A 57,671-nucleotide genomic window follows, 5' to 3' on the forward strand; every position below is an offset into this window, starting at 1 on the left:
GGGTTACCGGTCGAGTAGTAGGTCGTCAGCTGGTTGTACGTGCTGAGCAGCTTGTTGATCGCCGGAGCCCGCGAGTTGTGGAGAATCGCGTCCGTCGACTTGTTCTCTTCGACGATGATGAAGACATTGTCGTAGGCCGGGATGCCCTCGATGTTGAAAGCGGCCTGCTGTGCCTGCGCGAACGTGATCCGCTGTTGGCTCTCGAGCGGCGTGACGATGTTCGCCGCGGTGGCGCTCGTCCCAACCAGACGGGGATCGCCGCCCTTGACAGCGAGGTTGTCCGGGTACATATCGCCACGATCGAGCTTCGTGGTGGCGTAGGTGTAGCGGTTGGTCAGTGCGTTGTCTTCGAACAGCACGGCGTACTGCTCGGCGCCGGACAGCGTGTTGACGTCGGCCAGGGCGTCGGTGCCGGAAACAGTCACCGCCGCGTTGTTGAACGACGGGCCCGACAGACGGGTCGACAGATTAGCCTTCTCGGTCGCGTACTTGGTGCCGTTGGCTTCGACGAGGCGCTGCACTTCGCTCGACATTGGGCTGATCACGACTTTGCCGGCGCCCTGGTCGGCGATCTGGTCGGCCGAAGCGCGCAGGATCAGGTGGCTCGCGACCTTCGCGCCCGATGCCGTGTTGGTGGCCGAGGTCGTGATGTCAGCGACGAGCGGACCAGAGGCGGTCGTGGTCAACGAGAAATGGCCGTTGGCGTCGGTTTTCGCCGAGGCTTCGCCGTTGTCGAGCACGCCGTTGCCATTGGCATCGACGAACACGGTTGCACCGGCGTAGTAGCCGGCCTTCAGGTTCGGGTTACCGGTCGCGCTGCCCGGGACGAAGGCAGCTGCGGCGACCACGCCCGAGTAGGTCGTGCTGGGGCTGTCCGAACTTCCGCCGCAAGCTGCGAGCACGCAGGCAGCGGCAACGGAAGTTAGACAAAGCGCTGGACGCATTTTGTGATGCGATGACATTTGGAGGACCCTGTGTGAATTGATTCGGCAACCGCTTCTTTTATCGGGGGCAAGACTTAGTAAAACGAGCGAATAATATGAAGGGATTGTGTAAAAAGTATGTCTGCCCACGATAAGGATTAGCGTGACAAACTGACTTGGTTCAGTTCACATCTTTTTGAAATGGCGCAATGCACGGGGAAGCAGCAAAAATACTCCCGAATCGCCTCGCGTGAGGCGAACCAATGCATAAAGGTTTGAAAAAAACGATGCCTTTTCAGGCAAAGACGCCCCTCGCAGGAAGAGGGACGACAGGCGCGACAAGAGTAACGAAAAGAAATATTTCGTTTTATTACTATCGATGAATTAAGTTATCGACGAGTACAAATAAACCAAATACCAGGACCAATAACGACGCTGGCTATTTAAGTGATGACTCACTCGCTCGCCGAATCGACTGTCATTTGCGAACCGCTATCTCGCGCGGGACGCTGCACGACACGAACGAGCCCGCTGCCGCCGCCGCCGCAGAAGAACAGATCCGCACCGTTCGATTCGAGTCCGGAGATACCCGCGCCGACAGGCATCTCGACACTCTCGAGCACCTCGCCCGTGCGCGGATCGATATGCCGCAGATCGCTCTCGTCTCCTTCCCACGTGCCATGCCATAGCTCGCCGTCGACCCAGGTAATGCCGGTCACGAAGCGATTCGATTCGATCGTGCGCAACACCGCGCCAGTGTCCGGATCGACCTGATAGATTTTCCGTTCGGGATACTGACCGACCCACAGCGAACCCTCGGCCCAAGTCAGCCCGGAGTGCCCGCCGTCGCCGGGCGCCGCGATCGTCGACAGCACGCGCCCGCTCTGCGGATCGATCTTCTGGATGCGGCCATTCGCGATCTGGAACAGGTGCTCGCCGTCGAAGGCCGTGCCCGCGTCGGCGGGAACCGCGATCGAGCGCAGCGTCTCGCCGCTCGCCGGATCGAACGCGTCGAGTCGTTCGCCGGTCGCGATCCACACCTGCCGGCCGTCGTAAGTGACTCCGTGCACTTTATCGACGCCCGTAAAGGGCCCATATTCGCGGACGATTCTGGCGGCAGAGTGGTTCATGATGACCATCCTAATCACGAAGGGAACGGGGAAGGGAGTAACAAAGCCGTCGCGAATCCGGCGAGCGGCGGCGTCATCCAGCGGCGCGCGCGCCCCTCGCCCACCGGCTGCACTTTGCCGGCCGCGGCGAGCGTGTCGAGTGAGCGCTGCACGGTGCGCTGACTCGCGCCGAGCACGAGGGCAAGCGCGGAACTCGACCACGATTCGCCATCCGCTAGAAACGCGAGCAGCGCCGCATGCTCGCCTTCGACTGGCGGCGCCAGCACGACGACTTCGCGCGCTTGCCGCGGGGCGAGCGCGAAGCCGCGCGTCGTCGCGCTGACGCTCGCGAGCGTGCCGAGCGCCGCGCGCAGTCGGCCAATCTCGACGCGCAGCCGCGCGCGATGCGATTCGTCGGCGCGTTTGGCGCGGAACGCGCGTGCGACGAGCGCGTCGCGCGGCACGTCGTCGGGCCATGCCTCGCCGAGCATGCGAGCAAGCGCGAACAACACCGGTCGGCTCGCCAGCGCAATCGCCGCGTTGGCGTCGCGGATCGCGTAGCGGCAAGCATCGACGATGAGCGGACCGCCCGCCTGGTTCGAGGTCAGCAGCTTCTCGATTTCATCGAGCAGGATCGGTTCTTCTTCGCCACGCGCGATGATGCGCGCCGCCGGCTCGCTCAGTGCGGCCGAAGCGCTTTCGACTTCCGCGATCAACGCCGGAATGCCGGCCTCGCGTGCCGCGCGTGCGGCCCGCGCCAGCGCGGCACGGGCGGCGCCGCTGCGCAAACGCCGCAGCGCGACCCCCGCGACCACCAGCTCATGCGCGGCACGCAACGCGGGCGGAAACGGCCGGGGATCGAGCGCGGCAAGCTTGCGCTCCGCTTCGTCGAGACGGCCGATCAGCAGCAGACGCCGCGCCGCCAGATACCGCGCATGCGCGGCATTGACGCGATCGCCGTGCGCGTCGAGCGTGGCGGTCGCGGCATCGAGTGTTCTGGCGGGCCATACGAGATCGCGCGACGCGAACGCGATCTCCGCTTCGGCGACCACGCAGCGCGCACGCGCGACCGCATGCTGCGCGCCGAACGCGCGCGCGGCGCCGCGCACCAGCGCCCTTGCGCGCACGAAATCGCCGAGCTGAGCCATCGCAATGCCGCGCAGCGCGAGCGCCGGCGCGTCGTCGCGCAACGCGACGCGGTCGAGCGCGCCGAGCGGATCGCCGGCCGCGAGCGCGCGCGCCGCCGCCGCAATCAGCGCGTCCACGGGGTGCGAGTCCGCGCGTAGCACGTCAATGCATCAAGCGAATCCCGCCACACTTGTCACTCCCATCCGATCGATGCCCGGTTCTAATCTAGCACGACCATCAACCGTCACCGACGCCTTCGGGCAAGAGCTCGCGCGGCGCGGCACGACCCACGGAGGAACCCACGATGACCATGCATCCGGTCGGAACACGCGAACAGTGGCTCGACGCGCGCCGCGCGCTGCTCGACGCGGAAAAAGCCCACACGCGACACGGCGACGAGCTCGCGCGGCAACGCCAGGCGCTGCCGTGGGTGAAGGTCGATAAGGCCTACCGCTTCGATACCGACGAAGGCAGCGCGTCGCTCGCCGAGCTGTTCAGCGGACGTTCGCAGCTGCTCGTCTACCACTTCATGTTCGGGCCCGACTATAAGGCGGGCTGCCCGTCGTGCTCGTCGATCGCGGACGGCTTCGGCGGCTTCGCCGTGCATCTCGCGCATCACGACGTGATGCTGATGGCGGTGTCGCGCGCGCCGCTCGAGAAGTTGCAGGCGTATAAGCGGCGCATGGGCTGGACGTTTCCATGGGCGTCGTCGGCAAGCGGCGATTTCAATTTCGACTTCAATGTCTCGTTCACCGAAGCACAGCAGCGCGCCGGCGATATCGAATACAACTACGCACGCAACAGTCACGCGATGGACGTGAGTCCCGCGCCCGAACCCGTCGCGCAATTCGCGGCGACCTGCGGCACCGACGCGGCCACCTATTCGCGCGACCGGCCCGGCATGAGCGCGTTCGTGCTCGAAGACGGCGTCGTCTATCACACGTATTCGACCTACGCGCGCGGCGTCGATGCGCTGTGGGGCATGTACCAGTGGCTCGATCGCGCGCCGAAGGGACGCAACGAGACCGGCATCTGGTGGCGCCGTCACGACGAGTACGAGCGGTGATGGGCCCGCTCGTGCGCGCTGCCTGCGCGAGCGGGCAGCACTTCTCCACGTGGCGCGCGATGCGCTTATCGCAGCGCGTGTTCGTCGGCGTCTGCGCGTTGGTGTTCATCGCGAGCGTCGCGGCGACGCTGGCGCACAACGCGTCGATGTCGGCGATGGGCGCGCTGCCGATGCCAGGCGGCTGGTCGATGTCGACGCTGTGGATGCCGACCTGCGGGCGCACGTGGGCCCGCACCGCGGCGTCGTTCATCGGCATGTGGATCGTGATGATGGCGGCGATGATGCTGCCGTCGTTGATGCCGATGCTGCTGCGCTATCGCGACGCGGTCGGCGCGCGGGCGAGCGCGGGGCGACTGGCGCTGCTGACGGTGCTGGTGAGCGGCGCGTATGCCGTCGTATGGACTGCGCTCGGCGTGGCGGTGTTTGCGCTCGGTGCGTCGCTCGCGACGCTCGAGTTGCGGTGGCTAGCTCTCGCTCGTTCGGTGCCGTTGGCGGCCGGCGTGGTCGTCCTGCTCGCCGGCGTATTGCAGTTCAGCACGTGGAAAGCCCGCCGCCTCGCCTGCTGTCGCGCGATACCGAGCCTCGCCGCCGACGCGGCAAGCGCGTGGCGCTACGGGCTGCGCATCGGGGTGGATTGTGCCGGTTGCTGCGCCGGGTTGACGGCGATCCTGCTGGTCGCCGGCATGATGGATTTGCGCTTGATGGCTGCCGTGACGGCCGCCATCACCGCCGAGCGAGTGGCGCCGGACGGCGCGCGCGTCGCACGGGCGATCGGCGCCATAGCCATCGGCGTCGCTGGCTGGCTGCTTGTCCAAGCCGTGTCAGCCGGCTGATACACGCGCCCGATCCACCGTCGATCGCTTCGCAAATCGATGCTCGACAGCCTTGCCGCCCCAATATTGTTTTAGTTATGGAAACAGTGAGTTCAGGAATTAGGTATTTACCCTAGTTCCGACTCCCCCTAGACTGTCATCACTGCTGCAAACAAACGGTTTCGCAGCCTAACAAGACAAAACCTGGAGGTAGTAAAAATGAAATCGCTCGTTCAAGCTGTCGTTATCGCCGCTACCCTCGCTGCTCCGGTTGCTGTTTTCGCTCAATCGAACCAGCCGCTGACCCGCGCGCAAGTTCGTGAAGAGCTGGTTCAGATCGAAAAGGCCGGCTACAACCCTTCGCGTTCGAACCCGAACGAATATCCGTCGAACATTCAGGCTGCCGAAGCCCGCGTCGCGGCGCAAAACAGCGCGGTCGGCGGCGTGACCAGCGGTTCGTCGCAACAGGGCCGCGCAGCGCAGTAAGCCGCGTTCCCGGTTGGAAAGTTGCCGTTGATGTAGCTGTACCTGCCGGAGCGCTTTGCCATAGCGCTCTTGCAGCTTCCCCTGCTGGCCCGCCATCGCGATTGAATGCAATGGCGGGCCAGTTCCGTTTTGGGAAGCCCTGCTAGTGTCGCGTCAGACCGCACCCGGGTTGATATACGCGGTCTTCACCGACGTATAGAACTCGCGGGCGTACGCGCCCTGCTCGCGCGGACCATAGCTCGATCCCTTCCTGCCGCCGAACGGCACGTGATAATCGACCCCCGCCGTCGCGGTGTTGACCATCACCATGCCCGCCTGCACATGGCGGCGGAAATGACTCGCGTACTTCAGCGACGTCGTGCAGATGCCGGCCGACAGACCGAACTCGGTGTCGTTAGCGACCGCGAGCGCTTCCTGGTAGTCCTTGACCTTGATCACCGACGCGACCGGCCCGAACACCTCTTCGCGGTTGATGCGCATCGCCGAGGTCGTCTCCGTGACCAGCGCCGGCGCGAGGAAGTTGCCCGGCGTCACGCCTTGGACGCGCTCGCCGCCGAACACCGTGCCACCCTCTTCGCGCGCGATCGCCAGATAGCGCTCGTCCTGCTCCAGTTGCTTGTCGTCGACGACAGGGCCGATCTGCGTGCCGTCCGCGAGCGCATCGCCGACCTTCAGTGCGCGCATGCGCGCCTTCATGCCGTCGATGAAGCGGTCGTAGATCCCCGCGGTGACGATCAGCCGGCTCGATGCCGTGCAACGCTGGCCCGTCGAGTAGAACGCGCCGTTGATGCAGGCTTCGACCGCGACATCGAGATCGGCGTCGTCGAGCACGACCATCGGATTCTTGCCGCCCATTTCGAGCTGGAATTTCTTGCCCGACTCGAAGCACTTCGCGCCGATCGCGCGGCCCGTCGAGACGGAACCGGTAAAGCTGATCGCATCCACGTGCGGCGACGACACCAGCGCCTCGCCGACCACCGAGCCGCGGCCCATCACGAGGTTGATCACGCCCGCCGGCGCGCCAGCCTCGGCGATGATCTTGACCAGCTCCCACGTGCTGCCCGGCACCAGATCGGCCGGCTTGATGACGACCGTATTGCCGTACGCGAGCGCCGGCGCGATCTTCCACGCCGGAATCGCGATCGGAAAGTTCCATGGCGTAATCAGGCCGACCACGCCAACCGGTTCGCGCGTCATTTCGACCGTCATGCCCGGCCGCACCGACGGCACGATTTCGCCGCCGACGCGCAGCGCTTCGCCCGCGAAGAACTTGAAGATCTGGCCGGCTCGGCCCACTTCTCCGATCGCCTCGGGCAGCGTCTTGCCCTCTTCACGCGCGAGCAGCTTGCCGAGCTCTGCCTTGCGCGCGAGGATCGCGCTGCCCGCCTGGTCGAGCACGTCGAAGCGCTGCTGCGGCGTGGACAGCGACCACGTCGCGAAAGCCTTGCGCGCGGCGCTGATCGCGCGGTGCGTCTGCTCGGCGTCGGCTTGCGCGAATTCGCCGATCACGTCGTCGAGATTCGACGGATTGACGTTGCGCGATACGCTCGCGCCGTCGACCCACTGTCCGTCGATGTAGTTTGCAAATTGACTCATGTCCTGATTCTCCTTTCGAAAATTGCAGCGACGATCCAGTTATTCAGCAACCAGCAGGCCACGAGCCGCGAGGTTGCGATAAAGCGCGCGCACGCCGAACGTCCACGGTTCGATTTCGGTGGACAGGCGCACCGTGTTGGTCAGCGCGCCGAGCTGCGGCGTCGAAATCGTCACGCGGTCGCCGAGGTGATGCGTGAAACCGGCGCCGGGCGCGTCGCGGTCCTTGATCGGCGAGAACATCGTGCCGAGGAACAGCATAAAGCCGTCCGGGTACTGATGGTGACGGCCGCAGGTCTGCGCGACGAGGTCGGCCGGATCGCGGCTGATCTCGCTCATATGGCTCACGCCGTCGAGCACGAAGTCGTCGTCGGTGCCTTCGACGCGCAGCGACACGCTCGCGCTGCGCACCGAGTCGAGCGAGAAGGTGTCGTCGAACAGCCGCACGAACGGGCCGATCGCGCACGAGCCGTTGTTGTCCTTGCACTTGCCGAGCAACAGCGCCGAGCGCCCTTCGATGTCGCGCAGGTTCACGTCGTTGCCCAGCGTCGCGCCGACGATGTTGCCGCGGCTATTCACCGCGAGCACGATCTCCGGCTCCGGGTTGTTCCACACCGACGCGGCGAGCAGACCGACGTCCGCGCCGAAGCCGACCGCCGACATCGGCTGCGATTTCGAAAATACTTCGGCGTCCGGACCGATGCCGACTTCCATGTATTGCGACCACGCATCGCGACGCTCGAGCTCGGCCTTCAGCTTCATCGCGGCCTCCGAGCCCGGCTTGATCTTCGACAGATCGGTGCCGATCGTCGATGCGATCGTCTCGCGCACTTCCTTCGCCTTCGCCGGATCGCCGCCGGCCTGCTCCTCGATCACGCGCTCGATCAGGCTCACCGCGAACGTGACGCCGCAGGCCTTGATCGCCTGCACGTCGCACGGCGCGAGCAGGCGCACGGCGGGGGTGCTCGCGCCCGGCAGGTTTGCGTCAATCAGTTGCGCGACCGGCCCGAGCGGCGCGCCCGGCGCGCTGCGCGCAAATTGCGCGGCATCGTCGCGTTCGAATAGATCGGCGGTGGTCGGCACGCTTGCGGTGATGTCGAACACCTCGCCGCCGCGCACGACGACCACGCACGGTCCTTCATGCTGCTCGGTCTTGCGCCACACGCGGCCGATCAGCAGCGCGTCGTTCAGATCGCCGGGAAGAAAGCTGGAGGAGGAAGTTGCGGACATGGGATGGGCTCTTTCGAATAAGTGGGGAAACGGGCAAGGCCGGGCGTCGCGTTGCGTGCGAAGCCCGGCCTTGTCACCTGCATATCAATGCGAATGCCGCGGGTTGCCGCGCTCGGCAATCACCTTCAGATAAAGCGTCGCCGGTTCCAGACAGCCGCCGGTCGAAAGCTGGCCGACCGTCTTGCGGTACAGCTCCTGCCACGGCGTTTGGGCGGCCGGAATCTCGAACTTCACTGTTTCGCGGCGTCGCGCGAGTTCGGCTTCGTCGACCAGTACGTTGACGCTGCGCGAATTCAGATCGACACGGATGCGGTCATTCGTGCGCAACAGCGCGAGGCCGCCGCCCACCGCCGCTTCCGGCGACATGTTCAGAATCGACGGGCTCGCGGACGTGCCGCTCTGCCGGCCGTCGCCCAGTGTGGGCAGCGACGTGATGCCCTGGCGCACGAGCGCCGCCGGCGGCGCCATGTTGACGACCTCGGCACTGCCCGGATAGCCGACCGTGCCGGTGCCGCGAATGACGAGAATGCAATGCTCGTCGATTTCGAGGGCCGGGTCGTTGATGCGCGCGTGATAGTCCTCGGGGCCGTCGAACACGATCGCGCGTGCTTCGAAGGTGTTCTCCGCACCCGGCTCGCTCAGATAGGTCTTGCGGAACGCATCGCCGACCACCGACATCTTCATGATCGCGCTGTCGAAGAAGTTGCCCGACAGCACCATGAAGCCCGCGCCGTGCTTCAGCGGATCGTCGGTCGTCTTGATCACCTCGCGATCCGGCGTCGGCGCGGCGGCCGCGATTTCGCCCATCGTGCGGCCCGACACCGTCAGACATTCCTCGTGCACGAGGCCGGCTTTCGCGAGCTCGTGCATCACGGCCGGCACGCCGCCCGCGCGATGGAAGCTCTCGCCGAGATACTCGCCCGCGGGCATGCAGTTGACGATCAGCGGCACCTGCTCGCCGACGCGCTGCCAGTCGTCGAGACTCAGCTCGACGCCCATGTGCCGCGCGATCGCGATCAGATGCGGCGGGCAGTTGGTCGACGCGCCGAGCGCCGATGCGACGACGATCGCGTTTTCGAACGCTTCTTTCGTCATGATCTTCGACGGCCGCACGTCCTCGCGCACCAGATCGACGATGCGCTTGCCGGTCGCGTAGGCCATCTGGCCGCGCTCGCGATATGCGGCCGGAATGCTCGCGCAGCCGGGCAGCGACATGCCGAGCGCTTCGGCGAGGCTATTCATCGACAGCGCGGTGCCCATCGTGTTGCAGTGACCGATCGACGGCGAGGATGCGGTGGTCAGCTCCATGAAGCCTTCGTAGTCGATCTCGCCGGCCGCGAGCAGATTGCGCGCATGCCAGATCACGGTGCCCGAGCCGACGCGCTTGCCGTTGTGCCAGCCGTCGAGCATCGGGCCGCCGGACAGCACGATCGCCGGCATGTCGACGGTGGCCGCGGCCATCAGGCACGCGGGCGTGGTCTTGTCGCAGCCGGTGGTCAGCACCACGCCGTCGAGCGGGAAGCCGTGCAGGATTTCGACGAGACCCAGATACGCGAGATTGCGGTCCAGCGCGGCGGTCGGCCGGCGGCTCTGCTCGGCGAGCGGATGCACCGGAAACTCCATCGGAATGCCACCCGCGTCGCGAATGCCGGCTTTCGTGCGCGCCGCCAGTTCGATGTGATGCCGGTTGCAGGGCGCGAGATCGCTGCCCGTCTGCGCGATGCCGATGATCGGCCGGCCCGACTGCAGCTCTTCGCGCGTCAGACCGTAGTTCATGAATCGCTCGACGTACAGTGCCGTCATATCCGCATGCGAGGGATCGTCGAACCATTCCTGGCTGCGCAGTCGGCGCGGGGTGGATGCTGACATGATGCGTGTCTCTCTGTCTGGGTGAGGGTTGCTGATACGCGCTTATGCGTGCTCTGCGTGTTTCCGTGCCCGCGCCGTCTCGCGGCCAGGCGGGCTGTCTTCGTTCGACGTGGTCCGCGTCAGCATCGTGCGCGGCACGAGCAGGATCAGCACGCAGCTGACCAGCAGACACGCACCGAGTGCGTAGGTGCCGTTGTTGATGTCGCCGGTCAGGTTTTTGGCCACGGCGGTGATCATCGAACCAGTAAATCCGGACAGATTGCCGATCGCGTTGATCATCGCGATGCCGGCCGCCGCCGCGGCGCCCGACAGCAACTGTCCCGGGAACGTCCAGTAAATCGGCATCAATGCGAGGATGCCGGCGGTGGCGATCGTCAGAAACGTGATCGCCCACACCACATGATGCGCCAAAGCTGCGCTCATGATCAGACCGACTCCGCCGATCAGCGCCGGAATCGCCGCATGCAGGCGCCGCTCGCCGGTTTTCTTCGAATGCGCGGCGTTCGCGAGCGTCGCGACGATCGCCACGCCGTAGGGGATCGCGGTCAACAGGCCGATATGCAGCGGGTCCTGCACGCCGGTCGCCTTGATGATCGACGGCAGCCAGAACGCGAGGCCGTAGAAGCCGGTATTGAAGGTGAGCAAGATCGCGACCAGCAGCCAGACGCGCGGATCGCGCACCGCCGAGCCGAAGCGCGCGGTCTTGTGCGCGCTTTCGCGCTGCAGATTCGCCGCCAGCAGGCTCTTTTCCTGGGGCGTGAGCCAGCGGGCGCGGTCGATGCCGTCGTCGAGCGAAAAGTACACGACGAACGCGGTCAGCAGCGACGGCACGCCCTCGATCAGCAGCATCCATTGCCAGCCCTGATAGCCGAGCAGGCCCGCCGTATGTTCCATCAGCCAGCCCGACACGACGCCGCCGAGCATCAGACTGACCGGCATCGCGATCAGAAAGCCGGACATCACGCGGCTTTGGCGCTGCGCGGGAAACCAGAAGTTCAGATACAGAATCACGCCGGGAAAGAAGCCGGCCTCGCAGAGCCCGAGCAGGAAGCGCAGGATGTAGAACATCGTCGCGGTTTCGACGTGCGCGATCTGCGCGAGCGGCGCGACGAACGCGAGCGCCATCGACACGAGCCCCCACGTGAACATGATCCGTGCGATCCAGAAACGCGCGCCGTAGCGATGCAGGAACACGTTGCTGGGCACTTCGAAGATGAAATAGCCCCAGAAAAACACGCTCGCGCCGATCGCGTACATCGTGTCGGACAGGCCGAGATCGTCGAGCATCTGCAGCTTCGCGAAGCCGACGTTCACGCGATCCAGATACGCAACCACATAGCACAGCAACAGTATCGGCAGCAGCCGGCGTACGACCTTGCGATAGGTCCTTTCCTCGAACTCGTCGACGCGCGCGGTGGGCGCGGCGATGGCGGACGGTACAGCGGTCATTCGTTTCTCCATCAGCGTGTTTTTGTTGGCAAATGCCGTTGCCGGCAAAGTTACCGGTAACATTTCTGGCTGTGGATGTTACGCCCGGCTTACCGTCCGGACAACCAAGGGATATCCCTGATCTGTCTGATTAAGGGTAGTTCGACGCGTTCGCGGCTTGCGAATTCAGCGACGCGCCCATTAGGCGCTATCGCGCGCAATCACCGCGAAATCGATCTTCACCGCTTTCCTGCGATGCACGCCGCCGGCTTCACGGTCAGCGAGCGCCGCGAGCAGCGTCTCGCCGGCGCGCAGGCCGATGCCGTAAGCATCGACCGATACCGTCGTGATGCTCGGCTGACAGCACCACGACACCTCGAAGTTGCCGAAACCGGCAACCGCGATGTCGCCCGGCACCGACAGCCCGCGCCGATGGCACTCCATGATCGCGCCGAACGCCGACATGTCGCTCACGCACATCACGGCCTCGGTATCGGGCCACGTGTCCAGCAATGCGCTGATCGCCGGCGCGCCGTGGCTCATCGTGATCGGCGAATCGCCAAGCCGGATCACGCGCGGCTCGCCGAGGCCCAGCGCCTTGACTTCGGCGACGTAGCCGCGCATCCGGTCGTGCCCGCGCCGGTCGCGCTCGCTGGCGCCCGCGATAAAGCCGATCCGCCGATAACCGCGCTCGTGCAGATGGCGGACCATCGCGCGCGCCGCCGCCGAGTTCGAAAAGCCGACGACCGTATCGATCGGATCGCTGGGCAAATCCCACATTTCGACGACCGGGATACCGGCGCGCTTCAGCAGCATGCGCGTCGCCTCGGTGTGCCGGCCGCCCGTCAATGCGACGCAGCGCGGCTGGTGGCGCAGCATCGAGCGCACCAGCAGTTCCTCCTGCTCCAGCAGGTAGTCCGTATCGCCGAGCAACAGTTGCAGACCGTGCGGATTCAGTGCGGCATTCAGGCCGCGCACGGTGTCGGAGAAGTTCGAGCTGGACAGCGACGGCACCAGCACCGCGACGAACTCCGAGCGTCCCGACGACAGCGCGCCCGCCGCCGCATCGGCGACGTAACCGAGTTCGTCGATGACCTTTTGCACGCGTTCGCGGGTCGCTTGCGACACGTTGCGGCCCGCGAGCACGCGCGACACGGTCATCTTCGAGACGCCCGCACGTTCGGCAACATCGGACATGCGGGGCGGGACTGGCGGCCTGGACGTCATGATAGGAATCGGGGCGAATGCGCGGAAGTCATGGAACGCACATGATAGCGGGCCGCTCCTTGCGGAGCGACCAGGCAACGTCAGGGTTTCGTATTGCGGCTTGTCCTGTCGCTGTGTTTTGTCGTTTCAACGCTCGAAGCCCACCGTGCAGCGAGCATGAACCTGTCCCGCCACTGGTGCCCGGAACGAGAACAGCCCGCCCGCCTGCGGCTGATGCTGGCGCTCGACGGCAGTCAGCCCCTTCCATGCGGTCGTCACATAGACGGTTTGCAGATCGTCGCCGCCGAACGCGAGCTTCGTCACGTTCGCGCACGGCAACGGCACCTGATCGACCAGTTCGCCCGCCGGTGAATAACGCTCGATCCGCCAGCCGCCGAACAGCGCGATCCACACGAAGCCGTCGGCATCGACGGCCATGCCGTCGGGATGGCCGTCGCCCGAGATCGCGGCGAAGATGCGCTTGCCCGACAGCGTGCCGTCCGCGGCGACGTCGAACGCATAGACCACGCGCCGCATCGTGTCGTTGTGATACAGCGTGCGCCCGTCCGGGCTCATCGCCGGGCCGTTCGTGATCACGTAGTCATCGTCCTGCGCGATCGCCGCGCCTTGCTCGTTCACGCGATACAGCGTGCCGCTCGGCGCCTCTTCGGCATCGTCCATAGAGCCGAACCACAAGCGCCCTTGGGCATCGACGAAACCGTCGTTCAGGCGGTTGCCCGGCAGATGCGGTTCGACGTCGACGAGCTTGCTGAACTCCCCGCTCGCCGGATCGAAGCGATGCAGGCCGCCTGGCAGCCCGCACACGAACGTGCCGTTAGCGAGCGGCGCCAGAAAACCGGGCTGGTCGGGCGCCTGCCAGGACCGCTGCTCGCCGCTCGCGACGCACAGCCGATGAATCCGGCGCCCCTTGATATCGACGAAATACACGGCGTTCTCGGGGGCCTGCCACAGCGGCCCTTCAGCCAGTTCGGCGCCGACCGCCCATACGCACACAGGTACCTGCATGCTCATTCTCCGTACCACCCTGCGTCGACGAAGTAATCACGGCCGGAGCAGCGCGACGCGTCGTCGGACGCGAGGAACAACGCCATGCGCGCGACGTGCTCGGGTTCGATGCGCAGTTGCAGACACTGACTCGCGACGACCTTTGCTTCGCTCTCCGCCGATTGCCACAGCTGCATTTGCCGCGGCGTCTTCACCGCACCCGGAATGATGCAGTTCACGCGGATGCCCGCGCCGCCCAGATCGCGCGCGAGACCCCGCGTGAGCCCTTCGATGCCCGCCTTGGCCGTCATATAGATCGCGAGGTTCGGCAGCGCGACATGCCAGGACACCGAGCCCAGATTCAGGATCACGCCGCGCCCCGCGCGACGCATGCCGTTCGCGGCGGCTTGCGCGCAGAAGAACTGGTGGCGCAGATTCACCGCGATACGGTCGTCCCAGTAGCTCGCGGTGAGCTCGCCGATTTCGTGCCGGTCGTCGTTGCCGGCATTGTTGACGAGCACGTCGATCGGACCTGCCGCTTCGACGATGGCCGCAAACGTGCTTTCGATTGCATCGACATTTTTCAGATCGCAGCGGCGGAACAGCGGTTGATGCTTCGCGTGGCGAAGCGTTTCCTGCAGCGCGAGCGAATCGTGCTCGGCGACGTCGAGGAAGAACACGCGTGCGCCTTGCTGCGCGAAGGCCTCGACGATCGCGGCGCCGATCCCGCTGCCGCCGCCGGTTACGACGATGGTTTTGTCCGCCAGGCTTGGATAGGTTGCGTACGACATCAGATTTTCCACTTGTAACGAGTAGGACCACACACGGGGCGGCACTCGCCGCCCCGACCCGCCGCTTAGGCCGCGATCTCGACTTCGCTCAGCATGCGCCAGTTGCGTTCGAGCGTTCTGGTCGCGGCGCCCGCGACCGCGACCGTGCCGCTCAGATGAATGTCGCGGCTCGAACTGCCGACGAGCAGATCGAAATCGCCGGGCTCGACGATACGCTCGCCGCGCGCGTCGGTGAAGTTAAGCATATCGACCGGCAGCTTCACGCGCACACGCGCCGAGGCACCGGCCGCGAGCGGCACGCGCGCAAACGCTTTCAGCTCGCGCACCGGCCGCGCGACCGACGCGTGACGGTCACGCACGTAGATCTGCACGATCTCGGTGCCGTCGCGCGCACCGATGTTGTCGAGCGTGAAGCTCAGCTCGATCGTCCCGTCTTCGATCGGCACTTCGCTGTGCGCGAGCGCGAGATCGCCGTAACGGAACTGCGTGTAGCCGAGACCGAAGCCGAACGGATAGCGGCAACCGAAATGGTATGCAATCGGCGTTCCAGCGCTTTTCAGACGATGGTTATACACGTACGGCACGGCGCCCGCGCTCTTCGGCACCGACAGCGGCAGACGGCCGCTGAAGTTGGCGCGGCCCACCAGCAGATCGGCCAGCGCTTCGGCGCCGCGCTCGCCCGGCGCGAACGCCATGATCTGCGCGGCAATGCGATCTTCGAGGCCGCCGAGATTGTACGGGCGGCCGCCCGTCATCACGACGACCGTCGGCGTGCCGCTGTCGACCACCGCCTGCAGCAACGCCTGCTGCACGCCCGGCAGGTCGAGGCTGTCGGTATCGGACCCTTCGCCGACCGTGCCGGACTGGAACAGGCCCGCCAGATCGCCGACGAACACCAGCGCGACGCCCGCTTGCCGCGCGGCCTCGACCGCTGCCGCGATGCCGTCGGTGTCCTTGCTGATCAGTTCGTCGCAATGCGCGTCGCCGGTCAGATCGAGCGACACGTCGCCCGGGAACACCGGCGCGCCCGCGCGGCGTTCCTTGATGATGTCGCAGCCCTGCGCGTGAATCACGCGCTCGTTGCCGAGCAACGCGCGCAGCGAACGCAGCGGCGTCGCGATCGAAGCAGTGGACTGCTCGCCGCTGTTGATCAGATGCACCGGGAAGCTATAGCCGGCGAGGAGCGCGAGCGGATCGTCGGCGGTCGGGCCGATCACCGCGATTTTGTCGGCGCCGTTCGCGTCGAGCGGCAGCACGTTGCCCTGATTGCGCAGCAGCACCGCCGATTCGAGCGCGACCTGATACGCGGTATCGCCCGCGGCCGCGCTCTTCACGTCGACGCGTTCGGGATCGACATACGGATTCTCGAACAGGCCGAGCTGGAATTTCACGCGCAGCACGCGCGTGACGGCGGTGTCGATCGTCGCTTCGGTGATCTCGTTGCGCTCGAGCGCCTCCTTCAGATGCACCGCGCACTCGTGGCCCGGCAGTTCGACGTCGAGGCCTGAGTTGAACGCGAGGGCCGCGGCTGAAGCGCTGTCGCGCGCCACCGCGTGATGGCTGTAAAGCAGGTCCACGCCCGCGTAATCCGCGACGACGAGACCGTCGAAACCCCACTTCTCGCGCAGCGTGTCGTGCAGCAGCGCGCGATCGCCATGGCAGGGCACGCCATCGACGTCGTGATACGCGGGCATCACCGAGCCCGCGTTCGCGAGCTTCACGGCCATTTCGAACGGCAGCATGAACACGTCGTTGAGCTCGCGCGGACCGACATGCACCGGCGCATGATTGCGGCCGCCTTCGCTCGCCGAATGACCGACGAAATGCTTGAGCGTCGCGAGCAAATCGCGCTGTTCGCCTTGCAGGCCTTTCACGTAATGGCACGCGAGCACGCCGACCAGATACGGGTCTTCGCCGAGCGTCTCCTCGGTGCGGCCCCAGCGCGGATCGCGCGACACGTCGAGCACCGGCGCGAGCCCCTGGTGACAGCCGATCGAACGCGCCTGCTCGCCGATGATCGTGCCGACTTCGCCGACCAGTCGCGGATTCCACGTCGCTGCATAGTTCAACGGCGACGGGAACAGCGTCGCGTCCTTGATCATGAGGCCGACGAGGCACTCCTCGTGCGCCATCACCGGAATGCCGAGGCGCGTGTCTTCGACCATCTTGCGCTGCAGTTCGTTGAGCGCGCGCACGCCTTCCTTCGGATCGACCGTATGCGTGCCGAGCGGACGCGTGATCTGGCCGAGGCCATATTGCAAGATTTCGTCGACCGTGATCTGGTTGGCACTCTGCGCGAAATCGATGCTACGCGCCTTGTGATTGCCATCGGCCGACAGCACCAGCCACGCGGCATGAAGCTGCGCAATCTTTTCGTCGAGTGTCATGCGCGCGAGCAGATCGGCCACGCGCTCTTCCACGGCTGCGGCGGGACTGCGGTAGAGCGGCATCTCGCTTTGGCGAAGCAACATCGAAAACTCCTTTTATTTATCCTGGTGTACGAAGCGCATGAAGCGCCGACAAATCCGTAGTTCCTGACAAGCGTGCGGCAGGGCGTTGCTTCGGCCCGGAGCCATCCGGTTCCATTTCAGATAACTTTCCGTACTTCGCAGTCCTGCTAATCGACCGAACGCGGCCGCGACTCTAGATTCGCGGTGTTTGATCGGCTGCGGGGTCGTTCGGTGCGACTAGCGACGCGGTTCAGTGGGACCGCGCTTGCCTGCTTCGCGCAGCAAAGCGCGGTCACAAGCGGATCAGTGCAGACGCGGCAGCGCGAAATCCTTGTCGTCGAATACGTGGCACGCGTGCGGTGCGAACGCCAACTCGACGCGTTCGTCGTGGTTCACGCCACCGTCGCCGGGCAGTTTGGCGATCATCGTGTTGCCGTCTCGCACGCCACCGTCCACGTGCACGTAGCTGTGCTCGCCCATCCGCTCGACCAGACGCACGGCGCAGCGAATCGACTGCACGCCGGGCTGCGCCGACGGCAGGGCGAGATGCTCCGGCCGGATGCCGAGCGTGACCTTCGAGCCGACGCGCTGCCTGCGGCCGTCGACCTCGGCGCGCACGCGCTCGCCCGTGGTCAGTTCGACCTGAATGCCCTTTTCGTCGACCGCGAGGACCGTGGCCGGCATGAAGTTCATCTTCGGCGAACCGATGAAGCCCGCGACGAAGCGGCTCTTCGGCCGGTGATACAGATCGAGCGGCGCGCCGATCTGCGCGATGCTGCCGTGTTTTTCCATGTCCGCGCCGGCGTGCAGCAGCACGATCTTGTCGGCGAGCGCCATTGCTTCGATCTGGTCGTGCGTGACGTACACCGCGCTCGCACGGTTGAACTCGCGATGCAAACGGGCGATTTCAGTACGCGTTTGCACGCGCAGCGCGGCGTCGAGATTCGACAGTGGCTCGTCGAACAGGAACACGCCCGGCTCGCGCACGATCGCGCGGCCGATCGCCACGCGCTGGCGCTGGCCGCCGGACAGCGCAGCGGGGCGGCGCTCGAGATAGCTGTCGAGTTGCAGTGCGGCAGCGGCGCTGCGCACTTTCTTGTCGATGATGGCCTTGTCGACTTTCGCCTGACGCAGACCGAACGCCATGTTCTCGTACACGCTCATATGCGGATACAGCGCGTAGTTCTGGAACACCATCGCTACCTGGCGCTTCGCGGGTTCGACGTTGTTCATCAGTTCACCGTCGATGCGCAGTTCGCCGTCGGTGATCGATTCGAGGCCGGCAATCATGCGCAGCAGCGTGGACTTGCCGCAGCCGGACGGCCCGAGGAACACGCAGAATTCATCCTTGCCGACTTCGAGGTTGGCGTCGCGGATCACCGAGTTACCGCTCGTATAGGACTTCTGTACGTTAGTGAGAGAGATGCTTGCCATGTCGTTTTTGCGAAGTTCGGTGTGCGGGCCACTGCGGCCCACACGATTCGAGGTGGTGTGCGATGCGGATCAGCCCTTGAGCGAGCCAGCCATCATCCCCTTGATCACGCGCTCCTGACCGAACGCGTAGGCAACGATCAGCGGCAACGAGGTGAGCACGAGGACGGACAGCATCGAAGGAATGTTCGACGCGTATTGCCCCATGAAATCCCAGATCGCGAGCGGCAGCGTACGGTGCTCGGCCGTCGACGTGAGCATGTACGCGAAGATGAACTCGTTCCACAGGCCAATGCCGTTGAAGATCGTCACAGTGGCGAGCCCCGGTGCCGAAAGCGGAAAGAAAATCCGCCAGAAGATGCGAAACGGACTGCAGCCGTCGAGCTGCGCCGCTTCTTCGAGCTCGCGCGGAATCTGGCGCATGAATTCGGTCAGGATGAAGATCGACACCGGCAGACTGAGCGCCACATACGGGCCGAGCAGCGCGAACGCGGTGTCGTAGAGGCCGAGGTTGCGCGTGAGCAGATAGATCGGCACGAGCGTCGCATGCAGCGGCACGATCATGCCGGCGACCACCAGTCCGAACAGCGTCTTGTTCAGCGAGAAGCGCAAGCGCGCAAACACGTAGGCCGCCATCGCACTGATGATGACGATCAGCAGCACCGACACGCCCACCGTGAACACGCTGTTACGGAAATAAGTGAAGAACGGCCCCTGCAGCACAGCCGCGTAATTGCCCCAGTACAGGTGGCTCGGGGGCGCCCACACGGACGTCGCGAAAGTCTCCTCCTGGCTCTTCAGGCTCGACGCGACCATGAAGAGAAACGGAATCGTCGTGACGGCCAGCCAGATCAATGCCAGCAGAGGAATCCCGACGCGGGGGAAGCGTAGTTTCTTGTTCATGGTTCAGACCTCGGTTGCATAACGGCGGGTGAAGTACATCGACACCGCCGCCACCGTGATGACGATAAGGAACATCGCCGAGCCGATGGTGCTGCCGTAGCCGAGTTGGAACGAACTAAACACCGTGCGATACATGTAGGTGGCCATCACCTCGGACGAGCCTTCGGGGCCGCCGCCGGTCATGACGAAGACGAGATCGAAGTAACGCAGCGAGCCGAGCACGGACAGCAGCACCGCCGTGCGCACCGTGCCTTGCAGGTGCGGCAGCTTGATGCGCCAGAAAATGGTCCACTCGGATGCGCCGTCGAGCAGCGCGGCCTCGTTGACTTCCGCCGGCATCGACGAGAGCCCGGCGAGGAACAGAATCATGTAGAAAGGCGCGTTCTGCCAGATGATCACGGCAATCGTCGCGCCCAGCGAAAAATGCGGGTCGCCCAGCCAGTCCTTCGCGAGGCCATCGAGCCCGAATGCCTGCAGCGCGACGTTGACCGGACCGAAATTCGGATCGTAGATTTGCTTGAACAGCACGCCGATCGCCACGCTCGACATCAACAGAGGAAGGAAATAGAGAACCTTCAGCAAGCGCGAGCCACGGCCGGCCTTTTCCAGCAGCACGGCGAGCGCGAGCGCGATCGGAAGCTGGATGACGATCGATGCGACAGCAAGAATCACGTTGTTCTTCAGCGATTGCCAGAACACCGTGTCGTGCGCGAGCCGCTCCCAGTTCGCGAGCCCGATATAACGGGCAGTGTTGCCGAGGCCGTTCCAGTCGAGCAGCGACAGCCGCAGGCTGGAGACGAGCGGATAAAGCAGGAACACGGCCAGCAGCAGCAGCGACGGCGCAAGAAACACGACCGTGACTAACGTTTGCGACGAGAATCTCAGCCGGCGTTCGGGAGTAGCGGTAATTGCAATATTCACGGGCTTGTATGCCGACCGGCACCTCGCGGTGCCGGTCGGACTTTTCTTTAAGACTAGGGATCAACCGCCCTTCTTCGAAGCGGCTTCCATTTGCTGCGCAGCAGCTTCAGGCGTCACCGACAGGCCGAACAGCGCCTGCGTCGTGTCCTTGTGCATTTCACCGAGAGCCGGCGGCAGTGCCTGGTCGTACCAGAGCTGCACGCTCGGAGCCGCCGCAAGCAGTTTCTGCAGACGCTGCGTGAACGGATCGTCGATCTTGACGTTATTGACCGGCGGGAGCTTGTGGTCATCCGATGCGCGAGCCTGCATCGCCTGTTCGTCGGTCAATGCCTGGATCAGCTTGAACGCTGCTTCCGGCGTCTTGCACTCGGCCGAGATGCTGAGGAAGCCATCGCCCACCGTGCCGATCAGGTCACGCGGATCGCCCTTGCCACCCGGCACGCTCGGGAACGGGAAGAAGTCGAGATCCTTCGAGAACGTCGGATTTTCGTTGGCGATCGTCGAAGCTTCCCAGGCGCCCATCAGCTCCATGGCAGCCTTGCCGGTGTACAGCAGACGGCGCGAAGCGCCCGAGTCGTAATCAAGACCGTTGATGCCCGGTGCGAACGCGCCAGCCTTCACCAGTTCCTGAATGCGCTTGCCGGCTTCGACGAAGGCCGGATCTTCGAAGCCCTTGCCCTTGCCTTCGATCGCATCCTTCACGACTTGCGGACCACCGATACGGTCGACGAGGTACATGTAGTACATCGATCCGGTCCACTTGTTCTTGTTCGCGAGCGAGAACGCCGCAACGTTGTGCTGCTTCAGCACGTCGACGACGTGCATCAGTTCATCCCACGTCTTCGGCGGCGTGATGCCGTACTTCTTGAAAACTTCCTTGTTGTAAAAGATCACCGCGGCCGCTGCGTTTTCGGCAGCAACACCGTAGGTCTTGCCGTCGAATGTAGTGACATCCCACGACGATTGCATGAAGCGGTTGCGATACGCCGGGTCCTTGGTCAGGTACGGCGTCAGGTCGGCGATCTGGCCGGACTTCACGTACTCGTGCAGGCCGCCGCCGCCCCAGTTCTCGAACACGCACGGCGGCTGGTTCGCGCCGAAAGCGACCTTCAGCTTCGTCTTGTACGCTTCGTTCAGCACGTGCGAATTCTCGACCTTGTAGCCCGGAACCGCCTTTTCGAATCGATCCGACGCGTCGCGAATGATCTTGCTCGACGACGCATTGGTCTGCTGGTCCCATACCGTGATCGTCTTGGAGTCCGCCGCTAGGGCGTTCGAAACAACTGCAGACAACGAAAACAGCAGCGCCGTCGCGCCGACAATGGACCGCGCTTTAAACAACGCCGGGTACGCCATGTGTGTGTCCCCTCTTCTGGATTTTTAAGAAACCGCCGAAACGTTAACGTTAGCCTTAACGTTAGTGAATGTTAGGCCGATGCACGAAGTAACGCTATGCGGGATTTTACCTGGTCTCGGCGGGCTGCGACGCAACACTTGTATAAGATTGATTGATTGCGCGAAAGCCGAAATATATAGGGTTCTGCTAGAATAGCGACTACATAAACGGTATCGCTAACGCGATTAGCGAGTCGACCCATCCAATGACCTCTCGCACAGCTCCGACCCGCATGGCAAGACAAACCCCCACACTTGAGCACGTCGCCAAGCTTGCCGGGGTGTCCCAGATGACCGCATCGCGCGCTCTGAACGGCCGTCCTGGCGTGTCGCGCGAAACCCGTGACGAAGTACTGAGAATCGCGTCGGACATCGGTTACGTCGTCAACCGCACCGCGCAGAAACTGTCGGGTGGCCGCAATGGCATCATCGGCATCATCACGCCGACGCTCGACACGCAATTCTCCAGCGAACTGATTCTCGGCGCGGGCCGCGCGGCGCGTGGCGCGGGCTGCGAGATGCTGGTCTACACGGTGTTCGACGAAGATCGTCATACGCATCACGACCTGCTCGGACTGATCCAGCAATTCTCCGACGGCATCCTCGCGATTCTTCCGCGCGAGTCGCTGTGCCTCGAGGCGCTCGCCACCGCGAAGGTGCCGGTCGTCGTCGTCGATCAGCGCGGCACGCTGACGGGCTTCCCGTCGGTGTCGGTCGACAACTACGGCGGCGCCTGTCTCGCGGTCGAACACCTGGCGGAGCTCGGTCACAAGCGCATCGCGTTTCTGGCGGGCGACGAAACGATCGAAGGTGTGCGCGACCGGCAACGCGGCTATCACGACACGCTGGCTCGTCTCGGCCTGCCGCGTGAAGACTCGCTGGTCGCCGCGGGCGACCTGTCGCAAATGATGGCGTTCGACGTCACGTTCGATCTGCTGAACCTCGCCGAGCCCCCCACCGCGATCTTCACGGCCAACGACCAGAGCGCGTTCGGCGTAATCGCCGCAATTCGCGAAGCCGGCCTGCGCGTGCCGGACGACATCTCGGTGATCGGCTTCGACGACATCCCGATGTCCGAGCAGTTCCACCCGGCGCTCACCACGATCCGTCAACCGTTCCAGCAAATGGCGCGCTCGGCGGTCAACACGCTGCTCGCGCAAATCGCCGGGATCGACGCCGCTTCGCAGCGCATCACGCTGCCGGCGGAACTGGTGGTGCGCGATTCCACCGGCCCTGTCCGCACCAAGCAGCGCCGCGGTCGTCACCAGATCGTTTCGACGTAAGTCGCCGCGCGCACCTTCGCATCCGAAGTCACGAGCGCGCCGCCATGCGTGCGCGCGGTCGCGACGATCAGGCGTTGATGCAAGCTGAGCGAAGGCGGCAGCGTGGCCGCGCGAAACGCGATCTCGGTGTCGACCGGAATCATCCGCACGCCGTCTAGCGACAGAAACGTCGACATCCAGCTGCGCGCGTCCATCGACAGCCCGAGACTGCCGACCTTCACGAACTCCGCGATTTCGAACGCGCTGATCGCCGAGATCAGGATCTCGCCGCCGGCGAGTTCCCGATCGATCGCATCGTGCGCGGCCTGGCTCAGCGCTTTTTGCCTGCCGAGCCAGCACACGAGCGCAAGCGTGTCGAGCGTAATCATTACTTTTCCTGCTCGGCCGTGACCGGTTGCAACGCATGCTTCAGATTGAAATGCGTAATCGACGCGCGCAGCAGCTCGAGCGGATTTTCCTGTTTGCTGCGATACGGCCGAATTTCGATGGTGGGTTGCCCGCGGTCGGTGACGACCACAGTTTCGCCCAATGCCTCGACCTGACGGAACAGCTCGCAGGCCCGGGACTTGAAGATGGCTTTAGATACTCGCTTTTCCATGACGCTCTCCACCCAGCAAAATTCCAACGGTTATTTTTTGTGTCGGGCCGGCGCGCCCGCATGCGAACGCCCGCGATGCGCGGCCCGACATTCTTTATCAACCTTGCTCTCAGGCACTTCTTCCCAACCTACTGCCAGGAGCTCCCTCGAACTCCCGTCCAACTCGCGGCGACGATTGCCGTAACCGCGCGACGCGTCTCGGGTTTCAATGTCTGCTCCGCGTTTTAGCTCTTCGAATAGATGTAAACGGCCGGAACGTTACCCTTAACGTTAGCGGATGTTAATGGCCCCTACTCGCCGCCGCCATGCGGAGTTAACCTAAGTTCGGAACCACTATCCGGAACCACCCGACCCGACCCTCAAAGCCAAGCCCAGCAAGGATGAAGCTCCGTGCAAAGCATAGACAGCAAAACGTAATATTTAATGCAAACCAACTAACGACATCCCTGCTTGTGCGTCACTCTTCGTCGTCCGATGCAGGTGGTCTCGATGAAGGCTCCGCATCGAAATGTACGATCCACGCATGCAGCGATTCGCGCGGCTTCTTCAACCTTCCTCGCTGCTGCGGCGCTCGTTCGATAGCCGATTGCCCGCGGTCCGCGGCAGCCGCCGTTTCACCAGGCGTCTGTGCATACCGCTGCCCGGACGGGCCGCTAGCCGCGGCCTCGCCATCGTCCTTCGCTACATTTTTCTCCATCGCGCTATCCGCCATCGGTGTGCTGGTGCTCGCTCGTCGGCATCGGCCTGTCAAACGACCGCGCCTACGTCCTCGCCGACTTTGGGTCGCGACAGACCCACCGCGGCGCCGTCCGCATCGAACAGCGTGACCGACGACGACGCCACCTTGATCCCGACGCGGGCGCCGACCGCATGCTGCGCGTCCTTCTTGTCGAGCTTCAGCGTGATCGCGTGCGCCATGCCATCGAGTCGCGCATGCAGCAGCGACACGTCGCCGAGATGCTCGACCAGTTCGACACGCGCGGCGAGACCGTCGTCGAGCGAGCCGATGTCCAGATGCTCGGCGCGCACTCCGAGCGTCAGCTCGCCGCTCAGCGACTGCGCCGACCGGCCGGGCAGCACGATGCGCTGGCTCGCGCCGGCGAGCGCCACGACGGTTTGCGTATCGCTTTGCGACACCAGCGTCGCGGCCAGCATGTTCATCTGCGGCGAGCCGATGAAGCCGCCGACGAAGCGGTTCGCCGGTCGCTCATACAGTTCGAGCGGCGCACCGGTCTGCTCGATATGGCCTTTGTTGAACACGACGATCTGCTGGCCGAGCGTCATCGCCTCGACCTGATCGTGCGTGACGTAGATCATCGTCGTGCCGAGTTCGCGATGCAGCTTCGCGAGTTCGATACGCATCTGCACGCGCAGCGCCGCATCGAGATTCGACAGCGGTTCGTCGAACAGGAACACGCGCGGCTTGCGCACGATCGCCCGTCCGATCGCGACGCGCTGGCGCTGGCCGCCCGACAGCGCCTTCGGTTTGCGCTCGAGCAGATGCGTGATCTGCAGGATCTCGGCGGCACGGCCCACCGCCTCGCGCACTTCGTTTTTCGACTTGCCCGACAGCTTCAGCGAAAAGCCCATGTTTTCCGCGACCGTCATGTGCGGGTAGAGCGCGTAGCTCTGGAACACCATCGAGATACCGCGGTCCGTAGGCTGCAGATCGTTGACGCGTACGCCGTCGATCAGAATGTCGCCGCCCGTTATCGACTCGAGCCCCGCGATCATGCGCAGCATCGTCGACTTGCCGCAGCCCGACGGTCCCACGAAGACCGTGAACTGGCCGTCCGGGATATGCAGATCGATGCCCTGAATCACCTGCGGTCCTTCGCCATACGTCTTCGAGACGTTGCGCAACACGAGTTCGCCCATTTGATGCCTCCTCCTCCTCAGTCCTTGTACTTGCAGACCCCGCGTGACGCTATCCCACTGCCCCACTACTGTCGCGCCACGCGAGGTTCGGTGCGCCCGCCGCCGGGCGTGCGCGTCAGCGCACGGCTGCGACGCCGGCGTGTTGCGCAATCACGTCGCGATACCACAACGCGCTGTCCTTCAGCGTGCGCTCCTGGCTCGCATAGTCGACGTAGACCATGCCGAAGCGCTTGTCGTAACCCGACGCCCATTCGAAGTTGTCCATCAGGCTCCACGCGAAATAGCCGGCCACGTCGACGCCCTGTTTCACCGCGTCCGACAACGCGGCCAGATGCAGGTCATAGAAGCGCACGCGCTCGGCGTCATGCACGCGGCCGTTAGCCAGCACGTCCTTCGCCGCGCAGCCGTTCTCGGTGATGTAGATCGGCGGCAGCTTGTAGTCGGCGTTGATGCGCGTCAGCAACTCGGTGAGGCCTTGCGGATAGACTTCCCAATCCATGTCCGTGAAGCCGAGCACGCCCGGCGGACGCTTCTCGCCCGATGCACTCGCGAAGATGCGCGTGTAGTAGTTGATGCCGAGGAAGTCCATCGGCGTGCCGATCACATCGAAATCGCCGCTCAGGATCGCCTCTTGCGGACCGTTCGCGCCGTACCATTCCAGCGCCTCGGCCGGATACTCGCCCTTGAACAGCGGGTCCATGTACCAGCGCACGAACTTCGCGTATTCGAGCGACGCGGCGGCCTGGTCTTCAGGCGAATCCGTCGCGCCGTGCGCCGGCGACTGATTCAGCACGATGCCGAGCGGCGCCTTCACGCCATCGGCGCGCAACGCCTGCACTGCGAGACCGTGCGACAGCAGCAGATGGTGCGCGACGTGCGCGGCTTTCTTCAGATCGGCGTTGCCCGGCGCGAAATAGCCGGTCGCGTTGCCGAGCCATGCGGTGCACCACGGCTCGTTGTGCGTCGCGATCGATGCAACGCGGTCGCCGAGCACGCTGCCGATCTTGCGCGCATAGTCCGCGAAGCGATAGGCGGTGTCGCGGCTTTCCCAGCCGTTTTGCGTATGCTGCAGCGACAACGGCAGGTCCCAGTGATAAAGCGTCGCGAACGGCTGGATGTCGCGCTCGAGCAAACCGTCGACGAGGCGCTCGTAGAACGCGAGACCCTTTTCGTTGAATGCGCCGCGGCCGGTCGGCTGCACGCGCGGCCACGCGATCGAAAAGCGATAAGCATTGACGCCGAGTTCAGCCAGCAGATCGAGGTCTTCCTCGAGGAGGTGATAGTGATCGCATGCGACATCGCCATTCTCGCCGTTCACGACCTTGCCCGGCACGTGGCAGAACGCGTCCCAGATCGACGGGCCACGGCCGTCCTCATGCGCTGCGCCTTCGATCTGGTAGGAACTGGTGGCCACGCCCCAGACGAAGTCTTCGTTGAATCGATACGTCGACATAAATGTTGTTGTCCCGAATGGTCATGCCCGCCAGGGCGTGAAGATGAAAGGAAAAATCTCAGGCCTTGACCGCGCCGGTCGTCAGACCGTCGATCAAACGGCGCGAGGTAAACGCAAACAGCACGAGCAACGGCAGCACCGCGACCGCGGAACCCGCCATCACCGCGCCCCAATCCGAATTGGTCGGACTTTGCAGAATGCGCAGCGCGAGCGGCAGCGTGTACATCGACGGCGAACGCAGCACGACCAGCGCCGACAGAAAGTTGTTCCACGCCTGAATGAAGCTGATCAGCCCGAGCGTGCCCAGCGCCGGTCCCAGCAGCGGCATCACGATGCTCCAGTAGATGCGCAATTCACCGCAGCCATCGATGCGCGCCGCCTCGATCAGCTCGGATGGGATCGCCGATGCGACGTACTGGCGCATCAGGAACACGCCGAGCGCGGCGGCAGCGCCTGGCACATACAGCGCGCGCGGCTGATCGATCCAGCCGAGCAGGTTCATCGTCATGAAGGTCGGAATCATGCTGAGGAACGGTGGCACCAGCATCGCGGTCAGCGCGATCGCGAACAGCGTCTTCTTGAAGCGGAACTCGTACATCGCGAACGCGTAGCCGGCCATCGACGTGACCAGCAGCGTCAGCACGGTTTGCATCGCGGCCGTATAGAAGCTCCAGCCGAGATTGCGCCAGAACGGAATGTGCCGGATCAGCGAGGCCATGTTGTCGAGAAACGCGCTGCCGAACCACAGCGGGGGCGGCATCGAGAAAATCTCGGAGCTGGTGTGCGTCGCGAACACGAACATGAAGTAGAACGGCGAGAACATCAGCAGCGCGCCGGCCACCACGATCGCATAGCCGATATAGCGGCCCTTGTTGTTCGACGATTTCATCGCTGTGTCTCCTCGTTCATGCCGCTGCGGTGAAAGATCCGCGTGTTCAACCACATCAACGCACCGATCGAGATGAACAGCAGCCATGCGATCGAACTCGCGGTGCCGAAATCACCGTCGTGGAATGCGGTGCGATACATATAGACGGCCGTCGTCAGGCCGGACTGGCTGGTACCCATGCCTTCGTTCGGCAGCAAGATGAACGGCTCTTCGAACAGTTGCAGCCCGCCGATGATCGACAGCGTGACCGCGAAGAAAATCATCGGCTTGATCAGCGGAATCGTGATGCGGGTGAACTGTTGCCAGCCGTTCGCGCCGTCGATGCGTGCGGCCTCGTACAGGTCTTTCGGAATGGTTTGCAGCGCCGACAGATACAGCACCGTGTTCCAGCCGACATAGCGCCAGAAGATCACCACCGACACCGCCGGCTTGACGTTCTTCGGGTTATATAGCCACTCGATCGGATGCGCGGGTACGATCCAGTGCAGGCCGGGCAGCTTGCCGAGCTCGGCGATCGCGAGATTGATCATGCCGAAGTCGGTCGAATACAGCGACGAGAAGATCAGTGCGATCGCAACGCTCGACGTGATGAACGGCAGGAAGTACAGGCCGACCATCAGGTTGCGCCAGCGGCGAAACGCGGTTTGCAGAAAGAACGCCAGCGGCAGCGCCACCAGATGCTGCGGCACGCCGGACATGATCGCCATCGACGCGGTGTTGTACAGCGACTTCCAGTACCACGGGTCGGTCAGCGTGAACGTGAAGTTCGACAGACCCACCCACTTCATGCTCGCGAGCCCTGCCGTCGCGTCCCAGCTCTGGAACGACAGGTACAGCGAAAACAGCAGCGGGAACGCCATGAACAGCGCGAACAGCAGGAAAAACGGGCCGAGAAACAGGTAGGGTGCGACCTTCACCGGATCGAGCCGCGAAGTTTTGCGCGGCGCGGCGAACGGCGTGGGCGAGCTCAGCACATCGCTCACGCGTGCATCGCGGGCGACCTCTTCGGTCGTGGGCAGCGGAGTGTTCATCAATAGTTCCGTCCAGTCGGGCGTGGGATGGGTCGATGACCGGCCACGCTGTTTGCAGCAGACTTGCAGCGCACTGCGAGACACTTCGGCCGCGGCACGCAGCGTGCCGCGACCTTGCATCAATACCGCTTAACGGCGGACCCGATGGGCGATCTGGTCCTGCGCTTCCTGCAGCGCGGTATGCACGTCTGCGCCATCGTCGACGACCTTGTCGAGCGCCGAGTGCACCGCTTCCTCGGCGACCTGGTCGAACTTGCTGCGCTGGATCGCCGGGATGTGCGATGCCGCATCACGCCAGATCAAACGCGCCTTCTCGTCGCCGAGGAACGCGACCGGCTCGGCGAAGAACGAATCGGTCTGCGCGGAGAGCAGCGACGGGAATGCGTCGATCGAACGGAACGAGGCGAGCTGCGTTTCCTTGCGGGTCGTCAGGAACTTGATGAATTCCCACGACATCGGCTTTTGCGTCGCTTTCACCGGAATCGACCAGAACGTGCCACCGAACGATGCGTACGCGTTATTCGGCAGATTGGCCGCGCGCCACAGGCCCTTCGTGTCCGGTGCGATCCACGACGACAGGTGGCCGCCGAGCCATGCGCCCATCATTTGCGTTGCGACGGTGCCGCGCTTGAAGCTCTCGGCCCATTCGTTCGACCACGGCGTGATCTTCGCATCGAGACCGAGCTCGCGCGCTTTCTTCGCGAGTTCGAACGCCTTCACGAAACGGGGTGACGTGACGATAGGATTGCCGGCCTTGTCGAAGTACACGCCGTCGCCTTCCTTCAGGTCGGCGCGAATGTAGATGTCCTCGATATCACGCGACGATGCCATCAGGTACGCACCCGTCGCCTTCTTGATCTTCACGCCGGACGCCAGATACGAGTCCCACGACTTCGTCAGATCGGCTTCGGTCACGCCCGCCTTGTCGAGAATGTCCTTGCGATAGAACAGCGTGCCCGGACCGATATCGGCCGGCATGCCGACGATCGAGCCGTCCTGCGTGGTCGCCTGCGCGAACGTGTAGTTGATGAACTGGCTCTTGTACTGGCCCGCGCTATACGGCGCCTTCGACAGATCTTCGAGACCGCCGCCCGCCGCAAAGCGGCCGATGAAGCCGACCTCGACCGCCATCACGTCGGGCAGATTCGAGCTCGTCGCGAGAGCGGTGGTCATCGCGTTGTGGTGATCGGCGATCTGGAGCGACGACACCTTGACGTCGACGTCCGGATGCAGCTTCTTCCACTCCGGCAGCGCGTCCTTGATTTCCTGATCCAGCTTCGGAAAGACCGCGACGTTCAACGTGGTGTTGGCGTGCGCGCCGGCTGCGGCCAGGCTGAGCAGAACGGCGGCGGCAGAGCCTGAAAAGCGGAATTTCATTACTCGTCTCCTAAAAAAACCTGTTTGAACTGCATTTGATGAATACCCGGTTGCTGCGACCTACTTCCCCTGTTGTCTTTGTTGCTGCTTTGCTTGGTACTGCTTTGCTTGGTGCCGAATGTGCTGCTGAATCTCTGCTTGACTGCCGATACCTGAAAGCGCTTTCACGCCGAGGCGAAAAAAATCCGCTACACATGCGTATCCCCCTGCTCTACCGGCGGGGTGATTCGCCGCGTGGTTTCACGCGTCACGAGCGTGAGCGGGATCGGGCTGAGTGCGATCGACTGCTTGCGGATCATTTGCACGATGCCCTGCGCGGCGAGTCGGCCGATTTCATAAGTCGGCTGGCGAACCGTCGTCAAAGGCGGCGTCATGTACGACGAAGTCGGCAGGTCGTCGAAGCCGACCAGCGACACGTCGTCCGGCACCCGCACGCCGCGGCGGAACATCGCGAGGCGCGCGCCGTACGCGGTCTGATCGTTTGCGCAGAACACCGCGCTGAACGATGGATGGCGCGCCATTAGGCGCTCCATCGCGGCGACGCCACCCGTTTCGAGGTAATCGCCCTGCTCGACGAGGTCGGCATCGAAGCCGATGCCCGCTTCCTCGAGTGCGGTCCGGTAGCCGACGAGGCGCTCGATCGCATCCTCGTGACTGGCCGGACCGGCGATGAACGCGATCTCGCGATGGCCTTGCTCGATCAGATGATGGGTCGCGTCGCGCGCGCCCTGCATGTTGTCGATCGGCAGGCCCGCGAGCGTTGCGCTGTTGTGCACCGAGCGGCCCAATACGAGCATCGGTGCGTGCCGCGAGTAGTCGGTCAACGTCGACTCATCGAGTTGAGCGTGCAGCAGGATGATCCCGTCGACGCGCCGCGCGATGAACTGCTCGAGGCGCGCCTTTTCGTCGGCGATGTTCCAGCGGCTGCTCACGAAGATCGGCGTGAAGCCCGGCTCGGAAAGCGACTCTTCGATACCGCGCAGCCACTCGGCGTAAAACGGGCTCGATACGGCCTGTGTCAACACGCCGATCGTTTCGGTCCGCCCGCTCGCGAGACTGCGCGCGAGCACGTTCGGCCGATAGTTGAAACGCGCGATTGCCTCCTCCACCGCCTGCTGCTTGGCGGGAAGCACGCGCGCAGAACCGTTCAGGATCCGCGATACGGTGCTCGGAGAAACGCCGGCCGCGCGCGCGATGGCCTCGAGCGTCACGTTGGGCGCAACGGGTACGTTGGGTACCTTGGGCGCGCCGGGGTTGTCGTTTGAGCCGTCGTGGGTCATGAGTTCTGCCTGAATCCTGTGATGAAAGCGCTTTCAGATATGGAGAAACGCAGTCCGTCCGATGAGGAAATCGAAAAAGCAGCCGATGCGACGAGGGTGGAGGAGGCGTCGCACCGGCCTCTCTATGAAAGAGAAAGAAACAGTCCTTGAAACAAAGAGATCACTACGATTGCTGATCAGGCAACCTCAACTCAGAACGAATGCATGATCCCGGCGAAGACACCGGTCTGGCTTTGACCATAGTTCGGGTTGCTGTTCGACGACGTGCCCGTCACCGGATTGAAGTTGTTGTTGCCGTACGGCCCGTTGCCGAGGTTCAGGTTCGACGTCGAGCTGTTGTGCACATAGCCCGCTTCCGTGTACAGGAACGTGCGCTTCGACAGCGCGTACGTGCCGGCGAGCGTGAACAGCGTCGCGTTGCCGTTCCCGTTGTTCGCGTTCGCGTGGTAGACCGCGGCCGTCAACAGCGTGGGTGCCGTGACCTGCCATGCGGCGCCAAACCATTCGTGGTTCACGCTGGTCGGCGCGCTCACGCCGAGCGGCTGCGACGCATTGGTCACGCCCATGCTCGCGTTGGTTGCGTCAGGCGCGCTCAGGTGCTGGTAGCCAGCGTACAGCTTGACCGGACCGAGCACGTACGTACCGCCCGCGAGAACGTAGCGCGAAGCGGAGTACACGTTATTGAACGTGCCGTTGGCGCCGCGCACTTCGTCGTAGATCACCCGGAAGTCGCCCGAGCCCCACGTGTAGATACCCTCAACCGCATTCGTACGACCCTGGCCGGTCGGCACGCCCGCCGCGTTGACCGGCGCCGAGTTCCAGCTCGTGTTGTTGGTCAGCGAATACTGGCCCTTCAGCACGAGGCCGCCGAACAGCACCGGCGAGTTGTACTCCGCGCCGTTGCTGGTGCTCGTCCAGTTACGGCCGCGCACCAGGGTCGAGATCGCGTAGCGCTGCATCACCTGCGGGTCGGTGCCCCAGCTGTCCTGCGCCAGTTCGCCGGCGCCGAGGTTACCGATCTTGAACAGACCCCAGCTGTCGTTCGTAAAGCCCACCGTTGCGTGGCGGCCGAACAGATTGCCCGCCGATGCGCCAGTCATCGTATTGAGCTGACCCTCCAACTGGAAGATCGTCTTCGTGCCGCCGCCGAGATCTTCGGAACCGATGAGGCCGAACCACGAGCAACCCCAATCGCCGCTTTGGGCTGACCACTGGTGGCCGCCCGGAAGGCCGGTTTCAAACTGGATGCCGTTGTCGATACGGCCGTACAGGGTGACGCTGCTCTGCGCATGAGCCACCGTCGTCGCGGCTGCCATCACAGCCACAGCAATAAGCTTCTTCTTCATTTAGATATCCTATATATATTTTGGCGTCTCCAAGCCGCACAGGACGCACGCGTTCTCACACGTTTCCCCTCTTGCCGAAATGTTCGCGTCGTATCCGCATCACATTTCGAGGCGATTATAGGGATGACCTTGCGCCGCGCATCGAACTAACGGCTCAGGGAAAACGCTGTTATCGATAACAGTTGCGCGCCACCCGATCCCGCAGTAGCACTCTGCTTTGTGACCATTACCTGATGGTCACAAGCGTCGGAACTCCGTTTGAATTCACGAACCGAGACGACGCGCAAACCCGTCTCGCGCGTCGCTCAGCGCTCGCTTAACAAGGAAAGCGCACTCAAATGCAAGAAAAATGTCGCGCTTGTTGTTGCGAAGATGCAACGACCCGGCTCGCGTGCATTGACGGTTTGCGCTTGACGAACCGGCGTCGGAGCAGTCAGCAGCGGCGGACATTAGCGACTATCATCAATGCATACGATGCCGGGCAACGAGCCGGGCTCAGCCGCATTGCAGGCTGAGTGCGGGATTGTCAGCGCATCCGTCTGGCTCTCGCGCTCCCTCACGAACGCTCCAACCAGCTCCCATCCCTCGGCTCTCGCTGTTCCCCGCCACGCCGCGCCTGCGGCGTCCCGCTCGAACACGCTGCCCTTGCGAACTTTTCTGCGGGCGACGGCTTGACCGCCCAACGCCCCAAACTGGCCAAACCTCGACGCGCAATCGCGATAACCGCGACGCAAGCAGTGAAAGAGGGGTTTTGTCCAATGCACTTCCGAGGCCTCGCATTGAGTCGGACCGGAAGATTTGCCGGCGGATTTTGCCGGCACACCTTGGTGCTAATAAGGAGGTATCGTGAAAACAACCCTTGTTTCTACGCTCGCGTTGCTGATATCAGGCGCAATCGCGCCGGTTGCCTATGCCCAGGATTCGCAAGCCACCGACCAACAACTCGCTCATAGCGTGCGGGTTGCGGAGGCGCACAGCGGCGTCGGGATGTCACATGTGTTTGTCTTTGCCCACTCCGGGCAAATCATGCTGCTCGGATTTGTGCCCGAGCGGGAGCATGTCGCGCGTGCCGAACGGGCTGCGATGTCGGTGCCCGGTGTCACCTCGGTGGACAACCGGCTCACGCCCGACGGTGGCTCGTTGAACGGGCATTGAGATCGAACTGAATCGCGGCGCGCGGACGACGATTGAAGCAGACCCCGCGCGTTGAAGGGATTCGGTTTTCCTGTTCCGCCAGCCAGTTGGATTGGATGACGGGCGCCCTGTTTCGCACGGTCAGCCGCGCGGCCGGTTTGTGCACCCCAACCTGAAAGCGCTTTCATCCCGCGCCGGGTCAAACCGGTCGACTCGACGCTCATCTACCTTTCGTCATCACATTGATCTGTCGGGTAAATCCCTCATAGCGGGGACAAGTGACGCTGCTTAACATCCCACTGTTACCGATAACGTTACAATTAGTTAGAAAAGCAGCCGCGAACCGGCATTTCCACAGGAGACCAGGAGTGCGTCCTCTAAGGACCTCGATGCGCATGCTCTGCGCAGCCGCCACCATTTGTACGCTCACATGGACCGCAAGCTGCGCGCTCGACCAGGCGGCCGTCGCTCATGACGGCCCGCCGCTCGCCGCGGCGCCCGCCGAAACGCTGCCGCCTCTGCGCAGTGTGATGGCCGCGCACTTCAAGGTCGGCGCGGCGATCGAACCTGATTCGATCGACAGCCGCGCCGACGCGACGCTGGTCGCCGCTCAGTTCTCGAGCCTGACCGCCGAGAACAAGATGAAGCCGGGCACGATCGGCGTCGCGGAAGGCAAGTACGACTTCGAGCCGGCCGACAGGATCGTCGCGTTCGCTCGGGCGCACGGCATTGCGGTGCGCGGCCATACGCTCGTGTGGCACTTCAAGGCCGACGGCTGGACCGAGGCGCCGGACTGGTTCTTCGCGGGCGATCCGAAAGATCCGCACTATCGCGACATCGTCGTGAAGCGGCTCGATCGATATATAACCGACGTCGTCACACAGTTCCGAGGCAAGGTTTATGCGTGGGACGTCGTCAACGAAGTGATCAGCGATGATCCGCATCAGGTCTATCGCGAAGACAGTCCGTGGTATCGCGCTCTCGGCAAGGACTACATCGCGATCGCGTTCCGCGCGGCGCGCGCGGCGGACCCGGACGTGAAGCTCTATATCAACGAGTACAACACCGACGATCCGCGCAAGCGCGCAAAGCTGGTCGCCGTGATTCGCGACTTGCGAGCGCAGGGGGTGCCGATCGACGGTGTCGGGCATCAGATGCACATCAGCGTGAACTGGCCGCCACTGCCGAACATCAAGCAGGCATTCGACGATGTCGCCGCGCTAGGCCTCGAAAACCAGGTAACCGAGCTCGACGTGAGCCTCTATGCCGATCCGGGAGAATGCTGGAGCAATCCGCATGCGTGTCTGCCAGACCTCGGCCATCCGGTTCCGAACGACGTCATGCGTGCGCAGGCCGAGCGTTATCGCGCGGTGTTCGCCCTATTCGAGCAGGAGCCAAGCATCAAGGCGGTGACGTTCTGGGGCTACTCGGACAAGCACACGTGGCTGACGTCGGCGCCGGTGCCGCGCAACAACCTGCCGCTGCCGTTCGATGCGAACCTGAAGCCGAAAGCGGCGCTGTGGACGATCGTCGATTCGTCGTATCAGCCGTAACGTCGGTCCTCGCGCGGAAAAGCGGATGGCGATCCACACCTCAAGGCTCGTCCGAGCCGGCCTCCTCGAGCGCGTTCAGGTCTGCCGCGAAATCGTCGGGTGGACCGCCCGCCGTTTCGTGCGTGCGCGGCGGTGACTTGACCACCGGCGGCGGCATTTTGCCGATGCCTTCGTCGATCCGCTGCAGCAGATACGGGAAGAACGGATTCGACGCGATGCGGAACATCGAATCGAGCGTCAGAATCAGCGTGCCGCGTTCGCCGCGCGGCGCGAGCGTGCCGAGGTTCTCGTTGAAGTTCTCCGAATCGTCCGGCGCGATGCCGTACAGTGCGTCGGTGATCGGGAAAGGAATCGCCACGTGCGACAACGAGAAAATATCCTGTGGATAATCGATGTCCAGCGGCTTCTCGCGTTTTTGCACTTCTCCCGCATAAACGCTGCGCTCGACGGTATGCGCCGAATCCGGCGACACGTTGGCGATCACCGTCGTGCGATAGTTCTGCGGACCGATGCGCAGCAGTCGCGAGAGCGCTGTGTACGACGCGTTGCGTAGGAAGGTCCTGAAACGCACGCTGCGGTTCACGTCGAACAGCACGACTTCGCTGCCGTTCTCAGGCAGCTTGTCGTAGAGCAACGACATCACCGCCGGCGTGCTGACCGTAAAATCCGTCACCGACTGGAACGTCAGAATAGGCGGCAACGAATCGAGCCGGTTCTCGCGCTCGAGGCGCGCAATCTGTTCCTGAATCACGCTCGTGAGGAGATAGGACTGCCGCGCGCCATTTACAGGAAACGAGTTGTACTTGAACGGGTTGAACTCCGGCACGATGCCGAGCCACGCGGCGCGCGCGAAGGCCGGCAGCACCGCGGGCAATCCGGCGAGACCGGCAAAGCGCGCGTAGCGCGTAACGCCGATCATCGGCGAGATCAGCACGACGCGCGTCGGACGCGCGAGCGCGGGATTTTCGATCGCGTCGAGCGCATATTGCAGCGCGAGCGCGCCGCCGTTCGAAAACCCGACCAACTCGATCGGCTTGTCCGGCCCCACGCGACGTCGCGCTTCGCGTACCGCGAGCCGCGTGGCCGCGGTCCAGTCCTTCCAGTGCACGTCGGTGAGCCCCGCCGGCACCGTGCCATGTCCCGGCAAGCGGATGCCGATCGCGACGAAACCGCGATCGCGATATCGACGCGCGATATGCCGCATGCTGTACGGCGCATCCGTCATGCCGTGCAGCAGCACGACCGCACCGACGGGTGGGCCCGACGGTTCGAGAATGTACGAGCGATTCCAGTTTTCGGCGAAATTCCACGGAAAGATCGGCGAGCCCTCGTAATAACGGTTCGCCGCGATGCGCTCGGACGGCCGGATCTTATCGACGACATTGACGCGCACGGCTTCGAAAATCCGGTTTTCCGCCTTGATGTAAGCGTTCCAGTCGGCGGTGTTCATTTCTTCGACGGTCATTTCGCGCGGCACATAGGTGTGCCATACCGACAGCTCTGGCCCGCGCTGCGAATACCACGCACGTAGTCCCAATGCGAGCACCGCCAGCAGCACCAGAACCCATGCACTTATCTTTATTACCTTCAGCGACGTGCGCAGCATTCGTGTTCTCTTGATGAGATGAAGGTTGCACCGCGCGCAGGCTGCTCTCTGCGTGGTGTGCGCATGCCGTCACCGCGACGGCTTCCGGTGTGGATATCCTAAGGGCTTTTAATCAGCGGTTCAAACTTTGTCGTCCGAGCGCGCGGCGCTGCATCGACGAAGACTGTGTATGACCGGATGATTGGCGCGGCATGCCGGAGAGGCAAGATATGCCAGGCGCGAATGATTGCAAGAAGAGTTCCTTCAGCGACGCTTCCGAGCTCGCTTCGCCCGACGCCTATGTGCTGCCCATCAAGGCCACATCATCGGGCCGTGCGCGTCAATAACGAAAAGCCGGGACGCAATCCGTGTCGCGCCCCCGGCCTGCCTGCTCGCTGGCAATGACTAACGGCCGCGGATATTGCCGGCCACGCCGCCCGCCGCGCCGCCGATAATCGCGCCGGTCCACGCGTCGCCGCCAGAGATCGCCGCGATGCCCGCACCGGCGCCCGCGCCGAGTGCCGCGCCGCCTATCGTTCCCTGCGTCCGCGGGCTCATGTCCGTGCAACCGACCATCGCAGCCAGCGCGCCAATACTGACGATCCACCCAAGTCGTTTCATGATCGTTCTCCTTATTGATTTTTCTTCAGGCCGGGCACGACCATCTGGAACCAGAGGGTCTCGATCACCGGATGCTGGATCATCGTGGGATTGGCCGCGTAGTAGCTGTCGAGGCCTTGACGCACGCTGTCGAGTGTCTGGCCTTGCATGCCCTTGCCGAAGCGCTGCGCGATGTCATTGCTGTTCGCCGTGTTGCCGGCATAGGCGCGCTCGATGTCGATCACGTTCGAGATACCGACCAGATACGCTTTCTTCTGCTCGTCGGTCGACTGCATCCATTGCTGGCCCGTGACGATTGGAATGTTTTCCGCACGCGCGACGTTGCCCATCATTGCCAGCGACAGAAAAGTCACAGATAACAGCGTTCGCCATTGTGGTTTGCTTGCCATCACATACTCCAGGGAAGTTATGTTCTCCAGCGGCCGGCCGGCGACCGCATCCGGCGGTGTCGATCGCGTTATTTGGAAGAGTGGTCCGTGGGTCTCGTCGATTCTCCTTTCAGGTTCATCGGTCGGCGTGGTTCGCCGGTTCAGGTTCTATTAGCGTTGAGTCGTGTCAGCGAATAGACACCTTGATGGCAGAAAATCTCGTGACGGATTGGAGTGATTTGCACACATGCTGTGTGCGCGCAACGATTGGAATCGCGTTGGCATCGCCGCGTAACACACGCTATAGAGTCTACAGCCTTTTCTGCAATTTCCAAGCTCATTTCCGCTCGATGCACGCCGCGTGAAATTTGTGTCAATTTCATTCGACGAGCGAAACGAGTGCGATGCAATGCGCGTCAACATTCATCGGTTTTCCTGCGCTCGATTGGGCGCTGGCGATATTGCTAGCGATTTTTATCGATGGCTATTCAGTGTTCTATCCACGCAATCCGAGCACGGTTTCTTCTTCCTTTCGTGAATGTTCGTCTTCCTGATTGGATCGCATTAATTGAAAACGATGTGAATCTGTCGATTTACGTTCGAGACGCTTGTTCTGGCATTACATGCGATTTTCTATTGATGCGTTTGTTCATCATCTTCATCGGTGACCAGCGGATCCCAGGCCGTCGTCTGCCGGCTAACGGGGCTCCGGTCGATCACACCTTGCCTGCGGCGGTTGGCTGCGCAGCAGCGCAGGGGGTGGCGGCGCGCGATTGACCGTTAGTTGCGTGATGGCTAGCGTGAAGGGGACAGCGTTTCAAATGATTCCGCGCTCACCATCAACAGTCTTTAGCTTGTATTTACGAAATACAGGGTATAGACTGTATCCGCAATTTACAGGTTTTGACCTGTTACGCCGCCGCAGCCGAACCGGAGATCCACCGTGGACTACGCGATCAAGACACTGAGCCAGCTCAGACCAATCCTGCAGGGCTTCAGGAAGGCCGCCGGGCTCACTCAAACCGCGATGGCCGCCCATCTCGGCGTCACCCAACAGACCTACGCGCAACTCGAAGCGAATCCCTCGGCCGTCAGCGTCGAACGGCTCTTCAGGGTGTTACGGGTCTTGCAGGTCGATCTGAAGCTCACGCCGAGCGGATCGACGCAAAGCGTGGCCGTGGAAGACGCGCCGCCAGCCGCAGCAAAAGGCAACGCCATACGCGCCACGCGCGCGCAAGCTGCGGCGCAGCGCGCGGCGACGACATCGCCCGGCGAGGCCAGCGACCGCGCCGCAGCCCAGGCATCGGGCACCAGCGCCAAAGCGGCCAAATCCGCCAGCACCGCCCAAAAGCCCAAAGCGGTCAAGCCCGCCAAGGCAACCAAAGCGGCCAGCACGAGCAAGAAACGGGAGGACTGGTAAGCATGGCGCGCAGCACACCGAACCGTCTGAACCTATGGATGAACGGCCTGCGGGTCGGCGCCTGGGAAACGGCACGCAGCGCCGAACGTCTGACCTATGCCGACGAATGGATTGACGATCCGCAAGGACGCCCGCTATCGCTGTCGCTGCCGTTCACACCAGGCAATCAACCGTATCGCGGCCAGATCGTCGCCGACTATTTCGACAATCTGCTGCCCGACAGTGAACCGATCCGGCGCCGCATCGCCGCGCGCTACCGGACCGGCAGCACCGCGCCGTTTGCGTTGCTCACCACGCTCGGACGCGACTGCGTCGGCGCTCTGCAACTGCTGCCGCCGGACGAAGAGCCGAGCGACCTGACGAGCATCCACGGCCGCGAACTCAGCGACAGCGACATCGCGGCGCTGCTGCGCGGCACGACGACGGCGGCGCCGCTCGGGCAGCACGATCCGCTCGAAGACCTGCGTCTGTCGATCGCCGGTGCGCAGGAAAAAACCGCGCTGCTCCGTCATCACAACCGCTGGCTGCTGCCCGAAGGCAGCACGCCGACCACGCACATCTTCAAGCTGCCGCTCGGGCTCGTCGGCAACATGCGCGCCGATATGCGCACGTCGGTGGAAAACGAATGGCTGTGCTCGCAGATCGTCGAGGCTTACGGGCTCCCGGTCGCGCGTTGCGAAATCGCGCGATTCGACGAACAGAAGGTATTGATCGTCGAGCGCTTCGATCGACGTTTGTCGAGCGACGCCACGTGGATCGTGCGTCTGCCGCAAGAGGACATGTGCCAGGCCACTGGTACGTCGGCGCTGCACAAGTACGAGTCCGACGGCGGACCGGGCATCGAGGCCATCATGGAGATACTCGCGGGCTCCGCCCGCGCGACGACGGACCGCCGCAACTTCTTCGCGACGCAGTTGGTTTTCTGGCTGCTCGCCGCGACCGATGGCCACGCGAAGAACTTCAGCATCGCGCATCTGCCCGGCAATCGCTACGAAGCCACGCCGCTCTACGACGTGCTGTCCGCGCATCCGATCATCGGCAGCGGTGCGGGACGTCTCGCGGCGCAAAAAGTAAAACTGGCGATGGCGGTTCGCGGCAAGAACGTCCACTACCTGCTCAATCAGATCCAGCGCCGGCATTGGGTCGCAGAAGGACAGCGCGTGGGCTTTTCCGCCACCGATGTCGATGCGCTGATCGATCAGTTGAGCGCGCAAACGGAGACGGTGATCGATACCGTCTCGTCGCGACTGCCCCCCGATTTTCCGCTGGACGTGGCCGATGCGGTCTTCGACGGCATGCGCCGGTTGAACCGGAAGCTTGCGCAGTAAAACTCCGCCATCGCTTAACCAGTGCGCGGCGCCACGGCAACCTCACGCACGCCGTGGCGCCGCTGCATCGATCTTCGCCGATGCACGCCACTGCACACTCAGCAGATGCTCGCGCATGCATTGCGCGGCCGCGTCCGCATCGCGCGCTTTCAGCGCATTGACGATCACCTGATGCTGTTGTGCGAAAAACTGCCGCGTCTCCTGCGCGGACGTTTTCTCGCGAACCTCCGGCTTCACCCGCATGCCATTGATCACCTCCATCAAAGCGATCAACGCGGGATTACGCGTGGCATGTCCGATCAGCAAATGAAAACGATGATCCCATTGCTGCCACTCTTCGTCGTTTTTCGCGGCGGCATTTTTGCGTGCGCATTTCTCCAGTTCCTGCAGATCGTCCCCACTCGCTTTCGTAGCGGCCAGCGCGGCCAGCGCCGGCTCGAACAGCAGCCGCATTTCCGCGATATCCGCGGGACTCGTACCGGCGCGCAAGCCGCGCAGCGTCGGCGCAAACTTCAGCGGCCGCGCGCCCAGATAGGTGCCGCGGCCAACGCCGCGCCAAACGCGCCCCGACGCCTCGAGTGAAGCGAGCGCCGCGCGCAACTCGCGGCGGCTCACGTCCAGTTCTTCGGCGAGCTTTCGTTCGGGCGGCAGCGCGTCACCGTCCTTCAACTGATGGTCGGCGATGTAGTCGAGCAGCACACCCAGTACCGGTTTTTCCATGTCATTCCGTGAACCAATTTGTATTGGTCTCAACGATACCAGAATCGCAGCGACTTGACACGGCAGCACCCGGTGATTTTTGATTCGCTATACTAGCTCGCAACTCGCGGGTCAACACCGGGTGCAACCCGGCTTCGTTAGACTTACGCTTTCATTTTCTCCAGTCCAACCATTAAATATTGGTTCGACCGTTCGGAGCCGTCGTCGCCAAGGAGTCGCGCATGTCGTTTACAACCCGTCCAGAACTGATCGGCACCTTCGGCATGGTGGCCTCGACGCACTGGCTCGCGAGCGCATCGGCGATGGCGGTCCTCGAAAAAGGCGGCAATGCGTTCGACGCCGCCGCTGCCGCCGGCTTCGTCCTGCAGATCGTCGAGCCGCATCTGAACGGTCCGGGTGGCGAACTGCCGGTGGTGTTCTACAGTGCGCGCGAAGAACGCGTGCGCGTGCTGTGCGGACAGGGCGTGACGCCCGCGCGCATGACCATCGAGCGGATGCGCAAGATGGGCCTCGACGTGGTGCCGGGCACGGGCCTGCTGCCCGCGGTCGTGCCGGGCGCGTTCGGCGCGTGGATGGTGCTGCTGCGCGACTATGGCCAGTTGCCGCTCGAAGACGTGCTGAGCTATGCGATCGGCTACGCGGAAAACGGCTATCCGGTGCTGCCGCGCATGGCATCGTCGATTCTCGCGATTCAGGAGTTCTTTCGCACCGAATGGACGACCTCCGCCGAGCAATGGCTGCGCAACGGCGAGGCGCCGATGCCGAACCAGTTGTTCGCGAATCCCGCGATCGCCGAAACCTACAAGCGCGTCCTGCGCGAGGCGAACACACGCAGCGATCGCGCTGAGCAGTGCGAACGCGCGCGCGATGCCTTCTATCGCGGCTTCGTCGCCGACGCGATCGACCAGTACTTCCGTTCGACCGCCGTGCTCGACACCTCGGGCCTGCGCAACAGCGGCCTGCTCGATGCGGGCGACCTCGCGCGCTGGCAGCCGACCTACGAAGACCCGGTGTCGTACGACTACGCGGGCATGCGCGTGCACAAAACCGGCCCGTGGGGCCAGGGCCCGATGTTCCTGCAGCAGCTCGCGCTTCTGAAGGGCTTCGATCTCGGCGCGATGGACCCCCTCGGACCCGATTTCGTGCACACGGTGATCGAGTGCTCCAAGCTCGCATTCGCCGATCGCGAAGTGTTCTACGGCGACCCGGCGTTTTCCCATGTGCCGATGGACCTGCTGCTCAGCGACGCATACAACGGCGAGCGGCGTCGCCTCGTCGATCCGCGCCGCGCGTCGTTCGAATTCCGCCCCGGGCTGCTCGGCGACAGCGAACAACGCGCCGCGCGCATCGTCGCGAACGCCGGGCGCGAGCAGGCCGGCGGCTTCGGTCAGGGTGAGCCGACCTTCGCTCCACTGCCCGAATTGCGCGGCGACACCGTGCATCTCGACGTGGTCGACCGCTGGGGCAACATGGTGTCGGCTACGCCGTCGGGGGGCTGGCTGCAGGCATCGCCGGCGGTGCCGGGTCTCGGCTTCAACGTGACTACTCGCGCGCAGATGTTCTGGATGGAAGAAGGCCTGCCTTCGTCACTCGGCCCGGGCCGCCGCCCGCGCACCACGCTGTCGCCGACCCTCGTCACGCGCGACGGCAAGCCGTACGCAGCCTTCGGCACGCCGGGTGGCGACCAGCAGGATCAGTGGTCGCTGCAACTGTTCCTCAAGCACGTGCATGGCGGCATGAACTTCCAGGCCGCGGCCGATGCGCCGTCGTTCCAGACCGCGCACTTTCCCGGCTCGTTCTATCCGCGCGCGATGCAGCTCGGCAAGATGTCCGCCGAGTCGCGCTTTCCGGACAGCACGCTCGCCGAACTGCGCGCGCGCGGCCACGATCTCACTGTCGCGGAGCCGTGGGCGCTCGGCCGGGTCTGCGCGGTCGCGATCCGCAATGGTTTGATGCGCGGCGCGGCCACGCCGCGTCAGATGCAGGCTTACGCGATCGGTCGATAAGCGGCCCGAAGCGGCCATCAGCACAGAACGCGCGACCTCGTCGCGCGATTTCCTCAGGAGAAGTTGCCGTGTCCGCCGTCGCTGCCCGTCTTGAAAGACTTCCCCTATCGAGCTTTCACCGCAGACTGCTGCTGATCGGCGGGCTCGGGTACATGTTCGACGGACTCGATTCGTCGTCGCTCGCGTTCCTGCTGCCGGTCGTCAGCAAGCTGTGGCAATTGACGAGCGCGCAGACCGGACTGGTCGCGAGCAGCACCTACATCGGCTATTTTTTCGGCGCGTTCCTGTCGGGTGTGCTCGCCGACGTGATCGGCCGACGCCGCATCATGATGAGCGCGCTCGCCATCTATTGCGTCGCGTCGCTCGCGAGCGCAACCGCGCAAGACTGGCACACGTTCTTCGCATTGCGCGTCGTCGCGGGTTTCGGTTCGGGCGCGGAGACCGTCGTGATCGCGCCGTTTCTCGCCGAGTTCGTGCCGCGCCGCTATCGCGGCATTTTCTGCGGCGCGCTGGTCGGCTTCATGTCGTTCGGCTATCTGACCTCGTCGATTCTCGGCTTCGCGGTGGTGCGCAACTTCGCCGACGGCTGGCGCTATCTGGCGGTGATCACGTCGCTGCCCGTCGTGATGCTGCTGTGGTGGCGCCGCACGCTGCCCGAATCGCCGCGCTGGCTCGAAAGCCAGGGCCGCGCGGCCGAGGCGAACGGCATCGTCGGCCGCATCGAGGCGGCGTTCGTCGAGCGCGGCATTGCGCTTGCTCCCGTGAGCGCGGCCAACGCGCTTCACGCGGTGCCCACGCCGGCCTCGACGCCCAAGCGCGGCAACGCGTGGCGCAACGTGCTCGCGCTGTGGTCGCCGCGACTCGCGCGCACGACCACGGTCAGTTGGCTGATGTGGTTCTCGGTTGCGTTCGCGTACTACTCGTTCTTCTCGTGGATCCCGAGCCTGCTGGTCAAGGAAGGACTGACGATGACGAAGAGCTTCGGCTATTCGATCGCGATCTATGGCGCGCAGATTCCCGGCTACTTCTCGGCCGCGTGGCTCAACGAGAAGATCGGGCGCAAGGCGGTGGTCGCTTCCTACATGCTGCTCGGCGGGATCGCTGCGATCACGCTAGCGTTTTCTCACACCGGCATACAGATCATGACCGCGGGCATCGCGCTGTCGTTCTTCATGAACGGCGCATTCGCCGGTGTCTACGCTTATACGCCGGAAGTGTTTCCGACCGCGGTGCGCACCACGGGCACGGGTTCGTCGTCATCGTTCGGCCGCATCGGCTCGGTCAGCGCGCCGATTCTCGTCGGGCTCGTTTATCCGCTGTTCGGCTTTCTCGGCGTGTTCGCGATGACCACGACGGTGCTGGTGATCGGCGCATGCGTGGTGTTCTTCCTCGGCATCGAAACGCGCAACCGCTCGCTCGAAGATATCGAAGCGAGCGAACTCGAACCGGCTCACGACGCGCGAGGCCAGTTGAACTCCACCCGCATGCACGGCTGAATCGCACTGCGACTCTTTACATTTCCCGATCCAAACGCGATGCAAACGATGCAAGGCAACCTGACCGAATCCGCACCGCACGATACGCAGATGCTGGATATCGCGGACCTCGAACGCCTCGCGCTGGCGATGCGCGTGAAAGGCCAGCCACTTGAGCTGTTCCGCGCGGTTCACGCGGTGGCGGCAAAGGCGATAGGCCTGAGCCTGATTACGATCATGTCCTACGATGCGCAGCGACACGAGGTCGAACGGGTCTACACGAACATGCCGGACGTCTATCCACTGGGCGGCCGCAAAAGGAAGCAAGGCACCGCCTGGGCGCGGCAGATACTCCAGGAGCTGAAGCCGTTTCGCGCCGCCACGTCGAAAGGGATTCGCGAGGCCTTCGACGATCACGCAGTGATGATAGGTATGGGTCTCGGCTCGATCCTGAACATCCCGATCGCCTATGACGGCGTGTGCATCGGTACGATGAACCTGACGCACGAGGAAGGCTGGTACACCAGCCGCCATGAAAGCATGGGCCTGCTGATCGGCGCCTTCCTTGCCCCCGCTCTCATCAAACAGGGTACGCAATCCCCCGCTTGCGTCGCGCATTCATGAAAACACCATCCGATCTGCAACACTATCAAGCCGTGCCCCATCCGGCCGTCTCGCAAGGCCGCTGGGTGCTGGTCTTCGTGCTCGGCTACCTCGCGCTGATCGCCGATGGCGCCGACGTCATGATGTACGGCCTGACCCTGTCGCGCATCAAGGACGACTTCGGGCTGACCAACGTCGAAGCGGGCGCGCTCGGTAGTCTGACCTTGCTCGGCATGGCGATCGGCGGTATCGCCGGCGGGTGGGCGAGCGATCGTCTGGGCCGCGTGCGCGTCGTCGCGTGGGCGCTCGCGCTGTTCTCACTCGGCGCGGGGATGCTCGGGTTCACGCACAGCTTCTTCGAATTCGCGGCGGTGCGCTTCATCAGTTCGCTCGGCATCGGCTGCATGGTGCTGGTCACCACGCTGGTGGCCGAATACGTGCCGACCGAGCGGCGCTCGCTGGTGCTCGGCATGCTGCAAACCGGCATTTCGGCCGGCTATATCGTCGTGATCGCGCTCAGCAGCTGGATCCTGCCGCAGTACGGCTGGCGCACGCTGTACTACGTGTCGGCCGTGCCGGTGCTGCTCGCGTTCGCGATCAAGTTCGCGGTTCCCGAACCGGCCGCATGGCTCGCGAGCCGGGCCGCCGACCGCGCGAACAAGACGCGACTCGTCGACAATCGCTACGCGCAGATTTTCCGCGACCGCCAGGCACGCACGATGTTCATTCTGTGGACCTTCGCGTCGATCTTCGTGCTGTCCGGCTTTTACGGTCTGAACAACTGGCTGCCGACGTACCTCGAGAAAGAACTGCACATCAAGTTCAGTTCGCTGACCGGCTATATGATCGGCACGTACGTGGTCGCCTTCATCGGTAAGATCTTCGCGGGCTGGCTCGGTGATCGCTGGAGCCGGCGCGGCGTGTACGTGCTCGGCTGCATCGGTGCGGCGCTGTTTCTGCCCGTGATCATTTTCTGGCACACGCGCGACAACATTTCTACGCTGATGCTTTTCTTCGGCTTTCTGTACGGCGTGCCGCTCGGCACGATCGGCACGTTCATGTCCGAGAGTTTCGCGACGTCGGTGCGGGGCACCGCGGTGGGCGGCTCGTATAACCTCGGGCGCTTCTGTTCGGGGGCGGCGCCGATCGTCATTGGTTTTATCGCGACGCAGTTCTCGATCGGACTCGGCTTTCTTGTGGTCGGCGCGGTGTTCTTTTTGAGCGGCATGACTGCATTGTTCGTTCCTGACCGGCTATACGATACGCAACAGTGAATCAATAGCGACCATGACGAGATGATGTCGTGTCAAGGAAATGCCCAGGACCCAGCGCTAAATCCTGGTCGCCGGATTACCTGGGCATCAGGATGAAGCATTACTCGTTTCCGGCAACGATGTCGGAGATGGTCCAGTTGTTCGTCGTTACGAGCACATAATCGCCATTGACGCCTAGCCATTTATGCCCGCGCGGCGGCGCATTGAGGCCGTGTCCGCGCCAGTCATCCATCATGAAATTGTAATGACGGTATTCGGCCGGCACACGTTGGCCTTTATGCCAGTCACGATGCGGAATCGACGGCATCACCTGCTGACGGCCAGTACCGGCCATCTGGCCGCCCTCGTCCTGCGGCTGCGGTCCAGCCGCAATCGCGAACGCCGACACCCCGGCAAACGACAAGGCGACGAGTTGCGCAACAAAGCGATTATTCATGTTCGAACCTCCGTGCGGTGGAAGAAAGCTCCGGGCATTCACGTGATTGACGTGAAAAGTAATCGTCCAGCTACTCGCAGATTCATTAACTCGAACTTCATTGCAGCGATCGCTGGTCTATCGAACGTAATCCTTGCAAATCGCGAGATGCCAAATTCGATATTTCAGGCCTGCCTCTAAGTCGTTAAAAAGTATAGTAAAAGGAAGTTCGACTTCAAGCCGGACCGCCTGGCTGATCAATAGTCGACCGCATCGCGAATGATCGGGCAGGTCATGCAGTGACCGCCGCCACGTCCACGGCCCAGCTCCGCACCGACGATCGTAATCACCTCGATGCCCTGCTTGCGCAAAAGCGTGTTCGTGTACGTGTTGCGGTCGTATGCATAGACGACGCCCGGCGCCGCGCACACGAGGTTCGCACCGCTATCCCACTGCGTGCGCTCGCGCTGATAGTCGCTGCCGCCCGCCTCGACTACGCGCAGATGCTTGAGCCCGAGCGCCTCGGCGACGACATCGGTGAACGGCTTGTTTTCGGCGTGCAATTCGACGCCACTCGGATGACTGCTCGGCCGATACGAATAGGTGCGCGTCTTCGCCATGAAGTCCGGGGCCACCAGCACGCAATCGCGATCGGCGAACGTGAACACTGTATCGAGGTGCATCGCCGCGCGAATCTTCGGCATCGCCGCGACGATCACGCGCTCGGCCGCGCCCTTCTTGAACAGCGTTGCCGCCAGTTGACTGATGGCCTGACGCGAAGTGCGCTCGCTCATGCCGATCAGCACGACGCCCTTGCCGATCGGCATCACGTCGCCGCCTTCCAGCGTGGCGAGACCGTGATCCTGGGTCGGATCGCCCCACCACACGTTGACCTTGCCCGCGAAGTCGGGGTGGAACTTGTAGATCGCCGTGGTCAGGATCGTCTCTTCGTGACGGGCCGGCCAGTACAGCGCATTCAGCGTGACGCCGCCATAGATCCAGCAGGTCGTGTCGCGCGTGTACAGCGTGTTCGGCAACGGCGGCAGCAGATATTCGGTACCGCCCGCCGCTTCCTTCGCAACTTCCAGCGCCTTGCCGCCGTGCGCTTCCGGGAAGTCGTGCGTGGATAGCCCGCCAATCAGCGTTTCGGCCAGCTTGCGATTGTCGAGCCCTTCCAGATAGCTTCTCAATTCATCGATAAAGCCGAGGCCGACCTGGTTCGGCACCACCTGGTTGTCCAGAATCCATTTCTTGCCTTCGTGCACCGCGACCGTTTCGGAGAGCAGATTGTGCATCTCCACCACTTCGACGCCACGGTCGCGCATCTTCGTGACGAAGTCGAAGTGGTCGCGCTTCGCGTTCTCGACCCACAGTACGTCGTCGAACAGCAGTTCATCGCAATTGCTCGGGGTAAGACGCTGATGCGCGAGCCCCGGTGCGCAGACCATCACTTTGCGCAGCTGCCCGACTTCCGAGTAGACGCCCAATTCACCCGCTTTCGCGTCCGTGTTCGCCATGATGACCTCCTGAATATCAGTGGTGACCCGCTCTGTTCAATCTGATGTCGTTAGATTGTGATCCTTCCGGTTACGAGGGCGTAGATGCCGATGATCGCGCCAATGACGATGACGGTAAAGATGAACCAATCGGAAACGATGAAAACGTTCTTGCTCTGCTCTCGTCGCGCCCAAAAATAAAGAGCTGTGCCGGGCGCGTACAGCACCGCGGCAAGCAGAATGAATTTCAGGCCGCCCGCGAAGATCATGAATGCGGTATAGATCACGGCGATCGCGGCCATGATCAGGTCGCGCCGGCGCTCGTCGGCGCGAAGGTCGTAACCGTCGCCGCGATTCGCGTTCATGCATCCGAACAGCGCGACGAGCAGGTACGGAATCAACGACATCGCGCTCGTCAGATTCAACATCAGCGCGAATGCGTCGCGCGAGAAGTACGTGCTGATGACGAGCAACTGCACCACGATGTTGGTCAGCCACAATGCATTAGCCGGCGTCTTGTTGATGTTTTCCTTGCCGAAGATCGCAGGCATGTCTTCGGTTCTCGCCGCCGAGAACAACACTTCGGCGCAGATCAACGACCAGGCCAGATAAGCGCCGAGCACCGAAATCAGCAGACCTATGCTGACGAAAACGGCGCCCCAGTGACCGACCACCGCTTCGAGCACCGCAGACATCGACGGCTGCCGCATCGCCGCAATGTCCACGCGCTCGAGCACCGCATAAGGCAGCATCGTCACGAGCACCATCAGCGAGGAGACGACGATGAAGCCGAATATCGTCGATTGCCCGACGTCGGAGCGCTTCTTTGCATAACGGGAATAAACGCTCGCCCCTTCGATGCCGATAAACACGAACACGGTGACCAGCATCGTGGCCCGCACCTGCTCGAAGATATTGCCTTCGAGACCGCCGCCGTACAGGTTGGCCTGGAACAGATCCATCCGAAAGCCGAACAACAGGATCAGAATGAACACCAGGATCGGAATGATCTTGGCGACCGTAACAATACTGTTGATGAAGGCCGCCTGCTGCACGCCTTTCAGGATCATGTAATGAAATAGCCAGATGCCGATCGAAGCAACGACGATCGCGACGACCGTATTACCGTCGCCGAACACCGGAAAAAATGCGCCGAGTGTCGACTTGATCAGCACCCAGTAAGAAACATTGCCGATACAACTGCTGATCCAGTAGCCAAATGCGGAAAGAAAGCCCGGATAGTCGCCAAAGCCCGCTCTCGCATACGCAAACACGCCGGCGTCCAGTTCTGGCTTTCTTTCCGCCAGCGTCTGAAACACGCGCGCCAGCATATACATGCCCGTGCCCGCAATCAGCCATGCGATCACGGCGCCCAGCGGACCGGTGGCATCGGCGAAGGTACGCGGTAGGGAAAATATCCCGGCTCCGACCATGCCGCCCACGACCATCCCGGTGAGTTGCATTTTTGAAAGCTTTTGTGGAGTGGACGCCATTCGGATTCCTTTTTAGTGACCCAACACGGATCTGTAATCAGATTCGAACGAAACGTGTCTCTCGGCCAATCTTGCTGTCGATCAGCCGCGTTACTCTGCAACCACCACACGAAAAGAATGGTCTGTCCGTTGACGTTTGTCAATTTATCGCCGCTCGCATCGATAAATCGCATTCAATATCGATGATTTAACAATGATGCGACGTGTCGCATCACCAACGCGGTTTTCTCGAATGATGGGGAATCGCTGAAGCGAGCTGAAAATGTAGTCGCTCAGAACTACTGATAAGCAGCTGAGCGACAGCTCGAGATGACGCGCGAAAGTCATCGATGGTCCAAGCCTGATGACGCTTTCGCTGTGGCGGGGATTGGGTCCAACTATGACTCGCGCAACTTCCTCAACGTCAGCCGCGCTTCAAGACCGCCGCCAACGCGGTTGTGCAGCGTGAGCGTCGCGTCCATCGCGAGCGCGAGTTGCCGCGCGATCGCGAGCCCCAGCCCCGTGCCGCCCGTTTGACGATTGCGCGAATCTTCGAGTCGCACGAACGGCTCGAACACCGTCTCCAGCGACTCGGCCGGAATGCCGGGACCGCGATCGAGCACCGACACGGTCGCCTCGCCATCGTGCAACGCGCCGATCTCGATATGCGCGGCGCCGGCATACCTCAGCGCGTTATCGACCAGATTGCCGACGATGCGCTTCAACGCCTGTGGACGCAACCTCAGCGACTGGCCGAACTGGCCCTGCAGCGACACTTGCTGACCGGCGTCCACGTAATCGCAGACGAGGCTATCGAACAGTGCATCGGGATCGATGCGGCGCGGCACTTCGGTCGTGCCGTGCATCGTGCGCGCATACGTGACCCCTTCCTTGACCAGCGCCTCCATTTCCTGCAGGTCCTGGCGCAGCTTCGCGGCTTCGCTGTCGTCGTCCATCGTGTCGACGCGCAGACGCATGCGCGTGATCGGCGTCTGCAGATCGTGCGAAATCGCCGCGAGAATCTGCATGCGCTCGGTCATGTACGTGGCGATCCGATCCTGCATCGCGTTGAACGCGCGCGCGGCGCGCGCCACTTCGGACGGGCCGGCTTCGGGCAGACGGTCGGCCTTCAGGTCGGGGCCGAGCGTGTCGGCCGCGACTGCGAGCTGATTGAGCGGGCGCGTCGCGAGCCGCACCGCCAGCCAGCAGCAGGCGCCGAGCACGAGCAATTGCAGCGTCAGCACGAGCGGCAGCCAGCGCGACAACGGTGCGCCGGGCATCGGCCGCAGATCGATGGTGAGCGGCGTGCCGTCGCTCAGTTTCAAGTGCACCTGCAGACGCTCGCGATCGCCTGGCACCGCGTTGACGGTCAACGGATAGCGCGTGCCGATGCCGTCGCCGATCGATTGCGCGACGCGCGCCGACAGGCTTGCATCGACCGGTGCGCCGGCCACGCCCTCGCCGAGCACGAACTCGTAGCTGCGCCGCGCAAGCCGCGGCAGCCACTGGGCGCGCTCGTCGGGCGGTAGATGATCGAGCAGCGCGACCGAGCTCGCCACTTCGCGCTCGATATAGCCCATCATGATGTTGGTCATCGTCTGGTCGCGCTCGGTCATCGTGAGCCAGAACGACAGCGCCTGCGCGAGCGCGAGCCCGACGAACAGAATCACCGCGAGCCGCGCGAACAGTGTGCGCGGCCAATGCGGCCAGCGCAGCAACGACGGTGACGCAGAAACGTTCATTGCGGATCTCCGATCGCGGTGACCGCTGCCGAAAACACATAGCCCTCGCTGCGCAGCGTCTTGATGTAGCGCGGCTCGCGCGCGCCGTCGCGCAGGCGCTGACGCAGGCGGCTCACCATCAGATCGATCGAGCGGTCGAACGGATCGGCCTGGCGTCCCTGGGTCAGGTTCAGCAGCTGGTCGCGCGTGAGCACGCGCTGCGGGTGATCGAGAAACACGCGCAACAGACGGTACTCCGCGCCGCTCAACGCCACTTCGGTGCCGTCCGCGTCGAGCAGATGGCGCGCGGTCGTGTCGAGCCGCCAGTCGCCGAAGCACAGCATCGGCGCCGACTCCGTCACTTCCATGCCGGGCGGCAGCATGCGCGCGCGGCGCAGCACCGAGCGGATTCGCGCGAGCAGCTCGCGTGCGGCGAACGGTTTGGTCAGGTAATCGTCGGCGCCCATTTCGAGCCCGACGATCCGGTCCGCTTCCTCGCTGCGCGCCGTCAGCATCAGGATCGGCACCGCGCGGAACTTGCCCGCGCGCAGCTCGCGGCACAGCACGAGGCCGTCTTCCCCGGGCAGCATCAGGTCGAGCACGATCAGGTCGGGCGCGCCGTTCTCGAGCGCGGCGCGCATCTGGCGGCCATTGGCCGCGAGCGTGACGCGCACGCCGTTTTTCTCGAGATATCCCGCGAGCAGTTCGCGGATACCGCGATCGTCGTCGACGATCAGTACGTGGTCGGAGGTTTCCATCGACGGATTATCCGCCGCGGCGTTTGAGTTGCACGCCGCTCGATTGGATCAGTGAACACTGCAACGGATGCGCGAGTTCCGCCGCGAAGCCGCCCACGACGAACACGGCGATGGCAAACAGGCGTTTCATGCGTCCTCCAGCACGGAAAGACTCGCGCCGTCGGCCACGCTGGCTTCGAGCGCATAAGGATCGACCCCGTCGAGGCAGCCGATATTGACGCGCCATTGCAGCGGATCCCTGCGCGTCTGATGAAAAGGATAGATGCCGCAATGCTTGCAGAAGTAGTGTTTCGCGACCTTCGTGTTGAACTGGTACAGCGTCAGCGAATCCTCGCCACTCAGAATCTTCAGTTGACTCGCGGGAAAGGGCGGCGTCATCAGCGCGCCCTTGCGGCGGCACAGGCTGCAGTTACAGCGGCCGGCCGGAACGATTTCGGTGCGAACTTCGAACTTGACGGCCCCGCAGTGACAGGACCCTTGCAGCAACCCGGCGCTCATGGTGATCTCCGTGATTTGACGATGCCTGCTTTTATAGCCTGGTTCATCAGTCGAATTATGTCGTAATGTATCCGGCCGCCGAGACGATACATTACATTGCAATAAGCCGTGGCAATTAGCGCAAGGCGAAACAGCGAAGTTTAAGCGCGCGCGAATTAGCATTTAAGCGGCACGCGCAAAACGGATAATGCGGGTTGATTCATTGCCGCCGCATTGTCGGGCTCCCCCTGCAAAGATACTCCGCTTATCCATGATTATGTGAGCGCCTCGGCGGGGCGCGCCAGCCGGCCTCCTTACACGCTGTTTTTGACCTCGGCGTGACCAACCGGCTTTCTCTGTGCCGCCTGACTGGCCGGCATTGCCAGCCACAATCGCGCGGCGCCTCGAATACGCTTGACTTTTAATCACTAGCCACTTCCAATACCAATGGTGCAGTGCGATGCTTCGCCTCTGAAACACGCCTCACGTCATTCGGTAATTCAAAGCGTTGGCCAGCAGTTCATTCGTCCGCCGCGCATGCGGCGTCAGCTCGAAATGGAGCACTCCTCATCACGGGAGTCGTCTTGGCTGCAAGAAAAAACCAACCCTCTCGCCGCGAACCGGCCCTTATCGATCTCGCATTGCAGGGTGGCGGTTCGCACGGTGCTTTTACATGGGGCGTCCTCGACCGTTTGCTCGAAGAGTCGTGGCTGCAGATCGAAGGGATATCGGGTACGTCGGCTGGTGCGATGAACGCCGCGGTGCTGGTAAGCGGCTACCAGGTGGGCGGCGCGGCCGGCGCGCGCGCCGCGCTCGAAGCGTTCTGGCGGCGAGTATTCGAAGCATCGGTGTACAGCCCGTTTCGCCGCAGCCCGTTCGACGTATTGATGGGCCGCTGGACGCTCGACTACTCGCCGTTCTTCATCGCGATGGACCTCGCGGCGCGGATGTTTTCTCCGTACGACCTGAACCCGCGCGGCGTCCATCCGCTGGCGAAGATTCTGCAGGACTCTATCGATTTCGGGCATCTGCGCGACGCGCCGATCAAGCTGTTCATCACAGCGACGCGCGTGCGCACGGGCCAGGCGCGTGTGTTTCGCAATGGCGACCTGACGCCCGACGTGCTGCTCGCTTCCGGCTGCCTGCCCACGCTGTTCCAGGCCGTGCAGATAGACGATGAATACTACTGGGACGGCGGCTACGCCGGGAATCCGACCATCACGCCGCTGGTACGCGAATGCACGTCGAGCGATACGCTGCTGATCCAGGTCAATCCCGTCGTGCGGGATGAAACACCACGCACCGCGCGCGACATCATCAGCCGCCTGAACGAAGTCGCCTTCAACGCGCCGCTGCTGAAAGAGCTGCGCATGATCGCGCTGCTGCGGCGCGCCGCGGACGCCGGCAGCGACGAAGGCCGCCATTGGGCGGCGATGCGGATCCATCGGATCTCGAGCGAGCTGATGACCGAACTCGGCTACTCGTCGAAACTGAACGCCGAGTGGAGCTTTCTGACGATGCTGCGCGACGAAGGCCGACGCGCCGCGGACGCGTTCCTCATCGAGCACGCCGATTCGATCGGCGTGCGCTCCTCGCTGGATTTCGACGCGTTGCTCGAGGGAGTCTGACCATGGAAGTCATCACCGTGTCCCCGCTCGCGATCGGTCTCGGACTCTTTGGCATGCTCGCGAGTCTCGCGCTGCTGATCGCCTTCGCATACCGCGGCTGGACCGTGCTGCTGCTCGCGCCGTTCGCCGCGATGCTGGCCGCCGCGATTTCGGGCGAACCGATTCTCGCGCACTGGACCCAGACCTTCATGCTCAGCGCCGCGCGCTTTCTCGCGCAGTTCTTTCCATTGTTCCTGCTCGGCGCGCTGTTCGGCAAGCTGATGGAAGACAGCGGCTCCGTGAAGGCGATCGCCAGTTACATGACCGAGAAGCTTGGCGCGCATCGGGCGATTCTCGCCGTCGTGATCGGTGGCGCGCTCGTCACCTATGGCGGTGTCAGCCTCTTCGTCGCGTTCTTCGTGCTCGCGCCGATGGCCACCGCCCTATTCCAGGCCGCCGATATCCCGCGCCGTCTGATGCCGGCCGCGATCGCGCTCGGCACGCAGACATTCACGATGTCCGCGCTGCCGGGCACACCGGCGATCCAGAACGCGATCCCGATGCCGTTCTTTGGTACGACGCCGTTTGCGGCGCCCGGGCTCGGCATCGTCGCGAGCGTCGTGATGGTGGCGTTCGGGCTGTGGTGGTTGTCCTTGCAGCAATCGCGCGCGAAGGCGGCCAACGAAGGATTCGACGGACTCAACGCGGCGGTGAAATCCACCAGGGCGCCGGCCAGCGACAACCTCGTGCGCGAACGCGCGAGCGTCTCGCAGAGTTTCGATCCGGAGGAAGCGAAACGCGGGCACGTCAGCGAGGATCTGCCGTCGTTCGGCGTCGCGCTCGCGCCGCTCGTGCTCGTCGTGCTGACGAACTTCGTGATGAACGTGATCGTGCTGCCGCGCATCGACGCGGACTATCTGGCCGAAGTCCGTTGGGGTGAGACGTCGCTTTCGGCAGTCGCCGGAGTGTGGGGCGTGTGCGTGGCGCTCGTCGTCGCGATCGTGGTGCTCGTGCTGCTCAATCGGCGCCGCCTGCCGGCGCTGCGCGAGACGATGGACGCGGGCGCGAATGCATCGGTGCTGCCTGTGCTCAACGTCGGCAGTCTGGTCGGCTATGGCGCGGTGATTGCCGCGTTGCCCGCGTTCGCGCTCGTGCGCGAATGGGTGCTCGGCGTCGGCGGTGGTCCGCTCGTATCGCTCGCGGTCGCCACGAACCTGCTCGCGGGATTGACTGGTTCGGCTTCAGGCGGTCTCACGATCGCGCTCGACGCGCTCGGCGGCACCTATCTTCAACTGGCCGCGCAACACGGCATCGACCCGGCGCTGCTGCATCGGGTCGCCGTGATGTCCTCCGGGACACTCGACAGCCTGCCGCATAACGGCGCGGTCGTGACGCTGCTTGCGGTATGCGGCTCGAACCATCGTGAGAGCTATCGCGACATCGTGATGGTCGCGATTCTCGGCGCGTTGCTCGCGCTGGTTGTGGTGATCGTGCTGGGCTCGCTGGTTGGCACGTTCTGAGGGTTTTGTGCTTTCTAAAGTATCGAGGGGTCTTGCGCTGACGTTGCTGTTCGTCAGTGCAAGGCCCCTTTCCTGGTGCTGCTCGGCCGAGTCTGGATTGCCGGCCTGCTGACCAGCCGCTCACTTCACGCTGCCGCGCGCGCCGCATTCATCCGGCCGAACACGAACTGCCCCAGATACCAGACCAGTTCCGTATTCGCGAGGATCGCATCTTCGGTGACCGTCGACGGTTCGAGCTTCATCCGACGCAGCATCAGCTTGCCTTCGCGCGATGTCGTCCACGCATGCATCAGTTCCTTGCGCGTCTTCGCATCGGCGGCGTTGAAATGATCGCGGCCCTTGCGCGAATCTTCGTTCATGCGCGCACGCACTGCTTCTTCACGCGTCGCGATGCTGTTCGCCAGGGTCTTTCTCGTTTCGGTCTTGGCTGCCTGTTCCTGCGCCTCGTCCGCGAGCAGTTTGGCTTGCACGTCGACCATCGTGCGCTCGGCGTCGGAGATCTTCCAGTTGTCGCGTAGCGCGCGCATCAGATAGCCCGCGGGACTCTTCTTGACCTGGCCGCGCTTGATTCTGAAACGCGTGTATTCGACGGCCTGCTGAATGCGTTCGTCGGTCCACAGTTCGCGGTTCTCCGAAATCTCGCTGAACTGCTTGGTCGACAGCCCGAACTCGTCGGTGAGAATCTTGTACAGATGGCTCGCGTCGGCGAGGCTCGCGAGTACCGCGTCGGCTGTGTCCTTACGCTTGAGCAGGAAGCGGATGCGGTCGATTTTCTTCGACGTGGTCGATTCAGTCCGCGTCTCGTAGGACATCTCGACGTCCGACACTTCGTTGATCTCGCGCACCGCCGGTTCGAGCCAATCGCGCTTGAAGTATTTGAAGATGGCGGCGTTCGCGCCCATTTTGCCGGGCCAGTTGCGCATTTCCTCGAGCTGGATCCAGTCGGTGCGTCCTGCGGGAACGTTGGGCAAAACCTTGTCGTAGATCGCGCGCGCGAGACTGCGCGTGAACGCGGTGGAAATGCGCAGGCTCAGCCAGTGAGATTTCTGCGGATCGCGGATATGCGGCACGAGCCGTGGATGGACGTCGAAACGCATACGCCCGCGATGAAAGCCGACCATACCGATCAGTTGGACCTGCACCCACAGGTCGTCTTCATTGGGATCGCGGTCCGCGGGCGTATTCGTCACGCGGACTTTCGCGTTCTGAGCTTCGTCGGCGATCGTGCGCAAATGCT

General features: G+C 63.3%; 51 protein-coding genes (2 of these 51 only partly in view). 15 read left to right on the forward strand and 36 right to left on the reverse strand.

Annotated elements, in window-relative coordinates; genetic code table 11:
- From AB3X95_RS12155 to AB3X95_RS12165, 3 genes are all read right to left on the reverse strand, one after another.
- On the reverse strand, positions 1-962 hold the 5' end (the start) of the coding sequence (locus AB3X95_RS12155; RefSeq protein WP_368621436.1) for an alkaline phosphatase family protein. It extends 1,432 nt beyond the left edge of the window; the window shows 962 of its 2,394 coding nt (coding positions 1-962); its start codon is at positions 960-962; its stop codon lies beyond the left edge, outside the window.
- A gap of 416 nt (positions 963-1,378) precedes the next feature.
- Positions 1,379-2,053: a glutamine cyclotransferase gene (locus AB3X95_RS12160; RefSeq protein ID WP_368621437.1), complete on the reverse strand. Its 675-nt coding sequence runs from the start codon at positions 2,051-2,053 to the stop codon at positions 1,379-1,381.
- Positions 2,054-2,067: 14 nt separating this feature from the next.
- Positions 2,068-3,297, reverse strand: a complete 1,230-nt coding sequence (locus AB3X95_RS12165) for a helix-turn-helix domain-containing protein (protein WP_368621438.1) — start codon at positions 3,295-3,297, stop codon at positions 2,068-2,070.
- 167 nt (positions 3,298-3,464) lie between these two features.
- On the opposite strand from AB3X95_RS12165, the gene AB3X95_RS12170 reads away from it, so the two are divergent.
- The 3 genes from AB3X95_RS12170 to AB3X95_RS12180 all read left to right on the forward strand — a co-directional run bounded on the left by AB3X95_RS12170 (position 3,465) and on the right by AB3X95_RS12180 (position 5,524).
- On the forward strand, positions 3,465-4,226 hold the full coding sequence (locus AB3X95_RS12170; protein ID WP_368621439.1) for a DUF899 domain-containing protein: 762 nt from the start codon (positions 3,465-3,467) through the stop codon (positions 4,224-4,226).
- Positions 4,226-5,059 carry a DUF2182 domain-containing protein gene (locus tag AB3X95_RS12175; protein WP_368621492.1) on the forward strand — a complete coding sequence of 278 codons (834 nt, stop codon included), beginning with the start codon at positions 4,226-4,228 and terminating at the stop codon, positions 5,057-5,059. The genes AB3X95_RS12170 and AB3X95_RS12175 overlap by 1 nt, the downstream gene beginning before the upstream one ends.
- Before the next feature lie 198 nt (positions 5,060-5,257).
- A complete protein-coding gene (locus AB3X95_RS12180; RefSeq protein WP_176121554.1) occupies positions 5,258-5,524 on the forward strand; it encodes a DUF4148 domain-containing protein in 267 nt (88 codons plus the stop codon).
- 153 nt (positions 5,525-5,677) lie between these two features.
- Here AB3X95_RS12180 and AB3X95_RS12185 read toward each other — a convergent pair whose 3' ends face one another.
- The 12 genes from AB3X95_RS12185 to AB3X95_RS12240 form a co-directional block, all read right to left on the reverse strand.
- Positions 5,678-7,120 (reverse strand): aldehyde dehydrogenase family protein, encoded by a 1,443-nt coding sequence (locus tag AB3X95_RS12185; protein WP_018433696.1) that lies wholly within the window; start codon positions 7,118-7,120, stop codon positions 5,678-5,680.
- Positions 7,121-7,159: 39 nt separating this feature from the next.
- Positions 7,160-8,347, reverse strand: coding sequence for a fumarylacetoacetate hydrolase family protein (locus AB3X95_RS12190; protein ID WP_368621440.1), 1,188 nt, complete (start codon positions 8,345-8,347; stop codon positions 7,160-7,162).
- An 84-nt stretch (positions 8,348-8,431) separates the two neighbouring features.
- Positions 8,432-10,216 (reverse strand): IlvD/Edd family dehydratase, encoded by a 1,785-nt coding sequence (locus AB3X95_RS12195; RefSeq protein WP_176365356.1) that lies wholly within the window; start codon positions 10,214-10,216, stop codon positions 8,432-8,434.
- Between the two features lie 42 nt (positions 10,217-10,258).
- A complete protein-coding gene (locus tag AB3X95_RS12200) occupies positions 10,259-11,665 on the reverse strand; it encodes an MFS transporter (RefSeq protein WP_176121550.1) in 1,407 nt (468 codons plus the stop codon).
- A 180-nt stretch (positions 11,666-11,845) separates the two neighbouring features.
- The gene (locus AB3X95_RS12205) at positions 11,846-12,841 is read right to left on the reverse strand and encodes a LacI family DNA-binding transcriptional regulator (RefSeq protein ID WP_368621441.1); all 996 of its coding nucleotides are present in this window, start codon (positions 12,839-12,841) and stop codon (positions 11,846-11,848) included.
- 156 nt (positions 12,842-12,997) lie between these two features.
- Entirely contained in the window at positions 12,998-13,882 is an 885-nt protein-coding gene (locus tag AB3X95_RS12210) for an SMP-30/gluconolactonase/LRE family protein (RefSeq protein ID WP_368621442.1), read from the reverse strand.
- Positions 13,879-14,646, reverse strand: a complete 768-nt coding sequence (locus AB3X95_RS12215) for an SDR family NAD(P)-dependent oxidoreductase (RefSeq protein ID WP_184227002.1) — start codon at positions 14,644-14,646, stop codon at positions 13,879-13,881. Before AB3X95_RS12215 ends, AB3X95_RS12210 begins: the two co-directional genes overlap by 4 nt.
- 65 nt (positions 14,647-14,711) lie before the next feature.
- The gene (locus AB3X95_RS12220; protein WP_368621443.1) at positions 14,712-17,117 is read right to left on the reverse strand and encodes a glycoside hydrolase family 3 N-terminal domain-containing protein; all 2,406 of its coding nucleotides are present in this window, start codon (positions 17,115-17,117) and stop codon (positions 14,712-14,714) included.
- Positions 17,118-17,399: 282 nt separating this feature from the next.
- Positions 17,400-18,530: an ABC transporter ATP-binding protein gene (locus tag AB3X95_RS12225; protein WP_368621444.1), complete on the reverse strand. Its 1,131-nt coding sequence runs from the start codon at positions 18,528-18,530 to the stop codon at positions 17,400-17,402.
- Positions 18,531-18,599: 69 nt separating this feature from the next.
- On the reverse strand, positions 18,600-19,430 hold the full coding sequence (locus AB3X95_RS12230) for a carbohydrate ABC transporter permease (protein ID WP_176111587.1): 831 nt from the start codon (positions 19,428-19,430) through the stop codon (positions 18,600-18,602).
- A 3-nt stretch (positions 19,431-19,433) separates the two neighbouring features.
- Positions 19,434-20,351 (reverse strand): sugar ABC transporter permease, encoded by a 918-nt coding sequence (locus AB3X95_RS12235; protein WP_309234953.1) that lies wholly within the window; start codon positions 20,349-20,351, stop codon positions 19,434-19,436.
- Between the two features lie 60 nt (positions 20,352-20,411).
- Entirely contained in the window at positions 20,412-21,644 is a 1,233-nt protein-coding gene (locus AB3X95_RS12240) for an extracellular solute-binding protein (protein ID WP_255214937.1), read from the reverse strand.
- Between the two features lie 335 nt (positions 21,645-21,979).
- Here AB3X95_RS12240 and AB3X95_RS12245 point away from each other — a divergent pair, with 335 nt between their 5' ends.
- Positions 21,980-23,029, forward strand: a complete 1,050-nt coding sequence (locus tag AB3X95_RS12245) for a LacI family DNA-binding transcriptional regulator (protein WP_176111585.1) — start codon at positions 21,980-21,982, stop codon at positions 23,027-23,029.
- On the opposite strand, the gene AB3X95_RS12250 is transcribed toward AB3X95_RS12245, so the two are convergent.
- From AB3X95_RS12250 to AB3X95_RS12290, 9 genes are all read right to left on the reverse strand, one after another.
- A complete protein-coding gene (locus AB3X95_RS12250) occupies positions 23,008-23,397 on the reverse strand; it encodes a type II toxin-antitoxin system VapC family toxin (RefSeq protein ID WP_176121543.1) in 390 nt (129 codons plus the stop codon). The genes AB3X95_RS12245 and AB3X95_RS12250 overlap by 22 nt on opposite strands.
- Positions 23,397-23,627, reverse strand: a complete 231-nt coding sequence (locus AB3X95_RS12255; protein WP_176121542.1) for a type II toxin-antitoxin system Phd/YefM family antitoxin — start codon at positions 23,625-23,627, stop codon at positions 23,397-23,399. Before AB3X95_RS12255 ends, AB3X95_RS12250 begins: the two co-directional genes overlap by 1 nt.
- A 747-nt stretch (positions 23,628-24,374) precedes the next feature.
- Positions 24,375-25,505, reverse strand: a complete 1,131-nt coding sequence (locus AB3X95_RS12260; protein ID WP_176121541.1) for an ABC transporter ATP-binding protein — start codon at positions 25,503-25,505, stop codon at positions 24,375-24,377.
- A gap of 115 nt (positions 25,506-25,620) precedes the next feature.
- Entirely contained in the window at positions 25,621-26,958 is a 1,338-nt protein-coding gene (locus tag AB3X95_RS12265) for a GH1 family beta-glucosidase (protein WP_176365347.1), read from the reverse strand.
- Positions 26,959-27,016: 58 nt separating this feature from the next.
- Positions 27,017-27,847, reverse strand: a complete 831-nt coding sequence (locus AB3X95_RS12270) for a carbohydrate ABC transporter permease (protein WP_368621445.1) — start codon at positions 27,845-27,847, stop codon at positions 27,017-27,019.
- Positions 27,844-28,878, reverse strand: a complete 1,035-nt coding sequence (locus AB3X95_RS12275) for a carbohydrate ABC transporter permease (protein WP_176121538.1) — start codon at positions 28,876-28,878, stop codon at positions 27,844-27,846. Before AB3X95_RS12275 ends, AB3X95_RS12270 begins: the two co-directional genes overlap by 4 nt.
- Before the next feature lie 129 nt (positions 28,879-29,007).
- Entirely contained in the window at positions 29,008-30,255 is a 1,248-nt protein-coding gene (locus tag AB3X95_RS12280; protein WP_368612795.1) for an ABC transporter substrate-binding protein, read from the reverse strand.
- Positions 30,256-30,443: 188 nt separating this feature from the next.
- Positions 30,444-31,535 (reverse strand): LacI family DNA-binding transcriptional regulator, encoded by a 1,092-nt coding sequence (locus AB3X95_RS12285; protein WP_368621446.1) that lies wholly within the window; start codon positions 31,533-31,535, stop codon positions 30,444-30,446.
- A gap of 191 nt (positions 31,536-31,726) precedes the next feature.
- Positions 31,727-32,881, reverse strand: a complete 1,155-nt coding sequence (locus tag AB3X95_RS12290) for a porin (RefSeq protein WP_176365344.1) — start codon at positions 32,879-32,881, stop codon at positions 31,727-31,729.
- A gap of 846 nt (positions 32,882-33,727) precedes the next feature.
- On the opposite strand from AB3X95_RS12290, the gene AB3X95_RS12295 reads away from it, so the two are divergent.
- Positions 33,728-34,036: a BON domain-containing protein gene (locus AB3X95_RS12295; RefSeq protein ID WP_176121534.1), complete on the forward strand. Its 309-nt coding sequence runs from the start codon at positions 33,728-33,730 to the stop codon at positions 34,034-34,036.
- A 347-nt stretch (positions 34,037-34,383) separates the two neighbouring features.
- Positions 34,384-35,568: an endo-1,4-beta-xylanase gene (locus AB3X95_RS12300; RefSeq protein WP_368621447.1), complete on the forward strand. Its 1,185-nt coding sequence runs from the start codon at positions 34,384-34,386 to the stop codon at positions 35,566-35,568.
- Between the two features lie 40 nt (positions 35,569-35,608).
- Here the strand turns inward: AB3X95_RS12300 and AB3X95_RS12305 are convergent, their stop codons facing one another.
- The 3 genes from AB3X95_RS12305 to AB3X95_RS12315 form a co-directional block, all read right to left on the reverse strand.
- The gene (locus tag AB3X95_RS12305; protein ID WP_176365343.1) at positions 35,609-37,174 is read right to left on the reverse strand and encodes a carboxylesterase; all 1,566 of its coding nucleotides are present in this window, start codon (positions 37,172-37,174) and stop codon (positions 35,609-35,611) included.
- Between the two features lie 384 nt (positions 37,175-37,558).
- Positions 37,559-37,774, reverse strand: a complete 216-nt coding sequence (locus tag AB3X95_RS12310; protein ID WP_368621448.1) for a hypothetical protein — start codon at positions 37,772-37,774, stop codon at positions 37,559-37,561.
- A gap of 11 nt (positions 37,775-37,785) precedes the next feature.
- Positions 37,786-38,163 carry a hypothetical protein gene (locus AB3X95_RS12315; protein ID WP_176121532.1) on the reverse strand — a complete coding sequence of 126 codons (378 nt, stop codon included), beginning with the start codon at positions 38,161-38,163 and terminating at the stop codon, positions 37,786-37,788.
- A 459-nt stretch (positions 38,164-38,622) separates the two neighbouring features.
- Between AB3X95_RS12315 and AB3X95_RS12320 the strand changes: the two genes are divergently transcribed.
- The 3 genes from AB3X95_RS12320 to AB3X95_RS12330 all read left to right on the forward strand — a co-directional run bounded on the left by AB3X95_RS12320 (position 38,623) and on the right by AB3X95_RS12330 (position 40,890).
- Positions 38,623-38,919: a hypothetical protein gene (locus AB3X95_RS12320; protein WP_176365342.1), complete on the forward strand. Its 297-nt coding sequence runs from the start codon at positions 38,623-38,625 to the stop codon at positions 38,917-38,919.
- 166 nt (positions 38,920-39,085) lie between these two features.
- On the forward strand, positions 39,086-39,562 hold the full coding sequence (locus AB3X95_RS12325) for a helix-turn-helix transcriptional regulator (RefSeq protein WP_176365341.1): 477 nt from the start codon (positions 39,086-39,088) through the stop codon (positions 39,560-39,562).
- Between the two features lie 2 nt (positions 39,563-39,564).
- The gene (locus AB3X95_RS12330) at positions 39,565-40,890 is read left to right on the forward strand and encodes a type II toxin-antitoxin system HipA family toxin (protein WP_176365340.1); all 1,326 of its coding nucleotides are present in this window, start codon (positions 39,565-39,567) and stop codon (positions 40,888-40,890) included.
- 42 nt (positions 40,891-40,932) lie between these two features.
- On the opposite strand, the gene AB3X95_RS12335 is transcribed toward AB3X95_RS12330, so the two are convergent.
- Positions 40,933-41,610, reverse strand: coding sequence for a FadR/GntR family transcriptional regulator (locus tag AB3X95_RS12335; protein WP_176365339.1), 678 nt, complete (start codon positions 41,608-41,610; stop codon positions 40,933-40,935).
- A 221-nt stretch (positions 41,611-41,831) separates the two neighbouring features.
- On the opposite strand from AB3X95_RS12335, the gene AB3X95_RS12340 reads away from it, so the two are divergent.
- From AB3X95_RS12340 to AB3X95_RS12355, 4 genes are all read left to right on the forward strand, one after another.
- Positions 41,832-43,616, forward strand: a complete 1,785-nt coding sequence (locus AB3X95_RS12340; protein WP_368621449.1) for a gamma-glutamyltransferase family protein — start codon at positions 41,832-41,834, stop codon at positions 43,614-43,616.
- 68 nt (positions 43,617-43,684) lie between these two features.
- Positions 43,685-45,112, forward strand: coding sequence for an MFS transporter (locus AB3X95_RS12345; RefSeq protein ID WP_176121526.1), 1,428 nt, complete (start codon positions 43,685-43,687; stop codon positions 45,110-45,112).
- Between the two features lie 39 nt (positions 45,113-45,151).
- Positions 45,152-45,715 (forward strand): GAF domain-containing protein, encoded by a 564-nt coding sequence (locus AB3X95_RS12350; RefSeq protein WP_184227013.1) that lies wholly within the window; start codon positions 45,152-45,154, stop codon positions 45,713-45,715.
- Positions 45,712-46,968, forward strand: coding sequence for an MFS transporter (locus AB3X95_RS12355; RefSeq protein WP_368621450.1), 1,257 nt, complete (start codon positions 45,712-45,714; stop codon positions 46,966-46,968). Before AB3X95_RS12350 ends, AB3X95_RS12355 begins: the two co-directional genes overlap by 4 nt.
- A 100-nt stretch (positions 46,969-47,068) precedes the next feature.
- Here the strand turns inward: AB3X95_RS12355 and AB3X95_RS12360 are convergent, their stop codons facing one another.
- The 7 genes from AB3X95_RS12360 to AB3X95_RS12390 form a co-directional block, all read right to left on the reverse strand.
- Complete coding sequence (locus AB3X95_RS12360; protein WP_176121523.1) at positions 47,069-47,404, reverse strand: RcnB family protein; 336 nt, start codon at positions 47,402-47,404, stop codon at positions 47,069-47,071.
- 236 nt (positions 47,405-47,640) lie between these two features.
- Positions 47,641-48,900, reverse strand: coding sequence for an arginine deiminase (gene arcA / locus AB3X95_RS12365; RefSeq protein WP_176111563.1), 1,260 nt, complete (start codon positions 48,898-48,900; stop codon positions 47,641-47,643).
- 50 nt (positions 48,901-48,950) lie between these two features.
- A complete protein-coding gene (locus AB3X95_RS12370; protein ID WP_368621451.1) occupies positions 48,951-50,372 on the reverse strand; it encodes a basic amino acid/polyamine antiporter in 1,422 nt (473 codons plus the stop codon).
- 377 nt (positions 50,373-50,749) lie between these two features.
- Positions 50,750-52,093, reverse strand: a complete 1,344-nt coding sequence (locus AB3X95_RS12375) for an ATP-binding protein (protein ID WP_176121521.1) — start codon at positions 52,091-52,093, stop codon at positions 50,750-50,752.
- Positions 52,090-52,830, reverse strand: a complete 741-nt coding sequence (locus tag AB3X95_RS12380) for a response regulator (RefSeq protein WP_176111560.1) — start codon at positions 52,828-52,830, stop codon at positions 52,090-52,092. Before AB3X95_RS12380 ends, AB3X95_RS12375 begins: the two co-directional genes overlap by 4 nt.
- Positions 52,831-52,837: 7 nt before the next feature.
- Positions 52,838-52,960: a hypothetical protein gene (locus AB3X95_RS12385; protein ID WP_260332259.1), complete on the reverse strand. Its 123-nt coding sequence runs from the start codon at positions 52,958-52,960 to the stop codon at positions 52,838-52,840.
- Complete coding sequence (locus AB3X95_RS12390; RefSeq protein WP_176121520.1) at positions 52,957-53,328, reverse strand: GFA family protein; 372 nt, start codon at positions 53,326-53,328, stop codon at positions 52,957-52,959. The genes AB3X95_RS12385 and AB3X95_RS12390 overlap by 4 nt, the downstream gene beginning before the upstream one ends.
- A gap of 563 nt (positions 53,329-53,891) precedes the next feature.
- Between AB3X95_RS12390 and AB3X95_RS12395 the strand changes: the two genes are divergently transcribed.
- Together AB3X95_RS12395 and AB3X95_RS12400 are read left to right on the forward strand one after the other, a co-directional pair.
- Positions 53,892-54,935: a patatin-like phospholipase family protein gene (locus AB3X95_RS12395; RefSeq protein WP_368621452.1), complete on the forward strand. Its 1,044-nt coding sequence runs from the start codon at positions 53,892-53,894 to the stop codon at positions 54,933-54,935.
- A gap of 2 nt (positions 54,936-54,937) precedes the next feature.
- A complete protein-coding gene (locus AB3X95_RS12400) occupies positions 54,938-56,434 on the forward strand; it encodes a GntP family permease (protein WP_368621453.1) in 1,497 nt (498 codons plus the stop codon).
- A 125-nt stretch (positions 56,435-56,559) separates the two neighbouring features.
- Here the strand turns inward: AB3X95_RS12400 and AB3X95_RS12405 are convergent, their stop codons facing one another.
- Positions 56,560-57,671: the 3' portion of a replication initiation protein gene (locus tag AB3X95_RS12405; protein ID WP_368621493.1), read on the reverse strand. Its footprint extends 292 nt past the window's final position; the window shows 1,112 of its 1,404 coding nt (coding positions 293-1,404); the start codon falls outside the window, past its right edge — the gene reads right to left on this strand; it ends in the stop codon at positions 56,560-56,562.

Origin of the sequence: Paraburkholderia sp. BR13444, from assembly GCF_040948755.1 — a bacterium.
GTDB lineage: Bacteria > Pseudomonadota > Gammaproteobacteria > Burkholderiales > Burkholderiaceae > Paraburkholderia > Paraburkholderia youngii.

Excerpts from the sequence above, each read along its gene's own strand:
- AB3X95_RS12330 (WP_176365340.1), top strand. The coding sequence starts at position 39,565 with ATGGCGCGCAGCACACCGAACCGTCTGAACCTATGGATGAACGGCCTG.
- AB3X95_RS12285 (WP_368621446.1), bottom strand. The coding sequence starts at position 31,535 with ATGACCCACGACGGCTCAAACGACAACCCCGGCGCGCCCAAGGTACCC.
- AB3X95_RS12185 (WP_018433696.1), bottom strand. The coding sequence starts at position 7,120 with ATGAGTCAATTTGCAAACTACATCGACGGACAGTGGGTCGACGGCGCG.
- AB3X95_RS12260 (WP_176121541.1), bottom strand. The coding sequence starts at position 25,505 with ATGGGCGAACTCGTGTTGCGCAACGTCTCGAAGACGTATGGCGAAGGA.
- AB3X95_RS12360 (WP_176121523.1), bottom strand. The coding sequence starts at position 47,404 with ATGAATAATCGCTTTGTTGCGCAACTCGTCGCCTTGTCGTTTGCCGGG.
- AB3X95_RS12230 (WP_176111587.1), bottom strand. The coding sequence starts at position 19,430 with ATGAACAAGAAACTACGCTTCCCCCGCGTCGGGATTCCTCTGCTGGCA.
- AB3X95_RS12275 (WP_176121538.1), bottom strand. The coding sequence starts at position 28,878 with ATGAACACTCCGCTGCCCACGACCGAAGAGGTCGCCCGCGATGCACGC.
- AB3X95_RS12385 (WP_260332259.1), bottom strand. The coding sequence starts at position 52,960 with ATGAAACGCCTGTTTGCCATCGCCGTGTTCGTCGTGGGCGGCTTCGCG.
- AB3X95_RS12215 (WP_184227002.1), bottom strand. The coding sequence starts at position 14,646 with ATGTCGTACGCAACCTATCCAAGCCTGGCGGACAAAACCATCGTCGTA.
- AB3X95_RS12210 (WP_368621442.1), bottom strand. The coding sequence starts at position 13,882 with ATGAGCATGCAGGTACCTGTGTGCGTATGGGCGGTCGGCGCCGAACTG.
- AB3X95_RS12160 (WP_368621437.1), bottom strand. The coding sequence starts at position 2,053 with ATGAACCACTCTGCCGCCAGAATCGTCCGCGAATATGGGCCCTTTACG.
- AB3X95_RS12355 (WP_368621450.1), top strand. The coding sequence starts at position 45,712 with ATGAAAACACCATCCGATCTGCAACACTATCAAGCCGTGCCCCATCCG.
- AB3X95_RS12320 (WP_176365342.1), top strand. The coding sequence starts at position 38,623 with ATGGCTATTCAGTGTTCTATCCACGCAATCCGAGCACGGTTTCTTCTT.
- AB3X95_RS12200 (WP_176121550.1), bottom strand. The coding sequence starts at position 11,665 with ATGACCGCTGTACCGTCCGCCATCGCCGCGCCCACCGCGCGCGTCGAC.
- AB3X95_RS12270 (WP_368621445.1), bottom strand. The coding sequence starts at position 27,847 with ATGAAATCGTCGAACAACAAGGGCCGCTATATCGGCTATGCGATCGTG.
- AB3X95_RS12190 (WP_368621440.1), bottom strand. The coding sequence starts at position 8,347 with ATGTCCGCAACTTCCTCCTCCAGCTTTCTTCCCGGCGATCTGAACGAC.
- AB3X95_RS12350 (WP_184227013.1), top strand. The coding sequence starts at position 45,152 with ATGCAAACGATGCAAGGCAACCTGACCGAATCCGCACCGCACGATACG.
- AB3X95_RS12370 (WP_368621451.1), bottom strand. The coding sequence starts at position 50,372 with ATGGCGTCCACTCCACAAAAGCTTTCAAAAATGCAACTCACCGGGATG.
- AB3X95_RS12315 (WP_176121532.1), bottom strand. The coding sequence starts at position 38,163 with ATGGCAAGCAAACCACAATGGCGAACGCTGTTATCTGTGACTTTTCTG.
- AB3X95_RS12195 (WP_176365356.1), bottom strand. The coding sequence starts at position 10,216 with ATGTCAGCATCCACCCCGCGCCGACTGCGCAGCCAGGAATGGTTCGAC.
- AB3X95_RS12265 (WP_176365347.1), bottom strand. The coding sequence starts at position 26,958 with ATGTCGACGTATCGATTCAACGAAGACTTCGTCTGGGGCGTGGCCACC.
- AB3X95_RS12375 (WP_176121521.1), bottom strand. The coding sequence starts at position 52,093 with ATGAACGTTTCTGCGTCACCGTCGTTGCTGCGCTGGCCGCATTGGCCG.
- AB3X95_RS12170 (WP_368621439.1), top strand. The coding sequence starts at position 3,465 with ATGACCATGCATCCGGTCGGAACACGCGAACAGTGGCTCGACGCGCGC.
- AB3X95_RS12255 (WP_176121542.1), bottom strand. The coding sequence starts at position 23,627 with ATGGAAAAGCGAGTATCTAAAGCCATCTTCAAGTCCCGGGCCTGCGAG.
- AB3X95_RS12250 (WP_176121543.1), bottom strand. The coding sequence starts at position 23,397 with ATGATTACGCTCGACACGCTTGCGCTCGTGTGCTGGCTCGGCAGGCAA.
- AB3X95_RS12220 (WP_368621443.1), bottom strand. The coding sequence starts at position 17,117 with ATGTTGCTTCGCCAAAGCGAGATGCCGCTCTACCGCAGTCCCGCCGCA.
- arcA (WP_176111563.1), bottom strand. The coding sequence starts at position 48,900 with ATGGCGAACACGGACGCGAAAGCGGGTGAATTGGGCGTCTACTCGGAA.
- AB3X95_RS12305 (WP_176365343.1), bottom strand. The coding sequence starts at position 37,174 with ATGCTGCGCACGTCGCTGAAGGTAATAAAGATAAGTGCATGGGTTCTG.
- AB3X95_RS12175 (WP_368621492.1), top strand. The coding sequence starts at position 4,226 with ATGGGCCCGCTCGTGCGCGCTGCCTGCGCGAGCGGGCAGCACTTCTCC.
- AB3X95_RS12335 (WP_176365339.1), bottom strand. The coding sequence starts at position 41,610 with ATGGAAAAACCGGTACTGGGTGTGCTGCTCGACTACATCGCCGACCAT.
- AB3X95_RS12280 (WP_368612795.1), bottom strand. The coding sequence starts at position 30,255 with ATGAAATTCCGCTTTTCAGGCTCTGCCGCCGCCGTTCTGCTCAGCCTG.
- AB3X95_RS12400 (WP_368621453.1), top strand. The coding sequence starts at position 54,938 with ATGGAAGTCATCACCGTGTCCCCGCTCGCGATCGGTCTCGGACTCTTT.
- AB3X95_RS12205 (WP_368621441.1), bottom strand. The coding sequence starts at position 12,841 with ATGTCCGATGTTGCCGAACGTGCGGGCGTCTCGAAGATGACCGTGTCG.
- AB3X95_RS12245 (WP_176111585.1), top strand. The coding sequence starts at position 21,980 with ATGGCAAGACAAACCCCCACACTTGAGCACGTCGCCAAGCTTGCCGGG.
- AB3X95_RS12390 (WP_176121520.1), bottom strand. The coding sequence starts at position 53,328 with ATGAGCGCCGGGTTGCTGCAAGGGTCCTGTCACTGCGGGGCCGTCAAG.
- AB3X95_RS12290 (WP_176365344.1), bottom strand. The coding sequence starts at position 32,881 with ATGAAGAAGAAGCTTATTGCTGTGGCTGTGATGGCAGCCGCGACGACG.
- AB3X95_RS12380 (WP_176111560.1), bottom strand. The coding sequence starts at position 52,830 with ATGGAAACCTCCGACCACGTACTGATCGTCGACGACGATCGCGGTATC.
- AB3X95_RS12180 (WP_176121554.1), top strand. The coding sequence starts at position 5,258 with ATGAAATCGCTCGTTCAAGCTGTCGTTATCGCCGCTACCCTCGCTGCT.
- AB3X95_RS12225 (WP_368621444.1), bottom strand. The coding sequence starts at position 18,530 with ATGGCAAGCATCTCTCTCACTAACGTACAGAAGTCCTATACGAGCGGT.
- AB3X95_RS12310 (WP_368621448.1), bottom strand. The coding sequence starts at position 37,774 with ATGAAACGACTTGGGTGGATCGTCAGTATTGGCGCGCTGGCTGCGATG.
- AB3X95_RS12340 (WP_368621449.1), top strand. The coding sequence starts at position 41,832 with ATGTCGTTTACAACCCGTCCAGAACTGATCGGCACCTTCGGCATGGTG.